At 50.8% G+C, this 57671-nt stretch carries 39 protein-coding genes and 1 riboswitch (1 of these 40 running past the window's edge); of the genes, 17 read left to right on the top strand and 22 right to left on the bottom strand.

Features of this window, described 5'->3' with window-relative positions:
* The first annotated feature begins 108 nt into the window (after positions 1 to 108).
* Positions 109 to 2403: a GH92 family glycosyl hydrolase gene (locus ACW9SV_RS20665; RefSeq protein ID WP_479558675.1), complete on the top strand. Its 2295-nt coding sequence runs from the start codon at positions 109 to 111 to the stop codon at positions 2401 to 2403.
* Between the two features lie 50 nt (positions 2404 to 2453).
* Here the strand turns inward: ACW9SV_RS20665 and ACW9SV_RS20660 are convergent, their stop codons facing one another.
* Positions 2454 to 2591, bottom strand: coding sequence for a hypothetical protein (locus ACW9SV_RS20660; RefSeq protein ID WP_479558674.1), 138 nt, complete (start codon positions 2589 to 2591; stop codon positions 2454 to 2456).
* 305 nt (positions 2592 to 2896) lie between these two features.
* On the opposite strand from ACW9SV_RS20660, the gene ACW9SV_RS20655 reads away from it, so the two are divergent.
* The 3 genes from ACW9SV_RS20655 (at position 2897) to ACW9SV_RS20645 (ending at position 5740) form a co-directional block, all read left to right on the top strand.
* A complete protein-coding gene (locus ACW9SV_RS20655) occupies positions 2897 to 3559 on the top strand; it encodes an OmpA family protein (protein ID WP_479558673.1) in 663 nt (220 codons plus the stop codon).
* 80 nt (positions 3560 to 3639) lie between these two features.
* Positions 3640 to 4671, top strand: coding sequence for a DUF2382 domain-containing protein (locus tag ACW9SV_RS20650; protein WP_479558672.1), 1032 nt, complete (start codon positions 3640 to 3642; stop codon positions 4669 to 4671).
* Between the two features lie 121 nt (positions 4672 to 4792).
* Positions 4793 to 5740, top strand: coding sequence for a dienelactone hydrolase family protein (locus tag ACW9SV_RS20645; protein WP_479558804.1), 948 nt, complete (start codon positions 4793 to 4795; stop codon positions 5738 to 5740).
* A 156-nt stretch (positions 5741 to 5896) separates the two neighbouring features.
* Here ACW9SV_RS20645 and ACW9SV_RS20640 read toward each other — a convergent pair whose 3' ends face one another.
* Complete coding sequence (locus ACW9SV_RS20640) at positions 5897 to 6607, bottom strand: hypothetical protein (RefSeq protein WP_479558671.1); 711 nt, start codon at positions 6605 to 6607, stop codon at positions 5897 to 5899.
* Between the two features lie 501 nt (positions 6608 to 7108).
* Positions 7109 to 9043 carry a PAS domain-containing sensor histidine kinase gene (locus ACW9SV_RS20635; RefSeq protein WP_479558670.1) on the bottom strand — a complete coding sequence of 645 codons (1935 nt, stop codon included), beginning with the start codon at positions 9041 to 9043 and terminating at the stop codon, positions 7109 to 7111.
* Positions 9044 to 9310: 267 nt separating this feature from the next.
* On the opposite strand from ACW9SV_RS20635, the gene mgrA reads away from it, so the two are divergent.
* Together mgrA and ACW9SV_RS20625 are read left to right on the top strand one after the other, a co-directional pair.
* Positions 9311 to 10300: an L-glyceraldehyde 3-phosphate reductase gene (mgrA, locus tag ACW9SV_RS20630; RefSeq protein WP_479558669.1), complete on the top strand. Its 990-nt coding sequence runs from the start codon at positions 9311 to 9313 to the stop codon at positions 10298 to 10300.
* Between the two features lie 171 nt (positions 10301 to 10471).
* Entirely contained in the window at positions 10472 to 11284 is an 813-nt protein-coding gene (locus tag ACW9SV_RS20625; RefSeq protein WP_479558668.1) for an NIPSNAP family protein, read from the top strand.
* Positions 11285 to 11372: 88 nt separating this feature from the next.
* Here ACW9SV_RS20625 and ACW9SV_RS20620 read toward each other — a convergent pair whose 3' ends face one another.
* The 7 genes from ACW9SV_RS20620 to ACW9SV_RS20590 all read right to left on the bottom strand — a co-directional run bounded on the left by ACW9SV_RS20620 (position 11373) and on the right by ACW9SV_RS20590 (position 20104).
* A complete protein-coding gene (locus tag ACW9SV_RS20620; RefSeq protein WP_479558667.1) occupies positions 11373 to 11627 on the bottom strand; it encodes an acyl carrier protein in 255 nt (84 codons plus the stop codon).
* Between the two features lie 242 nt (positions 11628 to 11869).
* Positions 11870 to 15055, bottom strand: coding sequence for an efflux RND transporter permease subunit (locus tag ACW9SV_RS20615; protein ID WP_479558666.1), 3186 nt, complete (start codon positions 15053 to 15055; stop codon positions 11870 to 11872).
* Between the two features lie 41 nt (positions 15056 to 15096).
* On the bottom strand, positions 15097 to 16152 hold the full coding sequence (locus ACW9SV_RS20610) for an efflux RND transporter periplasmic adaptor subunit (protein ID WP_479558665.1): 1056 nt from the start codon (positions 16150 to 16152) through the stop codon (positions 15097 to 15099).
* Positions 16153 to 16177: 25 nt separating this feature from the next.
* Complete coding sequence (locus ACW9SV_RS20605; RefSeq protein ID WP_479558664.1) at positions 16178 to 17533, bottom strand: TolC family protein; 1356 nt, start codon at positions 17531 to 17533, stop codon at positions 16178 to 16180.
* A gap of 73 nt (positions 17534 to 17606) precedes the next feature.
* The gene (locus ACW9SV_RS20600) at positions 17607 to 18089 is read right to left on the bottom strand and encodes a GbsR/MarR family transcriptional regulator (protein ID WP_479558663.1); all 483 of its coding nucleotides are present in this window, start codon (positions 18087 to 18089) and stop codon (positions 17607 to 17609) included.
* A gap of 57 nt (positions 18090 to 18146) precedes the next feature.
* Positions 18147 to 18347, bottom strand: coding sequence for a hypothetical protein (locus ACW9SV_RS20595; RefSeq protein WP_479558662.1), 201 nt, complete (start codon positions 18345 to 18347; stop codon positions 18147 to 18149).
* A 116-nt stretch (positions 18348 to 18463) separates the two neighbouring features.
* Positions 18464 to 20104, bottom strand: a complete 1641-nt coding sequence (locus ACW9SV_RS20590) for a M28 family peptidase (protein WP_479558661.1) — start codon at positions 20102 to 20104, stop codon at positions 18464 to 18466.
* A gap of 1784 nt (positions 20105 to 21888) precedes the next feature.
* Between ACW9SV_RS20590 and ACW9SV_RS20585 the strand changes: the two genes are divergently transcribed.
* From ACW9SV_RS20585 to ACW9SV_RS20565, 5 genes are all read left to right on the top strand, one after another.
* Positions 21889 to 22833, top strand: coding sequence for a sensor histidine kinase (locus tag ACW9SV_RS20585; RefSeq protein WP_479558660.1), 945 nt, complete (start codon positions 21889 to 21891; stop codon positions 22831 to 22833).
* Positions 22814 to 23572, top strand: a complete 759-nt coding sequence (locus tag ACW9SV_RS20580) for a LytR/AlgR family response regulator transcription factor (RefSeq protein ID WP_479558659.1) — start codon at positions 22814 to 22816, stop codon at positions 23570 to 23572. The genes ACW9SV_RS20585 and ACW9SV_RS20580 overlap by 20 nt, the downstream gene beginning before the upstream one ends.
* A 194-nt stretch (positions 23573 to 23766) precedes the next feature.
* Positions 23767 to 23970 (top strand): hypothetical protein, encoded by a 204-nt coding sequence (locus ACW9SV_RS20575; RefSeq protein ID WP_479558658.1) that lies wholly within the window; start codon positions 23767 to 23769, stop codon positions 23968 to 23970.
* 366 nt (positions 23971 to 24336) lie between these two features.
* A complete protein-coding gene (locus ACW9SV_RS20570; protein ID WP_479558657.1) occupies positions 24337 to 27144 on the top strand; it encodes an outer membrane beta-barrel protein in 2808 nt (935 codons plus the stop codon).
* A 309-nt stretch (positions 27145 to 27453) separates the two neighbouring features.
* Positions 27454 to 27990, top strand: a complete 537-nt coding sequence (locus ACW9SV_RS20565) for a hypothetical protein (RefSeq protein ID WP_479558656.1) — start codon at positions 27454 to 27456, stop codon at positions 27988 to 27990.
* Between the two features lie 97 nt (positions 27991 to 28087).
* Here ACW9SV_RS20565 and ACW9SV_RS20560 read toward each other — a convergent pair whose 3' ends face one another.
* The 3 genes from ACW9SV_RS20560 to ACW9SV_RS20550 form a co-directional block, all read right to left on the bottom strand.
* Positions 28088 to 29107 carry an LLM class flavin-dependent oxidoreductase gene (locus ACW9SV_RS20560; protein ID WP_479558655.1) on the bottom strand — a complete coding sequence of 340 codons (1020 nt, stop codon included), beginning with the start codon at positions 29105 to 29107 and terminating at the stop codon, positions 28088 to 28090.
* A 3-nt stretch (positions 29108 to 29110) separates the two neighbouring features.
* Positions 29111 to 30094, bottom strand: coding sequence for an ATP-grasp domain-containing protein (locus ACW9SV_RS20555; protein ID WP_479558654.1), 984 nt, complete (start codon positions 30092 to 30094; stop codon positions 29111 to 29113).
* Between the two features lie 400 nt (positions 30095 to 30494).
* A riboswitch (SAM riboswitch) is annotated at positions 30495 to 30596 on the bottom strand.
* A 292-nt stretch (positions 30597 to 30888) separates the two neighbouring features.
* On the bottom strand, positions 30889 to 32151 hold the full coding sequence (locus ACW9SV_RS20550) for a sensor histidine kinase (RefSeq protein ID WP_479558653.1): 1263 nt from the start codon (positions 32149 to 32151) through the stop codon (positions 30889 to 30891).
* Positions 32152 to 32601: 450 nt separating this feature from the next.
* Here ACW9SV_RS20550 and ACW9SV_RS20545 point away from each other — a divergent pair, with 450 nt between their 5' ends.
* Complete coding sequence (locus ACW9SV_RS20545; protein WP_479558652.1) at positions 32602 to 33900, top strand: DUF6600 domain-containing protein; 1299 nt, start codon at positions 32602 to 32604, stop codon at positions 33898 to 33900.
* A gap of 86 nt (positions 33901 to 33986) precedes the next feature.
* Here the strand turns inward: ACW9SV_RS20545 and ACW9SV_RS20540 are convergent, their stop codons facing one another.
* From ACW9SV_RS20540 to gltB, 3 genes are all read right to left on the bottom strand, one after another.
* Positions 33987 to 34841 carry an alpha/beta fold hydrolase gene (locus tag ACW9SV_RS20540; RefSeq protein ID WP_479558651.1) on the bottom strand — a complete coding sequence of 285 codons (855 nt, stop codon included), beginning with the start codon at positions 34839 to 34841 and terminating at the stop codon, positions 33987 to 33989.
* 173 nt (positions 34842 to 35014) lie between these two features.
* Positions 35015 to 36469, bottom strand: coding sequence for a glutamate synthase subunit beta (locus tag ACW9SV_RS20535; RefSeq protein WP_479558650.1), 1455 nt, complete (start codon positions 36467 to 36469; stop codon positions 35015 to 35017).
* Positions 36469 to 40974 carry a glutamate synthase large subunit gene (gene gltB, locus ACW9SV_RS20530; protein WP_479558649.1) on the bottom strand — a complete coding sequence of 1502 codons (4506 nt, stop codon included), beginning with the start codon at positions 40972 to 40974 and terminating at the stop codon, positions 36469 to 36471. The genes ACW9SV_RS20535 and gltB overlap by 1 nt, the downstream gene beginning before the upstream one ends.
* 545 nt (positions 40975 to 41519) lie before the next feature.
* Between gltB and ACW9SV_RS20525 the strand changes: the two genes are divergently transcribed.
* From ACW9SV_RS20525 to ACW9SV_RS20510, 4 genes are all read left to right on the top strand, one after another.
* The gene (locus tag ACW9SV_RS20525; RefSeq protein ID WP_479558648.1) at positions 41520 to 41939 is read left to right on the top strand and encodes a hypothetical protein; all 420 of its coding nucleotides are present in this window, start codon (positions 41520 to 41522) and stop codon (positions 41937 to 41939) included.
* Positions 41940 to 42241: 302 nt separating this feature from the next.
* On the top strand, positions 42242 to 43327 hold the full coding sequence (locus ACW9SV_RS20520) for an efflux RND transporter periplasmic adaptor subunit (RefSeq protein WP_479558647.1): 1086 nt from the start codon (positions 42242 to 42244) through the stop codon (positions 43325 to 43327).
* A gap of 18 nt (positions 43328 to 43345) precedes the next feature.
* Complete coding sequence (locus tag ACW9SV_RS20515) at positions 43346 to 46549, top strand: efflux RND transporter permease subunit (protein ID WP_479558646.1); 3204 nt, start codon at positions 43346 to 43348, stop codon at positions 46547 to 46549.
* Positions 46542 to 47972, top strand: a complete 1431-nt coding sequence (locus ACW9SV_RS20510) for a TolC family protein (RefSeq protein WP_479558645.1) — start codon at positions 46542 to 46544, stop codon at positions 47970 to 47972. Before ACW9SV_RS20515 ends, ACW9SV_RS20510 begins: the two co-directional genes overlap by 8 nt.
* Before the next feature lie 134 nt (positions 47973 to 48106).
* On the opposite strand, the gene ACW9SV_RS20505 is transcribed toward ACW9SV_RS20510, so the two are convergent.
* The 6 genes from ACW9SV_RS20505 to ACW9SV_RS20480 all read right to left on the bottom strand — a co-directional run bounded on the left by ACW9SV_RS20505 (position 48107) and on the right by ACW9SV_RS20480 (position 56692).
* On the bottom strand, positions 48107 to 48592 hold the full coding sequence (locus tag ACW9SV_RS20505; protein ID WP_479558644.1) for a hypothetical protein: 486 nt from the start codon (positions 48590 to 48592) through the stop codon (positions 48107 to 48109).
* A gap of 162 nt (positions 48593 to 48754) precedes the next feature.
* Positions 48755 to 51925 carry an efflux RND transporter permease subunit gene (locus tag ACW9SV_RS20500; RefSeq protein ID WP_479558643.1) on the bottom strand — a complete coding sequence of 1057 codons (3171 nt, stop codon included), beginning with the start codon at positions 51923 to 51925 and terminating at the stop codon, positions 48755 to 48757.
* 31 nt (positions 51926 to 51956) lie between these two features.
* Positions 51957 to 53102: an efflux RND transporter periplasmic adaptor subunit gene (locus ACW9SV_RS20495; protein WP_479558642.1), complete on the bottom strand. Its 1146-nt coding sequence runs from the start codon at positions 53100 to 53102 to the stop codon at positions 51957 to 51959.
* A gap of 23 nt (positions 53103 to 53125) precedes the next feature.
* Positions 53126 to 54457 carry a TolC family protein gene (locus ACW9SV_RS20490; protein ID WP_479558641.1) on the bottom strand — a complete coding sequence of 444 codons (1332 nt, stop codon included), beginning with the start codon at positions 54455 to 54457 and terminating at the stop codon, positions 53126 to 53128.
* A gap of 36 nt (positions 54458 to 54493) precedes the next feature.
* Positions 54494 to 55066: a TetR/AcrR family transcriptional regulator gene (locus ACW9SV_RS20485; protein WP_479558640.1), complete on the bottom strand. Its 573-nt coding sequence runs from the start codon at positions 55064 to 55066 to the stop codon at positions 54494 to 54496.
* 642 nt (positions 55067 to 55708) lie between these two features.
* Entirely contained in the window at positions 55709 to 56692 is a 984-nt protein-coding gene (locus tag ACW9SV_RS20480; protein ID WP_479558639.1) for a YpdA family putative bacillithiol disulfide reductase, read from the bottom strand.
* Between the two features lie 394 nt (positions 56693 to 57086).
* Between ACW9SV_RS20480 and ACW9SV_RS20475 the strand changes: the two genes are divergently transcribed.
* Positions 57087 to 57671 carry the 5' end (the start) of an FUSC family membrane protein gene (locus ACW9SV_RS20475; protein WP_479558638.1) on the top strand. The gene runs 1575 nt beyond the window's last position, so the window shows 585 of its 2160 coding nt (coding positions 1-585); it begins with the start codon at positions 57087 to 57089; its stop codon lies off the right edge, out of view.

Here is a 57671-nt window from a genome sequence, read left to right as displayed (position 1 = left end):
TTCAGAAAATAAGCCGAAAGCTACAGAGTGCTTTGCGCTTTGTAAAACTCCCTTATCTTTGAGAACCTAAGTTCTACTAAAACGCTTTAGCAAACCTCCTCCACCAATATGAGAAAACCTCTGCTTCTGGCTTTTTTGCTCTGCCAGTTATCAGCCTTCGCCCAAAAGCCAAAGCATGATTTGGTCCGTTGGGTGAACCCCATCATCGGGACGCACAAGATGGGCCACACCTATCCGGGAGCCACCGCGCCCTTCGGGATGGTACAGCTCTCACCCGATACCGATACCATCCCCTACGAGGTGAACGGGGGCTACAACAAAGACGTGTACAAATACTGTGCGGGCTACCAGTACGATGATCCTACCATTGTGGGCTTCAGCCACACGCACTTCAGCGGCACCGGCCACTCAGACCTGGGCGATTTCCTGCTCATGCCTACCACCGGTAAACTGCAGCTGAACCCCGGAACGGAAGCCAAGCCTGAGAGCGGCTACCGTTCCAAGTTCTCGCATACCAACGAACGCGCCGAGCCTGCTTACTACAGCGTAAAACTGGACGACCACAACATTCAGGCGGAGCTTACGGCCACGAACCGCGTGGGCATGCACCAGTACACGTTTCCCAAATCAGACGAGGCGCACATCATCCTGGATTTGATGCACGGCATCTACAACTACGACGACAAAAACGCCTGGACGTTCCTGCGCATTGAGAATGATACCCTCATTACCGGTTACCGCCAAACGAACGGCTGGGCCCGCACCCGCACGGTGTATTTCGCCATGTCGTTTTCGAAGCCTTTTACCCAATACGGCAACAAAGACTACTCCAAGGCCCAGGTGTACCGCGGCTTTTGGCGCAAGTTTGACCAGAGCAAGAACTTCCCCGAGATGGCCGGCAAACAGCTCCGCGCCTACTTCGATTTTAAGACTACCGAAGGAGAGAAGATCAAGGTGAAATTCGCATTATCCCCAGTAAGTACCGAGGGCGCCTTAGCTAACATGCGGGCCGAGATTCCGCACTGGGACTTCGACCGCGTGAAGGACGAAAGTCAAGCTAAATGGAACCAGGAACTGGGCAAAGTACGCGCCACCTTGCCCACCAAAGACGACTACATCAACTTCTACACCGCGCTGTACCACACCTTTCTGGGCCCCACCACCTACATGGACGTGAACGGCCAGTACCGAGGCCTGGACCAGAACAACCACCAGGCAAAGAACTTCACTAACTACACCACCTTCTCGCTTTGGGATACCTACCGCGCCCTGCACCCGTGGTTCAATGTGGTGCAGCCCAAACGTAATGCTGATATGGTAGAATCTATGCTGGCGCATTATGACCAAAGCGTGCACAACATGTTGCCCGTCTGGTCGCACCACGCCAACGAGAACTGGTGCATGATTGGGTACCACAGCGTGTCGGTCATCTCAGATGCCATCATGAAGGGAACCTACACCGGCGATGCGAACCGCGCGCTGGATGCCTGCGTGGCTACCGCCCGCCAAGGCTACTACGACGGTCTGAACTTCTACATGCAACTGGGCTACGTGCCCGAGGACAAGAACAGTTCCTCGGTTTCCAAGACCCTGGAGTACGCCTATGATGACTGGTGCATCGCGCAAATCGCGCAGAAGCTTGGCCGACAAGACATTTACCAGGAGTTCAGCAAACGCGCCCAGAACTGGAAAAACGTGTATGACAAAAGCATCGGGTACATGCGGCCCAAGCTAAGCAACGGCACGTTTAAAAAGGAGTTTGATGTACTGAGCACCCACAACCAAGGCTTTATTGAAGGCAACGCCTGGAATTACAGCCTCTACGTGCCGCAAGCCCCTGCCGAGATGATCCAGACCATGGGCGGTAACGCCAAATTCGTGCCCCACCTGGACTCGCTTTTCACCATGCACTTGCCGGATGAGTTCTTTAAAGACACTGAAGACATCACCCGCGAAGGCATCATCGGGAATTACGTGCACGGCAACGAACCTGCCCACCATGTAGCCTATCTCTACAACTGGACAAACCAACCCTGGAAAACCCAAGAGCGCGTGCGCATGATTTTGAAGAAGCAGTACCAAGCCGCTCCAGACGGTTTGGGCGGCAATGATGACTGCGGCCAGATGAGCGCTTGGTACTTGTTCAGTTCCCTCGGGTTCTATCCGGTGGCCCCCGGTTCAGAGCAATATTCCCTGGGAAGTCCGGCGGTGAAGGATGCCACTATTGCTTTGGAAAACGGCAAGACTTTCCAGATTGAGGCCAAAAACCAGAGCGAGAAAAACGTCTATGTGCAGAAAGTAGAACTTAATGGCAAGACCTTAACCCAGCCGGTTTTGAACCACTCAGATCTGGTGAAAGGCGGAAAGCTTACGTTTTACATGAGCGGCAAGCCAAAGAAATAGAAGTTCCTTTTTACTGATCAAAGCCCCATAGAGCATTTTAGGCCTGTTTCCTAAGAAAAAGGCCTAAAATGCTCTATGGGGCTTTCTTCTTTGCGGAAAGTTCTGTTGAAATGTTGTGCAGGATCCATTTTTTCTGTTTCTCTTTTATGCCAAATAATATCTCCAGGGTAGAAGGAGCGATTTTGCATATTTTAAGGTTTTGCATAGTGCAGGGTGATTTATTCTTTTCACCTCTGGGGTTTACTAATCTAACACTCATAAAGGGGATAATCGTCAGAGGAGGGAGGGTTTTTATTTGTACTACAGTTAATTAAGATTTAGGTGTATAGCTGTTTATTAGGTGTTAGATGCTCTAAGTAATTCGGTTTATACGGTGATGCTTCGGAACATACTTAGAAAGTCACCGTTTAAGATTTATGTGACAAATATGAATTTACCGTTACAGGTCGCCTTGGTTGGTGGCTTTCCTTTCCAAATACTACAAATAAAAACTATGGCCGATTTAGATGTACAACCCAAAAGCAGCAGGCCCTGGTGGCTGTGGCTTTTAATAGCCTTGGTGGCGCTTGCCTTGCTGTTTTTCCTGTTGCGCGGGTGCGACAATACCAGAGATGAGGTAGACAACGCTACCAGTGAAACCACCTCTGCCGTTTCTGAGGCCGGAGATGAAGTGGCAGGTGCCGCTGCTACCGGTGCTGCCGCCGTTTCAGACGCCTGGGACAACGTCAACCTGGATGCTCCTGAGATAGCCTATGATGAAATCACTGACCAGGACATTGATGTGCGCGGCAATGAAAACTATGCCGTTTACAGTGTAGACGAAACAATTCTTTTTGGAAGTGACAAAGCGGAGGTTCAGCCCCAGGCCGGTCAGAAATTGCAGCAGATAGTGGCCTCCATGGAGAAACGGTTTAATGGTGGGCAGGTACGCATCTATGGTTACACAGATGCCCAAGGCAGCGCCAGTTACAACAAAGAACTTGCCGAGGAGCGCACCAAAGCAGTACAAAACTGGCTCGTTGACAACGGAAAAGTCTCTAAGGAGAGCATATCCCTGTACCCCGTGGGGGAAGCCAACCCAGTGGCCTCCAACGCCACGGCAGAAGGAAGGCAGCAAAACCGAAGAGTTCAGATTGTGGCTCGCAGATCTGAGTAAGCCTTTCTGGTTCACCAGCGCATATTTGCTCTTAAAGTAATTACTACCGGTGCTTCGTGCAGCACCATAAACTAGAATCAATGATGGAAAGAGATAATAATTATAACCAGCAGAACAATCTGCAGGAACTGGGCGGCAGTGACTACGAGATCGCTGACAACCAACCCAACATCAAAGGCTGGACCGTCAAAGACAGCAGAGGCCAAACCATTGGTGAGGTGGAGGAGCTCATCTTTGACGTCCAGGCCAGAAAAGTGCGGTACATGGTGGTAGACCTGGAAGGAAACGTACTGGACCTGGATACCCGAGACGTGCTGGTTCCTATTGGTATTGCCCAATTAGAAGATGACGGTGACAACGTAATTCTGCCTAACGTCACAGCAGACCAACTCAGATCGTTGCCCACCTATGAGAAAGGACGCTTTGACCGGGATCATGAGTCCTCCATTAGATTCATTTTCGCTGGTGCTGGAGCAGCCGTTGCGGGTGAGGGCGCAGCCTTGACAGGTTCAGACAGGAATACCTCCGACCGGGATGGCTTTTATGAACACGACCACTTCTCAGACCGCCTTTTCAACCGGGGCACCACCACCAATACGGGGTATACTGCGCCGGCCACTACCACCAACACCACCCAAGATGATGAGGTGATTCCTATCATAGAGGAAAATCTCCGGGTAGGAAAAGAGGAAGTAGAAACTGGTGGCGTACACATCAGCAGCCGTATGACAGAGCGGCCTGTAGAAGAGCATGTCCGTCTACGCCAGGAACGGGTAGTGGTGGAGCGTACGCCTGTAGATCGCCCGGCTTCAGAAAGAGACCTTGACAACTTTCAGGAAGGTGAAATTGAATTAACCGAGCACGCGGAGGTGCCTGTAGTTAACAAAGAAGCCCGCGTGGTGGAAGAGGTTATTTTAGAAAAAGAGATGGAAGAGCACGATGAAGTCATCAGAGACACTGTACGCTTCACCGAAGTAGACGTAGATGACCTCCGGCCAGACACCACCAATCGCATCGGGTATACCACCGACTCCACCCTGGATGAGGATGCCCCGGACCGTGACCGCACCCGCCGGCCTGGCCTGGATAATGATACGAATACCATTTTATAATACTTTTCTTGTTTTCTGAAAGGCGGCTGCTCTACTTGAGCAGCCGCCTTTTCTTTGGTTACTTGGGCACCTCTACCAAGCGTTACCAACAAACCAGCCAAAGCTGTTTTAGTACCCTTATCTGAAAATTACCCCTAAAGCAAAGCCACCAGCCTTAAGCAGAAATGGGAAATGTGCAGCCTATCTTCTATATTCAATCAAACAAAACAAACCTATGGACCAGCGCATCATCAACCTTTTTGACGAGTATACCCACGCTCCGCTTTCCCGCAAAGAGTTTCTCACCAGACTGGCCAAACTGACGGGCAGCCTTACGCTGGCCCTATCGCTGCTGCCTATGCTGGAGAACAACTATGCCCAGGCCGCTACCGTGGACGACAAAGACCTGCACACCGAAGACATTACCTTTCCCGGGGCTGAGGGCGTAACCATGAAGGGATTTCTGGCACAGCCAAAAGGCAAGAAGAAGTTGGGCACGGTGATGGTCATCCATGAGAACCGAGGTTTGAACCCGCACATCCGGGATGTAGCCATGCGGGTGGCGCAGGCAGGCTACCTGGCCTTGGCGCCTGATGCTTTGTCGGTGCACGGAGGAACGCCCGCGAACGAAGATGAAGCCCGCGCTCTGTTCTCTAAACTGGACGCACAACAGAACCTGACCAATTTCCTGAAAGGGTTGGAGTACCTGCAAAAGCATAAAAACGGCAATGGCAAAACCGGGGCGGTAGGCTTCTGCTGGGGCGGTGCCTTGGTAGGGCAATTGGCCGTGCACTCTCCGGAACTGGACGCTGCCGTCGCCTACTATGGCCGTCAACCGGAAGCCGCCGATGTATCCAAGATCAAAGCAGAGATGCTGCTGCACTATGGCGGATTGGACGAACGGGTGAACGCAGGCATCCCGGCGTTTGAGCAGGCCCTGAAAGCCGCCAACGTGAAGTATCAACTGTACGTGTACGAGGGAGCCAACCATGCCTTCAACAACAATACCTCGCCGGCACGTTACAACGAAGCCGTCGCCAAACTTGCCTGGGGCCGTACGCTGGAACTGTTTGCTAGAAAACTGAAGTAAACAGAAAGGAACATCATCTTGTCCGCTTAACAAAGGAAAAGGGAGCCGCGGTAAATGGTCTGCGGCTCCCTTTTCCTTTGTTGCGTTTCAGGCCCAGATTATCCAAATGCCGCTTAAAGCAGTAGGGCGGTTTCAGGCCAGAATTATAAATTATTTTCAGCTTCCTTTTCCCAGATCATAGTTAAACCCGATGGAGAGCGAGTGAAGTGCCTTTTCCCCCCAACCTTCTCCCCAATAATGGTCAAAATTACGGCTGGTAAGGTTTCTTCTGAAAAGAAGGAAATCTGCCTTGCCGCTGAAACGCCTCCATATTCTATAATTGAACCCGAAACCCGCCATGGCAAACACATCTATTCCTTCGTCCTGCACATCAAACTCCGTGGAGGTTTCATTATTTACCGTCCGTTTTCTGGAATATCTTGTGGTACCGTAAGCAGGCATCACGGAGGCTGTCATGTAAATGGGTACCGCCTTGTTGGCATTGATCAGGGTGAGCTTGCCCGTCAACTGCAGGGCGATTACATGGGTGCTGGATTTATCTTCCTCTTCCGACATCTCTCCATTTATGAGCATACCTAAGTATTTGTGGTGAAAATCCTCTCCACCATAAGCAAGACCACCCTCCAGGTTGATCCTTTTGTTTACCTTATATCCTAGGTGGATGCTTTTTGGGACAAAACTGGCATGTTGTAACAATGAGGGATTCTTGGGGTGGTCATAAAAGAGGTAGTACATGGTGATGGGGAGATCCGCACCTAGGTAAAATTTGTAATTCTTCGTTTTAGAGGAGTCAACTTCCTGAGCGGATAGGTCAATCCAAGTGAGGGATAATAGGAATGCTAGAATGTACTGGGTTTTTGTTTTCATGTATTTCTTTATTTATTACAATTATAAAATATTATATAAAGTGAATACGCCTGAGATTGTATTCTTATTGTCTGATTTAGAAGATAAAAGTAAAGCCCCATGCAAGAATTTTTCCTCTAGGCGAATTCTGTTATCTCCTGTACTTTTCAACATGAATGAACCAAACCAGAACCTTCAAGTGATTAGGTAAGGCAGTCCACATTCAGTTGAATTAGTACTAGTTTCAAAGTGGCACCGGAAAGATGATTTCAAGGCCCGGAATTCGCGCGAAGAGCACGTGCAGGGGCACAAAGAGCAACAGCAGCACAAGGAAGCAGAGCGGCCCAAACTCACCAAGAAGCTCACCTATTTTGAAGGTGTTTTGTAGAAAACAGGCCTAAAATAAACAGCAACTCCTGCCCGGTTCTATTTACGGGGCAGGAGTTGCTGTTTTAGGCTCTTTTTAAAAGAGCCTTGGCTTACGTAATGGGCAGATACCAAGGCATTAGAGTAACAGAAGCATCAGTTCAGATCACAGGAGCTTTTGTTGATGAAATACACCTGGAATTCAGAACCCTTGCCTAATTCACTTTCCACCTCAATGCGGTCCCCGGAGTTTTCCAGAATTTTTTTCACCAGGTACAAGCCAATGCCGGAACCCTCTACGTGGTCGTGTACGCGCTGGTACATGGCGAAGATTTTGCCCAGTTGGTGTTGGGGAATGCCCAGCCCATTATCGGCTACGGTCAGGATGTATTCTCCGGTTGGCGTAATGGAGGTTTTGATGGTTACTTCGGGCGTCCGCTGCGGATCTGCATATTTCACCGCATTAGACACCAAGTTAAAGAGCAGACTGCGCAGGTTTTTACGGGAATAACAAATGCGATCAAACTCCAGGGCCGTGATCTGTACCCGGGCTTTGCTGGCTTCTAGTTTGACTGATAATGTAGCTTTAATCTCTTCCAGTAAATCGGGGATGTGGACCATTTCAGCCCGGTCTTTGGTCTGCTGTAGTTTGGAGACGTCAGACAAATCTGTGATCACCTTGAGTAGCGTGGAGATAGAGCCTTCCATCATGCCTAAGATGGCTTGGTGCTGAGAAACGTCTGACCCCAGGTCTTCTTTCAAGGCAGTAAGTAAGCCCTCCAGGTTGGTGATGGGTGATTTAAGGTCATGCGAGGCCGTGTATACAAAGTTGTCCAGGTCGTTGTTAATGCGTAGCAACTCCTGGTTTTTCTGGGTCAATTCCTCGTTGCGGCGGCGCTCGGTTAGGTCCCGGGTTACTTTGGCATAGCCCAGCAGGCGGTGCTCTGAGTTATATATCGGCGTTAAAACAACGTTGGCCCAAAAAGCGGTCCCGTCTTTCCGGATGCGCCAGCCCTCGTCCTCAAACCGTCCGTCTTTGATGGCCGTGGTAAGCTCATACTGCGGGAAATTTCGTTCAATGGCCTCGCGGGGATAGAAAATAGAGAAGTGCCTACCCAGAATCTCTTTGGCCTTGTATCCTTTGATGCGCTCAGCCCCGGCGTTCCAGCTGGTGATGTGGCCCTCTGGGTTGAGCATGAGAATGGCATAGTCTCTCACGCTGTCAATAAGTAACCGGATTTTCTCCTCGCTTTCCTTTAGCTCTTCGTGCGTCTGGAAAAGCTGCTGCTCCAGTTTCTTTTTCTCTGTTAAGTCACGGGTGATTTTAGAGAAGCCCAAGAGCTCATTCTTGCTGTTATAGATGGCGGTGATGACCACGTTGGCCCAAAACGCCGAGCCGTCTTTGCGATATCGCCAGCCTTCGTCTTCAAACCGGCCGACTTCGCGGGCCATCTTAAGTTCATACTCCGGAAAACCGCTCAGGATGGCTTCGCGGCTGTAGAATTTAGAGAAGTACTTCCCAATAATCTCACTGGCCTCATAGCCTTTGATGTTTTTGGCGCCCTGGTTCCAGGTGGCAATGTTGCCGGCAGGGTCCAGCATGAAAATGGCATAGTCGGTAACGCCCTCTACCAGCAGCCGGAACCTTTCTTCGCTTTCTTTTAACTCTTCGTACGCCTTGAACAAATCGTCTTCGGCCTTTTTACGCTCAGACAGGTCACGGGTAATTTTGGAGAACCCAATGTGTTCTTTCTGGTCATTGTAAACGGGGGTGATGATCACGTTGGCCCAGAACACAGACCCATCTTTTCGTACCCGCCAGCCTTCGTCCTCAAACCGGCCCAGTCGCTTGGCCTCACGCAACTCAAAGTCTGGGAAGCCGATTTCCTTGGCCTGGGAGGTGTAAAAAGTGGAGAAATGCTTTCCAATGATGTCTTCGGGTGCGTACTGTTTTATACGTCTGGCCCCAGCGTTCCAGGTAGCCACATGCCCGGTGGCATCCAGCAGAAAGATGGCGTAATCTGTAACATTCTCAATCAATAACCTATACCTGTCATTCGCCGGGGTTTTTTCCAGTAAACTGGAATCCATCTCAAGTTCGCCTGTGTTCATGGTAGTAGCTGAAGGCCAAAAAAGGTTGTAAGCGCCCTGATGTTTTCAGAGCAGGGTAAGTTATTCAAATATCTTTCTTTCAACGCAGAAAGTGGTTGAATGTAAATTATCTTCTACTCATTTCTTTTTAAAGTGGAATTAAGACCTCCCATACGGCTAAAATTTTGTTGAGTTGCACTGCAAAAAGAGGTTTGGCAGATGCCAATAGAAGCTGTATTTTACACCCTTAACCAACGAAATAAAACTATGTCTTATATCCCCTCTGACCAGCGCTACGCTTCTATGGAGTACCGGCGCTGCGGCAAAAGCGGACTAAAATTACCGGCGCTCTCCCTGGGCTTGTGGCATAACTTTGGACACGTAGATGTGCTGCAAAACTCTCGCCAGATTCTGCGCGATGCCTTTGATGCCGGCGTTACTCACTTTGACCTAGCCAACAACTACGGCCCGCCGCCCGGCTCGGCCGAGGAGAACTTCGGGAAGATTCTGCACGAGGATTTCCGGAGCTACCGCGATGAGCTGATCATCTCCTCCAAAGCCGGTTACAAGATGTGGGAAGGCCCGTACGGCGAGTGGGGTTCCCGCAAGTACCTTATCTCCAGCCTGGACCAGAGCCTGAAGCGCATGAAGCTGGACTACGTGGATATTTTCTACAGCCACCGGCCAGACCCCAACACCCCGCTGGAGGAAACCATGGGCGCGTTAGACTCCATCGTGCGTCAGGGCAAAGCGCTGTACGTGGGCATCTCCAACTATGAGACCCCAGAAGCCACCCGCGCCATCCAGATCCTGAACGAACTGGGCACTCCGTGTCTTATCCATCAGCCTAAATATTCCATGTTTGTGCGTTGGGTAGAAGAAAGTCTGCTGGATTTGCTGGAGCAGGAGGGAGTAGGCTGTATTCCGTTCTCGCCGTTGGCTCAGGGGTTGCTCACCAACAAGTACCTCAAAGGCATTCCGGAGAACTCCCGCGCCGCCAAACCGCACGGCTTCCTGCAAGAGGGTGACATCACCGAGGCCCGCATCAACCAAATCCGTCAGCTGAATGAGATTGCCGAAAGCCGGGGACAGTCGCTGGCTCAGATGGCGCTGGCTTGGCTCCTGAAAGACCCACGGGTGACTTCGGTATTGATTGGCGCCAGCACGCCTGCCCAGTTAGCTGACTCCCTGAAATGCATGCACAACACGCAGTTCAGTTCAGACGAGCTTGCCCAAATTGAGGCCATCCTGAAATAACATCCAGCGGTTTTAGGCCCAGTCCCCAATAAACAGGCTAAAAGAAACTAAACCTGTGAGGTTTCTACAACTTCACAGGTTTTTCTGTGGCCGGTTAAAAAAAATCAGATTTAAAAATCATTTATCGCTATTTAAAAATCATTTATCGCTATTTAAAAAAACTTTTACCCTATGAAGCACCTTTCTAAAAGGAACAACAGATTCCTTTTTCTGCTGATCGCCTTGGTAAGCCTGGCATTGCCCTTTGGGGCGACGGGCGCTCCCAAGCAGGAGTTTTACCAGCTCAGAATCTACCACCTCAAAAATCAGCAGCAGGAAGACCGTCTGGATAAATTCCTGAAAGACGCTTATCTGCCAGCCTTGCACCGGGCGGGAGTGGGCAAAGTGGGCGTCTTTAAACCTGCCGAAGAACCAGCCGCCAATGCCGCTACTCCCGCGGATAGATTGGTGTACGTGTTTGTGCCTTACAAAACCTCTGAACAGGTATTCAAAGTGGAAATCGACTTGGCCAAAGACAAACAGTTTGCCTCGGCCGGGCAAGACTACCACAATGCCACCCATGACAACCCCGTGTACCAACGCCAGGAAGTAATCTTGATGGAGGCTTTTGCCGGTCAGCCGGTTTTCACGGCCCCTAACCTGAAAGCGGCCCCAAGGGAGAGGGTCTATGAGCTGAGAAGCTACGAGGCCGCCACCGAGAAACTGCACGAAAACAAAATTGCCATGTTCAATAACGGCGAGATGGAGATCTTCAGCCGGTTAGGGTTCAACCCCGTGTTCTACGCCCAGGTAAAAGCCGGAAGCAAGATGCCTAATCTGATGTACATGACTTCCTTTGAAAGCAAAGTCGACCGTGATGAAAAATGGAAGGCGTTTGGGGCAGATCCCGCTTGGAAGAAGATGAGTGCTGACCCGCAATACGCGAACAACTTCCTCCGCGCCGATATCTATTTGCTGCACCCTACAGTTTATTCAGAGATTTAGCCTCTTTGCAGGCTTTTTTTACAAAAACAGCCCTAAAACAGAAAAGGCAGGTACTTGTACCTGCCTTTTCTGTTTTAAACATCTTTAATTACGATTGCCTCTCGGTTTGGCTGGAAACGTATTCCACAAACTGGCCCACGGTATTCAAGGGTACCTCGTCTGGAATCACAATCTTGAAGCTTTTTTCCAGCTCCCAAATGATGGAAACCACATCAACCGTGTCAAAACCGAGTTCCTTGTTCAGGTCTGATGAAATCCGTAGCCGGGAGGGTTTCACTCTTTTTACCTTGCTGATTATTTTAACAACCTTCTGGGCAATGGAAGGTCTGGGAAGGGTTGTCATAAGAATTGGGTAGATTTAACTCAGTACTACTAAGGTTTAAATGGATATTGGGGCTTTCTGCCGGTTTTCTTCTAAAAGCAGATTTCTTGCCAAAAAACAAAAAACGGGCGTAAAGCAGCTTTCAAAGGTACTCCACAGCTAAGTGCCACCAAAGCGTGGGGCTGGTATCCTGCAGGCAAGCGAAAAAAACGGGCGCAAGATGCGCCCGCCTTTACATCATTCATTATTGGTTGTGTTCTTGGTTACGCCATGGCAGGGTGGCCATGGTGTTCTTTTTTACCTTCCAGTTCGGCGGTTTCAGCCTCCAACTCCTCGGCGGTCTTGTCTACCAGAACAATCTCGGTTTTCTTATCCAGGCCAAACTTGGCCAGGATGCGGTCAAATCCATAGTAGATGATAGGTACCACAATCAGGGTCAGGAACATGGAGGAGCTCAGACCACCAATCAAGGCCCAGGCCAGACCGTTCTTGGTCGCGGCTACGGAACCACCCGCCAATGCAATTGGTAACATACCAATCACCATCGCCAGGGTGGTCATCAAGATTGGCCGGAAACGGATGCGCACGGCTTCCAGCAAGGCGTCTTTCACGTGATGGCCTTCCTTCTTCATCTGGTTGGTAAAGTCCACCACCATAATGGCGTTCTTGGCTACCAGACCAATCATCATGATAATACCCAGGATAGAGAAGATACTCAAAGACTGAGCGGCTAAGGCCAAGGCCAGCAAGGCTCCAATAATCGCGAGCGGAATGGAGAACAATACCACCAGCGGATACACATACGAGTCGTACAAGGCCACCATGATGAGGTACACGAAGATGATAGAGGCCAGCAAGGCAATCCCCAGCGTACCGAAACCTTCGCTCTGGTTTTTCAAGTCACCGGCAAAGTCAACCGTAACCCCGTTCGGGATTCTGATTTCTGCCATCTTGGCCTGAATGTCAGCCCCGATGGAACCTGACGGACGTCCGATTACCTGCGAGTTCACGTTCAAAGAAGTCACACGGTTGGTACGCTCCAACTGAGAAGGACCCGTAGATTGCTTGATATCGGCGAACTGACCTAAACGCACCAATTGGCCCTGGTTGTTTACGAAGGAAAGGTTCGCGATGTCGGTTACGTTGCGGCGGTCAAACTCATCCAGACGGATGTTGATGTCGTAGTCCTCGGTACCTGAACGGAACGTGGCGTCTGTGTTACCAGAGAAGGCCATTTGCATACCAGCACCCACGCTTTCCAGTGACAAGCCTACGCTTGCCATCTTGTCGCGGTCTACTACTACCTCAATCTCAGGGTTACCGCCTTCCACAGACACTTCCACGTCCACGGTTCCTTCCACACCTTCCACCAATTTGGTGACCGTTTTAGAGAAGGCCATCAGAGTGTCAATGCTCGGTCCGGACAGTACAACCTGGATAGGTGCTTGCGCGTTACCCACCAGACCTACCGGTACCGGAGTCACTTCCACGTTCGGCAGTTTGCTTTCAATGTCAGCTTTGGCCTGACGGCTGAATTGCTGCGTGCTGAATGCCCGTTGCTTCACATCTACCAGGGTCACGGTCAGTTCAGACTGATACGCCGAGGTCTGGCCCTGCTGGGAAGAAGCGGTGGTACCCACCGTGGTGAATACTTTGGTAACTTCCGGGATGGTGCGCAGGTACTCTTCCACCTGTTTGGTAGCGTAGTTCGTTTGCTCTACTGTTGCGTTCTTAGGCAACTCTAACTGCAAGCTCACCTCACCTCGGTCACCCGCCGGAATAAACTCGTTTCCGATGAAACCGAACGGTACCAGCATGAAGGAAGCAACCAGTAACAGGAACGTCGCTGCCAGCGTGATGAACTTATGGTTGAACGCCCATTTCAAAGCGCCGGTGAAACCTTCAATGATTCTATCCAGCAAACGCTCAAACGAAAGAATAAAGCGGCCGAACATGTTTTTATCAGATACGTGCTCCAACTTAGAGAAACGGCTGGCAAGCAACGGAATCAGGGTAAAGGCCACGAACAGGGAAATCATTGTGGCAATGGCCACCACCACGGCAAACTGCCGCAGGATGTCAGATACCAGACCGGTTGACAAGGCAATCGGCACAAACACTACCACAATTACCAAGGTGATGGAGGTAACCGTAGCCATGATTTCCTTAATACCGTCATAGGCCGCTTGCGCTGGGGTTTTGCCCATCTCCATGTGGCGGTAAATGTTTTCAATCACCACAATAGCGTCATCCACCAGGATACCTACTACCAGCGAAAGGGCCAGCAAGGACATCAGGTTCAAGGAATAACCCAACAAGCTCATGGCGATAAAGGTAGCCACCAAAGACGCCGGGATAGACACCATTACAATCACCGCGTTTCGCAGGGAGTGCAGGAACAGCAACATTACCACGGCCACCAGCACTACTGCAATCACCAAGTCGTGCATTACAGAATCAGCGGCTTCCAGGGTAAAGTCAGAGCTGTCCGTCGCGATGTTGAATTTCAGTCCTTGGGCGGCATACGTTTGCTCCAGTTTGGCCAAGGCTGCTTTGGTTTGGGCACTTACTTCCACGGCGTTGGCATCAGACTGCTTTTGGATGGTGATACCTACCGATGGCTTGGAGTTGATACGGCTCAATACCTCGGTGTCTTTCTGGGTATCCTGTACCTCGGCTAAGTCTGATAACCGTACAATTCCGTTCTGGTCTTCTTTGATGACCAGGTTGCGCAGTTGGTCCAGGTTCTGGTATTTACCGGCCAAACGAAGCTGGGTTTGCCCGTTTTCGTTTTTGATTCTACCGGTAGGGAAGTCCAGGTTAGAGTTTCTGATTTTCTGCTGCACCTGCAGGATGGAGATGCCATAGGCTTCCAACTTGGCCGCTTGAATGTTCACTTTAATCTCCCGCTCCGTACCACCCAGAACTTTAATCTGGGCCATACCGGGCACACGGGAAAGCTCTGGCTTGATTTTGTTGTCAATCAGGTCGAAGAACTCCGTAGCAGGCATGTTAGCGGTGGCACCCATCTTAATGATAGGCAGGTCGTCAAAGTCAAACTTGTTCAGGGTAGGCGCATCGGCGTCTTCGGGCAATCGAGCCAGAATGGTGTTGATTTTCCGTTGGGCGTCCTGCAAACTCAAGTCTACGTCCGTTCCCTGGTTCAGCTGAACGGTGATGATAGAGAAACTCTCCAGGGAGGTTCCTTTCATCTCCTTCACGTTCTCTAAAGAAGAAAGCACGTCTTCAATCTCTTTGGTCACCGAGTTCTCCACCTCGTTTGGCGAAGCCCCAGGGTACAGGGTAGTTACCGTCAATACGGGCGGGCTGAACTTAGGCAGCAACTCGTAGTTGAGCGATTGGTAGGAGACAATCCCCAGCAAGGTAAGTACGGTAAATACCACCACTACCAAGGTTGACCGCTGTATGGATAATTTGGTTATGTTCATTTTCTAAACTTCTTCTGAATAAGAAAAGCTACTTGTCTTTATTACTTGAGGGTAGTCACCTGAATGCCTTCGCGCAGGTTAATCTGACCACTGCGTACTACTTGCTCACCCGGCTGGATACCGTCCAGAATCTCTACCTGGTCTTGGGTTACCGTTCCTACTTTCACTTTGCGCAGGTACGCTTTGTTGTCTCTTACCACGTACACGCTTGGGTCCTGAATGCTACCCACTATAGATTCACGGGCTAACAACAAGGCATCACGTTGGTCGGATACCTGGAAGAAAGCAGTGCCGTACATACCGGCCCGCAGGTTGTTGTTGGCGGCATTTTTCACCTCAATCTCCACATCAAATTTCAGGGTTGGGTCAGCGGCTGCACCGATAGCGGTCACCGTGCCTTCGTATTCCTGGGCACCACCGGCATTGGCGGTTACCTTCACTCTCTGACCACGGTTGATGAGCAGAACCTCGGCCTCAGAAACCTTTACATTCAGTTTCAGGCGGTCTACGTTCACGATGTCGTACAGCTTGGTGCCTGGGTTCAAATAAGAACCTACCTCAATGTACATCTCGTTGATGTCGCCGCTGATAGGAGCCGTCACGCGGGTGTTGCCTTGGTTCTGACGAGCCGCTACTAACTGAGCACGGGTGGCATTCACGTTGATTTGAGCTTCCTCTAATTGACGCTTCGTCACCGCATCACCAGCTACCAGGTTCTTCATGCGCTCCAGGTCTTTCTGGGCTTTTTGGTAGTTTGCCTGGGCAGTAGCCAGGTTGGCGCTCATGGTATTGTCTTCTACCTGAATCAGCAGCTCACCGGCACGTACTTTGGCGCCTTTGCGCTTCAGAACGCTTTTGATTTGGCCTTGGGTCTCGGACAAGAGGGTCAGGCTTTGTACAGGCTGAAAATTACCCTGGGCCGTGAACGACTTGTCTAATTTGGCAGATTGTACCTCTGTTAAGGTCACCGGAATGGCTTCGCTTTTAATCTCGGCCACGGCGGCTTTTTCCGTCATTTCCTTCTTGTTCTTGTTAAGGGTATAAGCTACCGCGCCCACCAGGACAACAACAACGAGGATATAAATCAGTTTTTTCATTTTTTTAGGGTGTACAAAAAAAGTGTTATTGGATTAAGGTTTTCAATTCGCCGCGGGCTTTCACGTAGTCCAGCTGCGCGATTTTGTATTTCAGTCGTTCGTTGTTCAAGTTGGTTTGAGCCTCCCGAAGGCTCACTTCGGCCTCCAACAGGTCTGTTAAAGGAGACAGTCCTTCTTTGTACAGTTTGTTGGTGGTGTCATACACTTCCTGCGCCAGTTGCACATTGCGCTCCTGGTTCTGGATGGCCAGTTGGCTGGTGTTAATCTGCTTCAAGGCATTGTCTAGGCCCATCTGCGTGCTCAGCGCCAGGTTCTGCATGTTCAAATCGGTTTTCTGAACCTCAATCTCCGCCTGTTTTATCTGGTTTCTGCGCTGGAAACCGTCAAAGATTGGGATGTTCAACTGAACGCCTAACACGAAGGTGTTGAACCAAGGCTGGTTTGTGTCAAACAGGTTGAATTGCTGACGCTGCGCCTGGTAGGTGTATTGGCCAAAACCTGCCAAGGTAGGGAAGGCCTTGCCTTTGATGTTCTCCACGTTCAACCCATACAGTTTCTTCTGAGTCTGCAAAGCATTGTAATCGGCACGTTGGGCCAGCACTTCGGTTACGTTGGTAGAAAGCGGAAGCGTGGTATTGGCCAGCGTGGTAGAATTTTCAATCTCAAATTCTTGGTCCATGGGCATGCCCATGAAGAACTTCAAGGCGTTCTTTTGCTGCTCATAAGCAGCTGCCAGGGTTTGGCGCTGATTTTCCAGGTTGGTTTTGTTTACCGTAATGCGGTTCACATCTACCTTCTTCGCGAAGTCATTCTTGTACTGCAACTGCAGAATCTTCTCTAACTGCACTAACCGGTTGTAGTTGGCTTCAATAGTGCTGAACTGCTCCTTGGTTTGAAGAGCCTGCAGGTACGCCGAGCTCACGTTGTAAATCACATCTTCCTGGCTCATTTGGGTGCGCAGACGGTACAAGTCACGGGTAGTGGCCGCTGCCTCCAGCCCTACAAAGTAGGACTTGCTGAAAATCAGCTGAGAAAGCTCAAACCCTCCGTTGGCGTTGTATTTCTGCCCAAATTTCACCGGGATGTACGTACCGGGTTGGCCCACTATCTCGCCAGGCAAAAGTTGGGTAGGCACCGACGGGAACACACTTAACTGGCCAGTTCCGGTCAATTGCGGTAAGCCAGAGCCTTTGGTTTCGCTGATCTTGTACTCCGCACTCTGCTCGTCTAACTGCGACTGCTTGATGGCTATGTTATTGCTAGTAGCAAACTTGAGCGCATCCTGCAGCGACAGTAGCTGACCAGGGGTCTGGGTTTGTGCAAAACTGAACCTCACCAGAAAAGTAAGGAGGAGGCTCAGTAGTAAATGCTTCTTATTCACGGTTTTACTTATATTAATTGGTTTGTATCTTTATGTTTAGTTCAGAATTAAAAGAACTAACAAGGCAAAAAAATTAGCTTTTTCTCTCCTTAATCCATCTCTGTAATAGAGCCGGAACTTCTTTTGATAAGAATTCCATGAACTCAATGCGTTCCAGCACCTTTTCATTCATTTCAGGATTCACATCGCCCCTTAATTCATTGGCTTGTCTGAGCAGCTTGCTGAAACCCAGAATGGACTCCATCTTGTTCACCACTTCTTCATGCCAATTTTCCAGCAAAGCCCCGAAATACCGTTTCCGGTCACCAGGGTAGGTAGTGTATTCTATCAGGCGCATTTGCTGTAAAAGCTGGAGAGCGTTGCTGGTAGCACTTTTGCTGATGTTCAAGGTCTCTACAATCTCCTCAAAACTAAGGTGCGGCCGGTCTGAGACATAAAGCAACCCCATGATTCTGCCAGTCACGGGCGGAAAGCCCTGCTGCTCATGGTATATGCCCATTTTCTCAATCAGTTTCTTTTGTTCTTGCGTTAACTCTGCCACGATTGTTCCTTTCATTTGTTTAAGAACAGCACAAAGGTATCAGTTAGTTTCTTTAGTTCATAATTTTGAGAACTAAAATAATGGAATATTTTCCTCTCCTTTTAAAATGCGTTTTTCAGCATTTAAAAGGTGTTTTTTGGAAAAGTGCTCATAACGTGGAGAGCCGGAGAGGTGGGGAATGAAGGTGAAAGCCTCAGTCAGTGGAGCCCAATGCGAATTAGCAAGGAGCTTTTGTTTTTGAGAGTTGTCTTCTGGAGAATAGGATGAATCCAAAGGTTGAAAGAGTGGGGGCTGAATGAGAAAGTTAGGTCTTTATAAAAAATATCCCGTTTAGAAGCCGTTTATGATAAACAGCCCCTAAACGGGATACCCACTTCAGAAACTGAAGCCTATCTTTTGTACCTGCCGCCGAAGAAGTCTTTGGCGTTCCAGGTAGGGCGCTCGGCTGCCTGCGCTACCTGGTAACTGATCAGGAAATTGAGTTGCACGTAGTTTTTGCCTGCCTCGAAGTCAAAAGAGTCATTCAGTTCATCCTGAGGTTTATGGTAAAAGGCGGCACGCCACACCTCTACCTGCTTGTTCAGGTTATTCTGCCCGTCTTTGGTTTTGTTTCCGTATTTGATGTGCAAGGCCGGAATGCCTTGGCTGACAAAACTGAACTGATCACTTCTGATGAATCGGTTCTGGTCTGGCTCGGGATCGGCCTCCACCGCGATGCCCAGGTACCCGGCCGCATTGGCCACCGGTTGCTTCAAGGACGAGTGCTCGGCCCCTAACGCTACCGCCGATAAAAGCGGGGCTATAATGGTAGGCATGTCGGTGTTGATATCGGCTACAATCTTCTGCTTAGGAACAGTAGGGTATTTGGCGAAGTACTGAGACCCTAGCAAACCCATCTCCTCACCCGTCACCAGCACAAACAAGAGCGACCGCTTGGGTTTTTGCTTCAGCTTGGAATATACTTTGGCAATCTCCAGGACACCGGCTACCCCGGAGGCATTGTCATGGGCCCCGTTGTAAATAGAGTCTCCTTTCACCGGGGTGCTGATGCCCATATGGTCTAAGTGAGCGCTGTGCACCACGTACTCGTCGCGCAGGGCTGGATCAGAGCCGGTGATTTTCCCTATGACATTATACGAGTCAAAGTCCTGGTAAGTAGAGGTGTATCGCCCGGAGATCCTGCCTGGCAAGGCTGCCGAGGAAGGGGTGCCATTGCGAAGGGTAGCCACCACTTTGGCGGTATCCAGCCCGGCCCCTTGTAGCAAAGAATGGAAGGTGGCCGCGTTGATGTACGAGAATACTTTAGACTGCTCAGAAACGAAACTCCCCGAGGCCGCCACCTTGCCATCGGCGGTCATTACGCTGTTGACTCCGCGGGAAAGGTTAGGAACCGTGGCCTTCGGGCTAGGATTGGTGCTGCCCACAATCACACCCACGGCTCCATGGTTTACTGCATTCTGCAGGATAGTGGAGAAGTGCATGCTGGCTGCGGCAATGGTAGAGTGGAACTTCTGGGGTGCTCCCCGCAAGATCACTACTATTTTCCCTTTCACATCCAGGTTGGCGTAATCGTCATAGCCTACCTCCGGGGCGGTGATCCCAAATCCAGCGAAGACCAGAGGGGCATCAAAGCTGAGCGAGGGATTCTGCGGATTAGGGTAGATGGTAAAATCTTTTCCTCCTTCCAAGGTTTTGGTGCCTTGGGAGGTGGTGAGCGTCAGGGTCGCGTCTTTGCCAAGAAAGGCTTTCCTGATCCGGACGGTTTGCAGATAAGTATTGTTTTCGCCGCCGGGCTGCACGCCCAAGCCTTTGAATTGCTGTACCACATAGTCTACTGCCATCTGGTAACCGGGTGTGCCCGGCAAGCGGCCCTGCAGTTTATCATCAGCTAGGTACTGGATGTGGGCTTTGATATCCTCAGGCTTCACTGTTTTCAGTTGCTTGTCTACATCTTTGTCCAGCTTGAGGGTCTGGGCAAACGAGGTGCCTGACAGAAGCAAGGCACCCATGAGAAGGGATTTGAATTTCATTCTATTAGGTAGAGGTCAGTTTTTGATAGTTAGGATAAAGGAGCCAAGGTTGTTTTTAAAAGAAGGCACCCTTATTCAGGTTTGCGGACGGAAATTACTAAAATATGTAAGACCGAAACGAACAACGCCAGCCCTTTTCATGAGAAGTCCTTCTGGGCTTTATCAGCAGTTTTGTAAAAGCACCCTTAAAACAATACAGGTAATCAACCCAGTCATCTACTTATTACTGTTAACACAGATGGTTTGAATTCCTGAGGGTGGGTAGGCAATTGAAACAAAAAATCCCTGCAACGAAAGGCTACAGGGATTCAGTTTATAGAATGTGGTGTAAGATCTTGTCAGGGGGCTTCTACTTGCCGGGCTACAACACCAGAACGGCCCTTAGCGGGACTGCTGACGAACTGGTACTGGAACTGGCTGCAACGTAGGGCCGGCTAGTTTTGAAATCAACTCTTTCAATAACGAAGCGATGGAAGAAACTGTCTTGCTTGTCATGGGTTTAGATATAAAAATGTCAGGGTAAAGCCCTTACTAAGTAAGATGCCAGAAGGTCAAAGAGCCTGTTCTCTCACTTCTTCAAATTGTTCTACTCAGTTAACGTCGTGACCGACAATTTACCTTACGACGATAAGATGAATATAGTATATAAATTCATAAAAACCTTAGTAAAAATTACTATTTGATTCTTGTAGGTACAACAATAATGCCAGCCTTGAGGTTTCAACTAAGCTACAAAAGTTGCTAAGAATAGTAAATCAGTAGGTAGAGGCCTGCCGAGGAAATGCCTATAACTGTTGTTTGCCCGGCCCGCTTAATGGTTGCACCCGCGTAAAAGGTTTAGATATAAGAAGTGATGGGGAGAAGAGGTTACTCACCGCTACTTCCGTAAGCCTGCTTTTCTTGCGCACGCAGCTCGTAGAACAAACTAAGACATTGAAGGTGCCGCTGGTAGCTAAGGAGGCAGATGTCACCAAGGTGGCGTCATCGGTAGTAGATGGGTTTACATCTTCCTGGTCGCACCTTGGTAAGGCACTGTCTAAAAAAAGAAGAAATCACCGCAGCTTTATTTTTTCGATGAACAGGAAAGTGCAGCTTACCTCAGGCAAAGAACTTCCCATCAGTGATTCCTACGCCGATTTTGCCATAACATGGCGAAAGTGACAGTACTACCATGTTAAATACCCTACAGAAGTTACATATTCCGCTTTTGTCGAGTAAGGATGAAAGCGCCTTGTCAGTTGGATATTCCACTTTCCCTCCTGACCGGTTCACTGGTCGTTTTTTCCGGTTCACCCTTTTTCAGATTGTCCAGACCATCTAAAAAGACCAAGTTTGAAGAAGCGAAACGTAGAAGGTAGCATTTGTATGTTATGAATTGCCTCACCCGGTTTCTGACAACCAAGGTTATCCTTCGGCTTTTATCCCGTTTTATAGAACTGGGCCTAAAAACGAAAGGCACGATAAAGTAGCCGGAAAGCCAACCCGAAAGATGGGGCAGTTCAAGTGTTTTGCAGATCATTTTTTGAGAGGTTTAAACTGAGGAGTCCGTTTTAGCAGGGCTCTTCTTTTACCTTTCTAAAGAAGAGGCTAGCGTAAAGAACTAGGAGAGGAATTAATCATTTAGAGTAGATTTGGGGATGTTGCAATCAGAATCCTATAAAAAAGGCTTGTGGAAAATAGCGCTGATTACCTCCGTTGGGTGGGGCGTCATCAGTCTTTTCCCGGTGGTAAATGCCAGAAGGCCTTTCTTTTTGAGCAATAGGGGAGATAGGCCCCCCAGAAGGATGGATCGTACTCAATTCGGTCCGTCTCAGGAAGACATTATGCTTTCCGCTGGCTGGGTTTTCCTGCTGATGCTGTGCCTTTGGGTGATGAACATCTATCTGTACAGTTGGTTCGGTAGATTGAATTGGAGCGAAAAAGCCAGAAACTTCGCCCGGTACGCCCTCAGCTACACCTTGACGGTGGTGGTGTACTACGGACTTTTGACGTTGATCTTTCTGCTCGTTGACGGACCACCGCCCCGTGTTTTCCCCTTGATTGTGGCGCTTACGAACAACACCATTGTGCTGGTCCTCATGGATTTGGTAATTCTGCAGCGCAAAAGTGCCCAGATAGCGGTAGAAAACAGTCAGCTCAAAATGAACCACGCCATTGCGCAACACCAGCGATTGAAACACCAACTGCAACCACATTTTCTGTTCAATTCACTCAACACCCTGAAAACACTCATCAAAAAGCAGCGGCCCGAGGCCGAGGAATACCTGGTGCGGTTATCTGATCTGCTCCGGGCTTCCATCACCTCCGAAAACAAGACCACCATCCCGTTGGAGGAGGAACTGAAACTGTGCGTAGATTACCTGGAAATGCAGAAGGTGCGGTTCAAGGACTCGTTTTCCTATAGAATTGAAATTCCGCCCGTTATTCTCACCTCGGGGTGCTTGCCCATCTTTTCGCTGCAACTGCTAGTGGAGAATGCCATAAAACACAACGCCTTCACCGTAGAAGAGCCCCTGACCATCCAGATCTCCTACAACCAGCAAGATTCCATTGTGGTCTGGAACAACCGGAAGCCGAAGCCGTCACTGGAGCCTTCCTCCGGTATCGGGCTGAAAAACCTGTCGGAGCGGTACCAGGTCATCTGCGGCAACGGCATTAACGTTGTAGAGGCAGACCACTATTTTTCTGTAGAACTTAAGTTGCTGACGAATGAACATTGTCATCATTGAAGACGAACCCCTCACCGCCGAAGACCTGGAAGACACCCTGCTGGAGGTGGAACCCAATGCCCGTATTTTGGCGGTTTTGCCCTCAGTGAAAGCGGCCGTCACGTATTTCCAGCAGAACCCGTCCCCGGATTTGATCTTCTCTGATATTCAGTTGGGTGACGGCCTGAGCTTTGAGATTTTCCAAGCCGTTCAGATCTCTAAACCAGTGGTCTTCTGCACGGCCTATAACGAGTACGCCCTGGATGCTTTCAAAGCCAATGGCATTGACTACGTTTTAAAACCGTTCAACAAGGCCACTATTGAGAAAACGCTGCAGAAATACAAACAACTGCAGCAAAGCCTCGCCCCGGCTACCCCAGATTACCAGGCGCTGCTGCAACTGCTAGACAACCGGCAGGTTCTGAAACCCAGTTCGGTGCTGGTGTTCCAACGGGACAAGATCATCCCGCTGCCTATTGACCAGATAGCCGTGTGTTACTCCCAGAACCTGGTCACGCACGTGATTACCTTTGACCAGAGAAAGTTTACCCTCAACCAGAACATGGAAGAAATGGAAGCGATCTGCGGAAACCAGTTCTTCCGGGCTAATCGGCAGTTTTTGCTTAACCACAGGGCCATTAAAGAAGCTTCGCAGTATTTCGGGCGCAAGCTTGCGGTGACCCTCAACATTCCATTTCAAGAGGAAATCATCGTGAGCAAAGCCAAGAGCCCGCTTTTCCTGAACTGGCTAGCCAGCTAGAAATCACCTTGGGTCAATAAGGGAATCAAGAAATGTAGCTGTCATTAGAGAGCTGGCCGGAAACGGCTTGGCTTTCCCTTGGAAAACCGCGACTGTTTACCAGGTGTTTTCCTGAAAGTAGACCCAAACGGACGGTGTACCTGCAAAGGAGAGCCACCCTAGCTTTATCTCTGTTTTTAAAAACTATCATCCAAATGAATCATCACCTCATCACCCAACTGGAGAACGAGATTGCGCTCAAGCAAAAGTGTCTCCATTCAGCGGAGCTGCAGAAAATAAATAAGAAAGTAGCGCTTTTGTTGCTGCAGGAACTAAAGGAATTGAAATTCCAGCTGAAATCCATAAAGCAGCAAAATTCCAAAATGGAAAAAAGGAAGTCGTTTGTGGCTTCCTATTGATTGCCTTTAATGTGAACTCAGGAATTCTGGCAAAAAGTGATTCATAATTTGTGCCCCACGCATACCGTCCCCCTTTGAAGGGGGTAGGGAGATGATAATGGCGCAAGAGGGCCGGAATGCTGTTGTTCGCTGTTATATCCGGTTTAGAGATTCCAATAAATTTAATACCTCCGAATAATCTGCATGTGTAATCATCCCCCTACCCGCTTCAAAGGGGGACTGGAACAAGCAGAAATCTCTGAACAGCTGCAGTAACAACTTCAAACCTTGATTTGCCTGTTTCACTCAGGTTTAGATGGTGCCCAGGGACGGGTTTCATGACATTTGTTTCATCGGGCGAGAAGCCTTTCACAGATGAACAGAAGCATGAAACGGTTATTTTTATTGATGCTGTTGCTGACAGGGGCAGTAGCGACCTCAGCGCAGACTTTTTCCATCTCCGGCAGGGTGGTGGATGCCACCGACAAATCCGCTTTGCCCGGGGCCACGGTGATGCTCACCCGCCTGCTGGATTCCACGCAGACCGTAGCGGCCTCTGATGTCCAGGGGGCTTTCAAACTGACTGTACCGGCGGGAAACTACCGGCTCAGCATTACTTTCCTGGGGTACCAAACCTATCAGAAATCTTTGCCCATTTTGGCTTCCGCTGACTTGGGAGCTATTGCTTTGGGGTTGAACAGCCAGGTATTGAGCGAGGTGCAAGTGGTAGGGAAAATCCCGCCGGGTGAGTTGAAAGGCGACACCACCCAATTCAATGCGGCCGCTTTCAAGACCAACCCTGATGCTAGTGCCGAGGACTTGGTGCAGAAGATGCCGGGTATTACCGTGACTAACGGAACCTTGCAGGCCCAGGGCCAGGAGGTGAAGCAAGTACTGGTAGACGGCAAACGTTTCTTCAGCGATGACCCCAGCGCCGCCCTCCGCAGTCTGCCCGCCGATGTGATCGCCAACATCCAGATCTTCGATAAAAAGAGCGACCAGGCTGAGTTCAGTGGCGTGAGTGACGGCAACGAAGCCAAAACCATCAACATCATCACCAAACCCGATAAACGCAAAGGCCAGTTCGGGAAAGCGTCTGCCGGGTACGGCACCGGTGGCAAATACATGGTGGGGGTAGCGGTTAACTCGTTTAACGGAAACCAGCGCCTCACGCTTACCGGCCTTACCAACAATATCAACTTACTTGATTTCTCAGTTGGGGAGACGCCCGGCGGCGGGATGCGAGGCCGCAGGCCACCCATGGGCGGCGGAACCACCTCGGGCTTGATCTCCACCAACACCATTGGGTTAAGCTACAGTGACCTCTGGGGAAAGAAGATGGAGGTAAGCGGCAACTATAAGTTCACAGAACGCGAGGTTACCAACAACCAGTTCCGGACGCAGAATTACACGCTTCCGGCAGACTCAGGCCAGGTGTACACCGAGAATAGGTTGAGTGCCACCACCACGGCGGGCCATCAGTTCAACTTCCGGTTAGATTATAACATCAACCCGAACAACCGCCTGTTAATTACTCCCAGCTTGTCGGTGCAGGACAACACCGCGACAAATAGCGTAACAAGCGCTACCTCCAACGTGAACGGTGCCTTGAACAGCTCTGAGAACACCACCAACACTGACAGCAAAGCGGTGACTTTCAGCAACAACATCTTGTTCAGCCATACATTTGGCAAGCCCGGCCGAAACTTCTCCACCAACCTGACCACCAGCTACTCGTCTAGCCAGGGAGAGAACACGTTGCAGGCCAATACAATTTACTACCGGGGTTCCACTTCCCTTGAAAACCAGAACCTGTTCACAGACCAAAACAGAACGGGTTTTTCCTGGAACGGGGATGTCACCTACAACGAACCGGTTGGGGAATATGGACAGGTGCACCTCTTCTACAATCTGGGTAATCAGCAGAATGACGCAGACAAACGGGCTTATGAGTACGCCGAAGGCACCGGCGACTACAGCCTCCTGAACTCGGCCTTGAGTAACACCTTTCGGAGTGATTACTTTACCCAGCGTTTCGGAACGGGGTATCAGTATGACCATGGAAAGTTGCGGTTCCAGGTGAATGCCCGGTACCAAATCGCCTCCTTGGAAAACGACCAGGACTACCCCTCAGAGGATTTCTACACCAAACTGTTTACCAGCCTTTTGCCCTCTGCAAACCTGAACTTTAAGCTCTCGCAAAGCAAGAACGTTGATTTCAACTACACCACCAGCACCAACGCGCCTTCGGTGGACCAGTTATCAGAAGCCGTGGACAACAGTAACCCGCTCCAACTATACCAGGGAAACCTGGGTTTGGGGCAAAGCTACAGCCATAACTTCCGGATGGGTTTCCGCAATTTTAATACTGAGACAAACCGGGTCTTTTTTGTGGGGTTTTTCGGGAACGTGGCCCAAAACTACATTGGCAACAGCATCAATAGGGCTACCACCGAACCCATTACCCTGTCTAACGGGTTGGTGCTGGAGAAAGGCCAACAAATTACCACTCCTGTAAATCTGGACGGTTACATGAACGTGCGCTCTGTCATGCATCTCGGGCAACCGGTCAGTTTCTTGAAATCAAATTTCGGGCTGAACGCCAGCGTGAGCTACACCCGCATCCCCGGGCTTACTAACGGACAGCTGAATATCTCCAGTGCGCCAAGCGTAGGCGGCGGGTTGTCATTGAGCAGTAACATCAGTGAGAAGATTGATTTCAACCTCTCCACCAACTCCACTTACAACTTTGCGCAGAACTCCTTGCAAACGCAGCTGAACAGCAATTACTTCACCCAGAGCACCAACCTGAAATACAACTGGATCTTCGGCCTCGGATTGGTGTACCGGACGGAGCTGAGCCACCAATATACCTCCGGGCTTTCTGAGGGCTACGATGCCAATTTCCTGCTCTGGAACATGAGCATCAGCAAGAAGCTGTTCAAGAGCCAGCAGGGCGAGTTGAGTTTGAGCGTGAACGACCTACTGAACCAGAACGTGAGCGTCCAACGTAACTTCACCCCTCAGTATGTGGAGGATGTGCAGTCTAGCGTGCTCCAGCGGTTCTTCATGCTTACGTTTACCTATAACCTGCGCAACTTCACCGGCAGTGCCCCCACAGAGACCAACCGCGACAGAGGCTTCCAAGGCCCGCCTCCCGGCGGATTACCTGCCGGGCCACCACCGCAGGGTTAAGGAAGGGAGTCGTCGGCTAACTTGAATTCATTTAAAAACTCATAGAAGCCGTTCAGAAGGATTTATAGAAAACCGTTTTTGCCCTCAGGTGAAAGCGGTTTTTGTTTTAAGCACCTTTTCGGAGAAACGGCTGGGAAAAGCTGATGGCCAGTTGGAGGGTCGGTTTTGTCCGCTTCACTTCAGGCTTTGTCCGTTTGGCGGATTTCTCCGGTTTTTGACCCATTTCTGGCACCTGCTTTGCAAATGGTAGAGCAAGCAGGCCACAGGAGCCTGAAAGACTAGAAACGTAAACTCTTAATCTTACCTAAAATGAAAAAGTATTTTGCAATGTTGGCCCTAGGATTGGCAGTAGCCGGAACTTCTTACGCGCAAACCGGTCCGCAGGGGGAAAGAACCCAGGACAACAGAACCGAGCAGCGCAAAAAAGACAAAGGTGATTTCCGCCGGGGCAACGACAAACGGGCCCAACTCTCACCAGAGGAAAGAGCTACCAAACGCACTGAGTTGTTGAGCCAGAAACTGGACCTGAGCAATTCCCAGAAAAAGAAATTGCAGGCGCTTAACCTTAAGCACGCCCAGCAGATGGAAAGCTTTAAAGGCCAGTACGCCCAAAAAGACCAACGTAACGGAACCCAGCGCAACGACCAACGCCGTGACCAGATGCACCAGTTGAAAGCCTCCTGGGAGAAGGAGCTCAAAAGCATCTTGAGCAAAAAACAATACGAGAAATACGAAGCTGAGCGCAAGCAAATGCAAGCCAACCGCGCTAACCGTAAAGGAAAAGAAGGTAGCCGTTTAGAGAGAAGAGGAGGTACCAACCGCTCTGAAGGACAAAACAGAAGCTAAGCGTATACACTGAACAAGTAAAAAAAGAGGCTCGCCATTGACGAGCCTCTTTTTTTACTTGTTCAACTTTCCTGAAAGCTGAATAGTGGGCGATTTCCTAAACCAATACCTGAATCACTGACTCAGAGAAACGCTCCATTTCCTCTAGTTGCGGGCTGCATTGCAGCAGGAAGAAATCCACGCCTACTTTCTCGTACTCGCCAATTCTGTCCTGGATCTGGGCAGGCGTTCCGGTGAGGCCGGTGCGTAGGCCGCGGTTAGAAACGGAGTAGTCCTGCAAAGAAACCTGTTGCTCCAGTTGCGTACCGGCCAGCCACTGCTGGTAGTTGCCATAACCTGCCGCAGAAGCGTTCACATCCGTAATACGCTCCAGTTCCTTCTTCACTTCCTGCTCCGTTTCACGCACGATGGAGTACGCCGCCACGCCAAACTTCATGGGCGGCAACCCAGCTTTCTCGCGGCGCTCGCGCATGTCTGAGATGCGGTTCCCGATGGTCTCCGGGGAGTCTCCATGCATCACGTAACCGTCGCACTGGTTAGAGATAAGCGTCTTAGCGGCTTCAGACTCGCCTCCGGCGTAGATAAAGGGCTTTTTCTTCGGCTTGGGCTGCAGCACGTTGTCGGTGACCTGGTAGTACTTGCCTTCGTAGGTGAAATGGTCTTTCTCCCAGAGGTTCGTTACCACGTCCAGCCACTCTTTGGTGCGGGCGTAGCGGTCATCGTGCTGCTCAAACTGAATGCCATACTTGGTGGCTTCGTCTTTCCACCAACTGGACACCACGTTCAGAGACAGACGGCCGTTGCTGATCAGGTCAATGTTGGCGGCGGCTTTCGCCAGCAGCGCCGGGTTATGGAAGGTAGGGCGCACCGCCACCATGATCTCCAGTTCCTTTGTCACAGCGGCCAAAGCAGCGGCGGTAGACCAGGCATCCAGGGCCGGAGCTTCCTGGCCTTTGATGTCGTTCAAGTATAACTCGGCAATAAGCGAGAGGCTGTAGCCCCATTCCTCGCTGCGTTGCGCCAGTTGCTTCACGTAGTCCCAGGAGGTGGTCATGCCTTCATCAGGCACATTGCGAAGCCAGCCGCCAAATACAGGTAACCAATATCCGAACTGCATGGCTTATACCTCCTCTGCTACTAGTTGGGCCTTTTTCTCCAGAAAATCTACCAGCTTCTTGTGCGGGTTGAACCCGATCACGTTCACGGCATCGGCCACGAAGTTAGAAAGCGCGTTCACGTCATAGTAGTACAGTTGTCCGTCGCGGTCGTCAATGATGTACTCAATACCTCCTACGTCAATGCCGGAGTTCTGCACGATGGCCTCAATGGCGTCAATTACTTCCTGCTCTGGGGTGTAGCCTTCTACTTTCAGGCCGTTTTTAGGCGCATCTAAGGCGCAGGCGTTGCGCACCAGTTCTACGCCGGTTGTGGTCTGGCAGATATCAGCAGGGCACAGGTTGAAGCTTTCGCCGGTAGTGTACACTTTGATGGCATAAAGGTATTTGCCGCCTAGGGTCTCCACGCGGTGGATGTACCCGCCTCGGGCCGGGATGAACTCCTGCACCAAAGCGGTGTGGTCAATGCCCAAATCAATCTCGTTGTTCGCCACCGATTGCGCCAGTGACTCCACAGAGTCATATTTGATGATGCCCGCGCCGCTGCCGCCAATGTTGGCTTTCACGACGATCGGGAAACGCAGGCTTTCCGCGGCTTTTACCGCCTGTGACGCATGGTTGATCACGCGCGCTTTCGGGTAAGGCAAGCCCAGAGACTGCAACAGCGATAACTGCAGGGCCTTGTTGGTCTCGTACTGGAAAGCTTTGTGTCCGTTCACGGTTGGCGTGCCGGTGCGCTCCAGGTGCCCCAATAAGCCTAAGGTATAGAAAATGCCGTTTTCATTTCCGCGTAGGTAGGCAGAAGGGCTCATGCGGTTGAAGAACAGGCTGTACGGCGTTTCGTCCTCGGCCAGGTCATAGGTGTGCTCAGCGGCGTTCAGGCGTACATAAGGTATACCGCGGGCGTCTAGCTCTTCAAACAAAGGTTTGAACCAGTCTGGGTGCTCGTGGAAAATGGCAATTGGTTTTTCAAAAGAAGGAGTGCTCATGTTCGTTTGTGTAATTGGGTTCGTTTAATGGTAGATATCTCTATAGAGGTATAGGAGATACTATTGTTTGTTAGTGGTTAAGGAGCGTTTTAGCGTTGTTTAAAAAACAGGGTAAAAAGGATCAGCTTATCAGGCCAAAAAGGTGGAGGTAGCCTCTGCGTTGGAGGAGGACTGAGCAAAGGGATGGCCGCAAATGGTTGCAAGTCCGGTAAAAACAAACCTGATTTAGAATGGGAAATTCAGGTATTGCCCTTGCTACGCCTCAGAGAGGGCTAACAACAGCAACAACAAGAGAAGGGCCGTACAGGCACGGGCTGTAGGGTAGGACCGTTAAGTCTTGACAATAGTTTCTGCAGTAGGGCAGCAATAGAAGAAAGCAATGTAGTGGTCATGGGCTGTTCGTTTATATTTCCTAAGTCCCTTAGGCAGGAATTAGCACCTAGTCTTACCTAGGTTGCTAGAAGTTCATAGAGCCTGTTCTCTCCCTTCTTCTGTATAAATCAAGCCCCAACAAGAGGGGTAATTGACTTTAGTGCTGCAAAAGTGCAGTTGAAAATAATAGAATCCAAATTTTATGCAAAATTCATGTAGCAACAGATGCTCTTTGTCAGCAAGAACAGTAATAGAGTTACCGCCTCTTGTTGATTTCAAAAGAACTAAAAACCCATTTCGCGCTCGATTTAGGGGAATCAGGCCTAAACCAGTCCTACTTTCATGTAGGCTTTTTAGTGAACGAAGCTACTTCCTTTGAAGCTGGCGGAATTGGAGTGCCGATTAGAAGTTGCAGGCTGATTTTACTTCGCGATGGGTAGGGTGATGGAGAAGGTAGTGCCTTTGCGTTCCTCGCTTTCTACTTCAATAGAACCGCCGTGCTGCTCCACTAATTGCCGGCAGATACTCAACCCGAGCCCAGTGGACTTTTCGCCTTTCAACCCTTTTCTACGGGCCTTAGAAAACCGCTCAAACAGCAGCGGCCTAATTTTCTCCGGAATGCCGATGCCTTCATCCGTTACCTGCAGCAGGAGATTTTTCTTTTGCTCCTGCACTCTGATCAGGATTTTGCCATTAGTGGGCGTGAATTTGGCGGCGTTGGAAAGCAGGTTGTTCATGATCCGGTGAAACCGATCTTTGTTTAGATGGGCGTAAACCGGACCAACCGGATGCAGGAGTTGCAGATCTTTAGAACCTTGCAACTGGGACTCCCATTCACTCTGGATATCTTCTAGTACCTGGCAGATATCCAGTTTCTCCAGCGGAATGGCTTCCTGCTGGTCTTCCCGGGCAACATAAAGTAACTCGTTGATCGTTTGTTTAGAGGTTTGGCAACTAGTTAAAATCAGGCCAAGGTATTGCTGTTCCTGCTCAGGGGTGAAATTCTTTTGCTGCAGCAGGGAAGTAAGCATCTCAATGTTGTTGAACGGGCTTCTCAGGTCATGGGCCACTACGCCCAGAATCTCAGATTTAGCCTGGCTCATTTTCTGAATCTCCTGGTTTTTTTTTTCAATCTCCTTTAACTGCAGAAAATGGGTAGCCCGGTAGCTGTACATGATGCGGGAGAGAAAATAAAAGCAGACCAGGATCACAAAAGACATGCAATGGTTCAGGATGGCCTGCTCCGGCCCTAGAAAGGAAAAGTAGATAACCAACGTGAAGGCCAGCGAGGTGAGGGCTACCAAAAGCAGGGTTTCCAGGTACTCAAAGTCCCATAGGAAGGCCACGGTCACCAGCCCCAACAGGTACATGGTCAGGGTATTTTTAGGGTTAGACTGCGCTATGAACGTAATACCCAGACAGCAGGAGATAAACGCAAACCCAAAGCCCAGGCACAGAAGTTGCGCCACCCAAAGAGGAAGTCTGTTTTGCCTGCCTTTCAGAAAAAAGTGCTCTAAACTAAGGGTAACCGCCGAGGCAAGCACCAGAGAAATATTAAGTCCCCTGAAAAAGGTAACGTGCGCTGTTTGGTTCAGGAGCGGAAACAGCAAGGGTAAGAGCATAATACCGCAAGAAACCGACATAGCCAGGTAAGCGGCCAGCCGAAGCTTCTTTAAGTTTTGCAAAACATACTCCTGCCTGAATGCCTGTAAAGGCAAAGGTGCGGGCGCATTGAAAAAGTAAAATTTCAACGTAAACTCTGGAATTGTAAAAATCTGGCAATTGCCTGGGGGAGGGGGGCAAAAGTATGGTGCAAAGGTACTAAAAAGTCCCTTTTTTATGATGCAAAAACCAGGTCCGTTTTTTTATACCGTAAATCTGATGAAATGGAATAATCCTAAGTTTACTTGAGGTAATTGCTCGTATTTGGAGAGAGCAACCCAAAGAAGTGCCTTCGTGCTTAGTATGAGGGGATTATAGCCAAGTAATTTATTTGAAACAGGACCCAAATAAAGGTGATTTTGGCAAGGTTTTGGATTGAGTTCACAAAACGAAGTTTTCCTGTTTTTAACCCAATTGAGTAGGAAACGTGATCCAGTTTTTCGCGCCGCTGCCCAATATAAACATCAGTCCCGATGAAAACCTTTTTACAACGCTTGTGGGCGCTGGGGGTGGTTGCCCTCATGGCCTTCAGTCTGCTCAGGGTTCCTGAAGCGCAGGCTCGTCCGGGAGACCGTGTGTCTTTCCAGACCTTTTATGATGAACTGGACCCTTACGGCCGCTGGATCAGGGACCCGGAGTACGGCTATGTTTGGTCTCCGGACGTGGGGCGCGATTTTCAGCCGTATGCCACACGCGGGCATTGGGTGATGACCGAATACGGCAACACCTGGGTATCTGACTATGATTGGGGCTGGGCTCCTTTCCACTACGGCCGATGGATGTACGATGACTATTACGGTTGGCTTTGGGTGCCGGGCTCTGAGTGGGGACCGGCTTGGGTAGATTGGCGTAACGGGGGCGGCTATTACGGCTGGGCACCTATGGGCCCAAGAGTAACCTACGTGGTGGCGCCGGTGCGCTGGGTGTTTGTGCCCGTGATGTACATCACTAGTCCGCGCATTTACAGCTACTGCGTGCCTAGAACCCGGGTGGTCAACATCTACCACAATACCACCATCATCAACAACTATTATGAGCGTGATAACCGGCGATATGTGTATGGCCCAAGAAACCAAGACATAGAACGCGCCACCAACCGCAAAGTGAATGTTTACCGCGTAGACAGAGACAGTCGGCCAGGTAGAACCTCAGTAGCTGATAACTCCGTTCGTATCTATCGCCCTGATGTGAACTCGCGCCGCGAGGAAGCACCTACCCGTGTGGTTGCCCGAGATAATTCCTCCACTAGATCTCGCCTGACAGACACCAACAGCGGTACCGTAGGCAGGACTGACCGGAGCAGCAGTACCGGAAGAACCCGTACAGGCGCAGAAAGCGATACCTACCGTAGCCGGACTGGCTTGGAGTCCTCCTCTGAGCAGCGGAGCGTGGAAACGGAAAGAATTCGGACCCGGGAAGGCCTACGGGAAAGTACCTCTGACCGAATGGACCGTGCTTCCCAGACCCGCTCAAGCACCAGAGAGTATCCGCAACGTTCTGATGAAACTAACCCGGCCGGAACCCGCACCCGTTCCTCGTATGAGTCGACAGAACAACGTTCTGAGGGTTCGTATTCACCCCGCCGGTCAGATGCTTCCTCTGGCCAAGGCCAGTACCAGACCAGAAGCCGGCAAGAATCTGCCGGGTCAGGACAGTACCAGCAAAGAAGCCGCGAAGTCTCTGCTCCGTCTCAGACCCCGGCCCAGCGCCAAGCTTCTCCCCGCCAGGAATCCTCATCCGGAAGAGAGTCTAGTCGAGGCGGCAGAAATTAAGAGTTTTTGATTTAATGAATGATGGGAAAGCCGCACTTCTTTGAGGTGCGGTTTTTTGTTTTAGCGTGGTTTGTCCAAAACGGCTATTAAGCCCTCAGAAAATTTTCCATCCAGGCATTTACTTTTTCCGGCTGTTCATGGTGCAGCCAGTGGGTAGCGTTTTCCAGGAAGAACAGTTGGCCGTTGGTGCATTGCTCAATACTTGGCAGCGCTAGTTCCGTCCCCAGAAACTGGTCCTGCTTTCCCCAGAGCATTAGGGTGGGGACCTCAACCAGGTGGGTAGCTTCTATCTTTTTGTATTTGTAGGCCCTGTACCAATAAATCATGGCTTCCAGGGCTCCTGGCTGTTTCCAAGCCTCTTTATAGCCTTCTATGTCTTGCTGGGTAAACGTATCCGGTTGGGCAGAGCCTTTCAGGGTACTTTCCAATACTTTGAAATTAAAAGAGCTGTTGACCACTTCTGGTACCCAGGGAATCTGGAAGAAGCCCGTATACCAACTCCTAAGCATCTGTTTTGGGTTCTTGGTCAAGTGCTCGTGGGCTACCTCTGGGTGCGGCATGTTCAGAATTACCAGCTTTTCTAATAATTCCGGATGATGTAACGCTATATTCCAGGCGACAGCTCCACCCCAGTCGTGCCCCACCAGTACTATTTTCTGGGTAGTGAGCTGCGGGATAAGCTCTACAATATCTCGAGTAAGCTCGTCAATGGCGTAGGCTTCTACGCCTTCAGGTTTGCTGCTCAGATTGTAGCCCCGCTGGTCTGGCGCAACAGCATGCCAGCCCTTCTCTGAGAAGAAACTCAACTGCTTCTTCCAACCATACCAATATTCTGGGAAGCCATGCAGAAACAGGATGGTTTTTCCTTCCTGTGGTCCCGCCTCAGCCACATGTAGTTTGATGCCATTGGTGTTGTAGAAGTTTGGCCTTGTTTCCATCATTGAGTTAGCTGGTGATAAAGACTTCTACGAGCAAGTGAAGGTATAATTCTGTTTCGGGCTTTCTTTTCTGAATTCAAGCCTTAAACAGAAAAGCCCCATCTCACCAAACAGGCAAGAATGGGGCATTTCAAAACGATAATCGTGCTACGTGATACGAGCTACTTGATATCAACTTAAAACAGCTGATACTTTGAAAGCTCTTTAGACGGCAATTCTGAATCGCCCATGAGGTACACGTCAATGGCACGAGCAGCTTCGCGACCGTCTGAGATGGCCCAGACTACCAGCGACTGGCCACGGCAGGCGTCTCCGGCCGAGAAGATGCCAGGGATGTTGGTTTGCCAGTCGTTAAGTTTGAAGTTGCCGCGGCGATCCAGTTCAAATTTGAAGTTGGAAGTGAAGGCATCGTGCTCCGGGCGTTCATAGCCGATGGCAATCAGGGCAAGGTCGCAAGGCAGGATGCGTTCGCTGTTGGGCTTCTCAGTGTACTCAGACTGGTTTTTCCACTCCAGTTCCACTACGCGTAGGCCTTTTACGTTTCCGTTTTCATCGGCAATAAACTCTTTGTTCAGCCAGCCCCAGCTCCGCTCGCAGCCTTCTTCGTGGGAAGAGGAAGAAGAAAGCGTCACGGCCACTTCGGGCCACGGGTTGGTGGGGTGCCGCTCGGTGGACGGCATGTAGCGGTACTGCAACTGCGTCACAGATTTGGCGAAGTGACGGTTGGCCGTGCCCACGCAGTCAGAGCCGGTATCACCACCGCCAATCACCAGCACGTGCTTGCCGAAGGCGTTGATGTCGTTCTCGGGCGCAATCTGCGCACCGTCTACCCGGCGGTTCTGCAAGCCCAGGTAATCCATGGCGAAATGGATGCCTTTGAGATGATTGCCCGGGATGGAGATGGCGCGGGGTTTGGTAGACCCGATGCACAACAGCACCGCATCATACTTGCGGTACAGTTTCTTTAGGGTGGTGTCTTGCCCGATTTTGCGGTTGTACTTGAACTTGATGCCCTCAGCTTCCAGGATGGCCAGGCGGCGGTCAATGGTCCATTTTTCCAGCTTGAAATCTGGGATGCCGTAGCGCAGCAAGCCGCCGGCTTTCTCATCCTTCTCAAACACGGTGACTTTGTGCCCGGCTTTGTTCAGCTGGGCAGCTGCCGCTAAACCAGCCGGACCAGAACCTACCACGGCTACCTTTTTGCCCGTTCTGTGCAACGGAGGCTCGGGTTTCACCAAGCCCAGCTCAAAGGACTTTTCGGCAATAGATTTCTCTATGTGCTCAATAGTCACTGCTGGTTTGTTGATGGACAACACGCAGCTGCTTTCGCACGGGGCCGGGCAGATACGACCGGTAAACTCCGGGAAGTTGTTTGTGCGGTACAGCACGCGTATGGCCCTTTCCCAATCGCCTTCTGAGACCGCATCGTTGAAATCCGGAATCAAGTTGCCCAGCGGACAGCCGTTGTGGCAGAATGGAATGCCGCAGTCCATGCAGCGGGATGCCTGTTGCTTTGTCTTCTCTTCGGGGAAGGGAAGGTATATTTCGTTGGAGTCATTTACCCGCACCTTAGGGTCGCGGGTGCCGGGCAGTTCCCGGTTATATTTCAAGAATCCATCTGCTATTCCCATTACGCCAATATTCTTTCAGTTTCTTTATCTTGTAATTGCAAGGCTTTTTTCAAATCGTGTGGCATCACTTTCCGGAAATGGTCGCGGTGGATTTCCCAGTTTTGCAGGAACTCCCGGGCCAGTACGCTGCCGGTATAGGCCACGTGCTCTTGTAGTTTCTTCACAATCCAGAGCAGGTCTTCGGAGTCTGGTTCTTCCAGGCCTACCATGTCCAGGTTCAATTGGTCTACATGGTTGGGGTCAGGGGCATAGATGTAGGCCATGCCGCCGCTCATACCGGCTGCGAAGTTCTTGCCTATCTCACCTAGCACCAGCACTTTGCCGCCCGTCATGTACTCACAGCCGTGGTCGCCAATGCCTTCCACCACCGCCTCAGCACCTGAGTTACGCACGCAGAAGCGCTCCCCGGCCATCCCGTTGATGTACACCTTGCCCCCCGTAGCGCCGTAGAGCGCCACGTTGCCGGTAATAATGTGTTCATGCGCCAGGTATTGGCTTTCCTTGAACGGCTGTAGAATCAGTTTTCCGCCCGAAAGACCTTTGCCCATGTAGTCGTTGGCTTCACCGTATAGCTTGAAGGAAAGCCCCGGCGCTAGGAAAGCGCCAAAACTCTGGCCGGCCGAGCCGTAGAAGGTGGCTTTAAATGAATCTTCCGGCAAGCCGTGCTTCCCGAAGTTGCGGGAGATTTCATACGACAACATGGTGCCCACCGCGCGGTCTACGTTGTTGATGCGGTACTCTACCTCGGTATTGCCTTTTTTCAGGTCCCGGATGAGCTTTTTGTCCAGTACTCTGCCAGTCTCGTGGTCTTGCTCAATCTGCTTGTAAGTACCCACGTTTTTAGGCGAGTACTCCTGGTGAAAGATAGGAGAGAGGTCTAGGTTTTTCAGTTTCCAGTGGTTCAGGTCGGTTCTGATTTTAAGCACCTGCGACTGGCCCACCATCTCATTGATAGTTCTGAAGCCTAGAGAGGCCATAATTTGCCGCAGCTCCATGGCTAGGAAGGTGAACAGGTTCACCACATGGTCAGGGTCGCCGGTGAAAAGGGCGCGCAAATCTGGGTTCTGGGTAGCAATACCAACTGGGCAGGTATTCAGGTGGCACTTACGCATCATGATGCAGCCTTCGGTGATGAGGGCCGCGGTGGCTACGCCGTATTCTTCGGCTCCTAATAAGGTGGCTACCGCCAGGTCATAGCCGGTCAGAATCTTACCGTCGGTCTGCAGTACCACGCGGCTGCGGAGGTTGTTTTTAATCAAGGTCTGGTGCGCTTCGGCGAGGCCGATTTCCCAAGGCAAACCGGTATGGCGGATAGAGCTCAGCGGACTGGCTCCGGTACCACCGTCAGCCCCCGAAATCATGATGGCATCGGCTTTGGCTTTGGCCACGCCTGAGGCGATGGTACCTACGCCTGCCTCGGCCACCAGCTTCACGTTGATGCGGGCTCTAGGGTTGGCGTTCTTCAGGTCGAAGATGAGCTGCTTCAGGTCTTCAATGGAGTAGATGTCATGGTGCGGAGGAGGCGAAATCAAGCCTACCCCGGGCGTAGAGCAGCGCACGCGGGCAATCCAGTGGTCTACTTTATGGCCGGGGAGTTGTCCGCCCTCGCCGGGTTTGGCGCCCTGGGCTATCTTTATCTGGATTTCATCGGCGTTCGCCAAGTAATGGCTCGTGACGCCAAATCGGCCGGAGGCCACCTGTTTTACGCGTGAAATCTCGGAATCACCGTTAGGATTGCGGATGTAGCGGGCCTCGTCTTCGCCGCCTTCGCCGCTGTTGCTTTTACCCCCAATGCGGTTCATGGCAATAGCCAGCGTGCTGTGCGCCTCATAGGAAATAGACCCGAACGACATGGCTCCGGTAGCAAAGCGCTTCAGGATAGCTGATACGGGTTCCACTTCGTCTAAAGGCACCGACTGCCGCTTCCGGAATTCAAACAGGTTACGCAGCGTAATGGCGGTTTCCTGCTGGTGCTCTCTTATGGACTTGGAGTACTCTTTGTATAATAAGTAGTCGTTTAATCTGGTAGACTTTTGCAGCAGGTGAATCACCTTGGGCGTGAGCAAGTGCTCTTCGCCATCGCGGCGCCATTGGTAGTACCCGCCGGACTCTAGCAGGTTTTCCTTGTTCGGATACGCAGATTGGTGCTTGGTCAGAGCTTCGCGCTCCAGGTCCTCAAAGTTCAAGCCTTCCAGGCGGTTGGTAGTGCCTTTGAAACATTTCGCGATGACTTCCTGGCTCAGCCCTAGAATCTCAAATATCTGAGAGCTCTGGTACGACTGCAGCGTGCTGATGCCCATCTTGGAAAGGATTTTCAGCAAACCATTATCTACGGCGTAGATAAAGTTCTGGAAGTAGTGGGTGTACGGGTGCTTGTTGTCTAGTTTGTGTTGGTCGTGCAGGCTCTTGATGGTGTCATACACCAGGAAGGGATACACAGCACTGGCCCCGTACCCGATGATAGTGGCAAAGTGATGGGTTTCCCAAGCATCACCAGCTTCTACCACCAGCCCTGCTTTGGTGCGGATGCGTTTCTCAATTAAGTGATGGTGCACCGCGCCTACGGCCAGCAAAGACGGAATAGCCGCCCGTTGCGCCTGAATGTTTCGGTTAGAGATAATCAGGATTTTCTTGCCGGCGCGTACGGCAGCTTCGGCCTCCGCGCAGATGCGGTCAATCTCGCGTTGCAGGTTTCCGGTTTCGCGGGTGGAGAACGTCGCATCCAGGGTTTCATGCTCAAAGCCTTCCTCTTTCAGGAATACCAGTTTCTGGAACTCCACCGGGTCCATTACGGGCTGAGAGATATGAATCTGACGGGTATGCAGTTCGGTCTCATCCAGGATGTTCAAAGACTCGCCCACCCGCGTGAAAAGCGACATTACCAGCCGCTCGCGGATAGAATCGATAGGCGGATTACTTACCTGGGCGAAGAACTGCTTGAAGTAGTTGGAAACGTGTTGGCTTTGCTGCGAAAGTACGGCCAAAGGGGTATCAGACCCCATGCTGCCCACTGGTTCATAGGCGGTAGCCGCCATAGGTTCCACCACCATTTTCAAGTCTTCGCGGGTGTAGCCATACGCTTTTTGGCGTTGGCGCAGTTCCTCGGGCGTGCAGGGTTCTAGTAGTACGGCTGGCTCAGGTCGCAAACGCAGTTTGATGCGGTTTTTCTGAATCCAGTCAAAATACGGCTTGTCATTGCAGACCAGCTGCTTAATCTCTTCGTCCTCAAAGATGCGGTTCTGCGAGATGTCGGCAAGAAGCATTTTACCCGGTTGCAGACGTCCGCGCTTGATCACGTCTTTAGGGTCTACGCACAAGGCGCCGGCCTCTGAGGCCATGATGAGGCGGCCCTGCTTGGTGAGGCAATAGCGCACCGGACGTAAGCCGTTACGGTCCAGGGTAGCGCCAATCTGGGTGCCGTCCGTGAAGAAGAGGGCGGCCGGACCATCCCAAGGCTCCATTAAAGAAGCATGGAATTTATAGAACGCCTTTTTATAAGTGTCCATGTGCGGATTGTTCTGCCAGGCCTCGGGCACCAGCATCATCATCACGTGGGGCAACGGACGTCCCGAAAGCGTGAGCAGTTCCACCAGGGCATCCAGGTTGGCAGAGTCAGAGTCCTCGGGGTTGGTGATGGGCAGAAGCCACTGCAACTCTTCCTCGGTGAAAAGGGGAGATGACATAAGCGCCTCTTTGGACTTCATCTTGTTCACGTTCCCCCGGATGGTGTTGATTTCGCCGTTATGCGCGATAAAGCGGAACGGCTGGGCCAGCCGCCAGTTAGGGAAGGTATTGGTAGAAAACCGGGAGTGCACCACCGCAATCGCCGATTTAAATTCTGGGTGGCGCAGGTCATGGTAATAACGCTCTAGCTGATCTGTTTTTAGTTGCCCTTTGTAGATTATGGTGCGGGAAGAGAAACTGGCAATGTAAAAGGTGCCGTTCTCGCCTCGTACGTTCTTGCGGGTTTCATTGCTGATGAGATTGCGCAACACAAACAGCTTGCGCTCCAAGTCCTCGCCTTTGATGGTGGGGTCTACCGGTTGCACAAATACCTGCTCAATGTAAGGCTCTACCGCCTTGGCTTCGTGGCCGGGTACCAGGGTGTTCACCGGCACCAAGCGGTAGCCAATCAGGCTTAGCCCTAATTTACGCAGGCAGTTGTTCAGGACCTTGCGGGACTTCTCGCGCAGTTCGTAGACAATCGGGAAGAAGACCATGCCTACGCCATAGCTTCCCTGGGGGGGCAGGTTAATTGCGAACTCGGCTAATTCTTTCCTGAAAAACTCGTGGGGCAATTGCACTAAGATCCCGGCTCCATCACCGGTTTCTGGGTCGCTTCCAGTGGCGCCGCGGTGCTCCATGTTTTTGAGCATGGTAAGGGCGTCTTTTACTGTGGCGTGTGATTTATGACCATCTAAATTGACAACACAACCAACACCACAAGCATCGTGCTCTAACTCGGGTGTATACAGCCCTTTTCTAACCTCATCTGCCTGATTCATTCCTTTTGTTTGTTCGTTGGGGTACGGGTGAATCAGTAATCTATAGATAAATTTTCAAATAGTCAACGCCTGTGTTGAAGTATTTTTAACAAACAAGTGTTAGGTTTAATAGATTAACACTATTTATAGGCTTTTTTGAGGAATTAATAATGAGTTTTGTTTTTGATATAAGTTTTTTGCGATATTGAAAATGGCCCTTTAAGGTTAGCGAGTTCCTAAAAATTAAATTTTTACAGTATGTAATGGCTTGGTTTTCAATTATGTAAGCATGTGTCTGCTAAATCATAAAGTTGAGTCTTAGTAAAAGGAGAAGACTGTCTAAAATGCATTCCCTAGAAACAGAGAGGAGAGATGAACCTATAGAACCGTATCAGATAGTTTTAAACGGCACCTTTCCACCCTTAGGCTTCGAGGCTTACTAATGGTTTGAAAGCAAAAGGTTTAATTCTGTTTAAACCAGTCCAGAAATTGATTATCGGCTTTCATAAAATTATAAGGTCTATTTGTTTTGGATTTTCAAAAGCCTGATTACATTTGCGCCCCAGATGAGACAGGCATTTACAAAGTACCTCTTGTTCCTGTGTATCCTGCTGTTAAGCGGATATAGTCATCTGCATGCCCAGCCGGGTACTGCTTCCTCCTTTATCCAAAAAGGTAAAGGTTCCTTCCATGCGGCCAGCCTGGGCGCTGTTAAACAGGATTTAACCGCTTTCCTGAAGGCTTCCACTGCTAACGCAGAAAATGGGCAGCACCAACTCTATTCTGTTGAAAGCGAGATAGAGGAAGACGAAGCCACTTTCTTCAAGAAGATTGCAGATAGCAGCCATTACTTCACTGCTATTCTTTATGCCCATGTACTCGCACTTCTACTGGGTTCGCTTATAGGCATCTTACACTTCTGTAAGCATTTCTCTTATTTTTCAACTCACAGATTATACCTCATATTCCGCGTTTTCAGGATATGATGTAAACCCTTCCCGGGCATAATTCTTCTTTGCCCACCGCTTAGTTACTCTTGTAACTAGTCCATTTCCTGTGAGCAGACGCTCCTGGAAGATACCTGTTTATTCTTGTTTACCACTTCTCAAAAAAGCATTCAGGCACCTCATGTCTACCTGTTAGCGCATGGACCATGCTGCCTCTAGCGCTGTTTAAGACCATCTAACCTCCCCCTTAGTTTTCAAAAGCTTGCGTCTGTTAGCCTGGGGCTACCAGACTTCACCCGTGTATCAGAATACACATCCATCATTTTTTAGAAAGCAAAACCATGAAGAGAGTTCTCATGCTCCTAAGCTTGTGTGCCTTGTTGTGCCATACAGGCTGTGAATCACATAAGGAAGAAAAGGAAGAGGAAACACAGTTTTCAGTGACCAGCCCTTTGAAAAAGGACACCTTAATCACCAAAGAATACGTCAGCCAGATCCATGCGGTAAGCCACATTGAGGTCAGGGCTTTGGAGAAGGGGTACCTGCAGAAAATCTTTGTAGACGAAGGGCAGCTGGTGAAGAAAGGGCAGATCATGTTCCAGATCATGCCTACCATGTACCAGGCCGAGCTGCAGAAAGCCCAGGCCGAGGCCAGTTTCGCCGAGATTGAATACCAGAACACCAAAAAGCTGGCCTCCAACAACGTGGTGGCGCCCGGTGAACTGGCCATGGCCAAAGCCAAATTGAACAAGGCCAAAGCCGAGGTATCCCTGGCCCAGGTCCACCTTGGATTTACCCAGATCAGAGCGCCTTTTGACGGCATCATGGACCACTTCCAGGTACGGCTGGGCAGTTTGGTAGACGAGGGTGATCTGCTCACAACCCTTTCAGACAACAGCCAGATGTGGGTGTATTTCAATGTACCAGAAGCCGAGTACCTGGACTACAAAACCACCAGCCAGCGAAACAACGGCCAGCAGAAAGTGAAACTGGAAATGGCCAACCAGCAGGTGTTTGACTACCCGGGCATGGTGCAAACCATTGAAGCAGACTTCAACAACGAGACGGGCAACATTGCTTTCCGGGCCACTTTCCCCAACCCAAAAGGATTGCTGCGGCATGGCGAGACCGGCAACATCTTAATGGAGGTACCCATGAAGAACGCGCTGCTTATTCCGCAGAAAGCCACCTTTGAAGTATTGGACAAGAAGTACGTCTACGTGCTGGATAAAAACAATGTGCTTCAGTCACGGGAGATTACGTTAGCCGCCGAGTTGCCGCACATCTATGTGGTGCAGAAAGGTCTGAATGAAAACGACAGAATCCTGCTGGAAGGCTTGCGCCTGGTACGGGAAAACGAAAAGATCCACGCCAAATTTGTGGAGCCCGCTACTGTCATGTCTCAGTTGGATTTATACGCCGAGTAATTAAAGAGTCTGAAAGACATGTTTAGCAAGTTTATAAAAAGACCTGTATTCGCGATAGTGATATCGGTCATGATTGTTTTCATGGGCACCTTGGCCATCAAGAAACTGCCCATCTCCCAGTTCCCTGAAATTGCCCCTACTACCGTCAATATCTTCATTGCGTACCCGGGGTCTAGTGCCGATGTGTTGGTGAAGTCCACGTTGATTACGCTGGAACAGGCCATTAACGGGGTGGAAGGCATGCGGTACATCGCGACGGATGCTACCAGCGCCGGCGAAGCCACCCTCCGGATCATCTTTGAACCAGGCACCGACCCCAACGACGCCGTGGTGCGGGTGAAGACGCGGGTAGACCAGGTAATGCCGCTCTTGCCCGAACTGGTACAGCGCGAAGGGGTAGTGATTACGCCCATCCAGCCCAGTATGTTGATGTACGTCAACCTCTATTCCAAGAATGAGAGCATGGACGAGAAATTCCTTTTCAACTACGCCACCGTGAAGATGATTCCTGAGATCCAGCGGATCAAAGGGGTGGCCCGGGCGCAGATTTTGGGTAGTCGCCGGTACGCCATGCGCGTGTGGCTAAACCCCGACCGCATGCGGGCTTATAATCTCTCGGTGGACGAAGTGATGAAAGCCCTAGGCGAGCAAAGCATCATTGGCCGGCCGGGCCGGATAGGGCAAAGCTCTGGTATTGCCGCGCAGTCCCTGGAATACGTGCTTACCTATAAAGGCCGGTACAACAAACCCGAAGAGTACGAGAGCATCATCATCAGGGCCAATGCCGAGGGCGAGAGCATCCACCTGAAGGACATTGCCACGGTAGAATTGGGCAGCGAATTCTTTGATATCTATTCCAACCTGGATGGCCATCCTTCGGCAGCCATTGTCTTAAAGCAGAACTACGGCAGTAACGCCAGCGATGTGATAGCCGATGTAAAAGCGCAGCTGGAGGAAATGAAAAGCACGTTCCCGCCGGGTATGGATTACAAGATCAGCTATGACGTTTCGCATTTCCTAGACGCCTCTATTGAGCAAGTGATCCACACCCTGCGCGACGCGTTTATTCTGGTTGCCATTGTGGTGTTCATCTTCCTGGGCGACTGGCGCTCTACGTTGATTCCAATCCTGGCGGTGCCGGTTTCCTTGATCGGGGCCTTCTTCGTGATTCAGTTCTTTGGGCTTTCCATCAACTTAGTAACGCTTTTTGCCTTGGTGCTGGCCATTGGTATTGTGGTGGATGATGCCATTGTGGTGGTAGAGGCGGTGCACGCCAAGATGGAGGAAGAGCCGCATCTGTCGCCGTACAGTGCCGTGAAAAAAGTATTGGGTGAGATCAGTGGCGCTATCATCGCTATTACTATGGTGATGGTGTCAGTGTTCCTGCCTATCTCGTTTATGTCTGGTCCGGTGGGTACGTTTTACCGTCAGTTCTCCATTACCATGGCCAGTTCCATTGTGATTTCGGCCTTGATCGCGCTCACGCTTACTCCGGTGCTGTGTGCCATGCTGTTGAAGAACCACCACGGGCACGCCAAAAAGAAAAACCTGCTCACCAGAGCGCTGGACCGTTTTAACCATGGTTTTGAAAAACTGACCGGAAAATACGTGGGCCTGCTCACCAGAATTGTGAGCAGAAGATGGCTTACGTTTGCAATCCTGCTGGCTTTTGGCGCCGGTATCTTCTACGAGAACCTGGTTCTGCCTTCCGGCTTTATCCCGAACGAAGACCAGAGCACCATTTATGCCATCATCCAGACACCGCCGGGCTCTACCCTAGAGAAAACAAACCAAGTGTCTCAGAAGCTGCAGAAAGTCTGCGAAAAGATTGCCGGGGTAGAATCGGTATCTTCATTGGCGGGTTACGAGATCATGACCGAAGGCCGGGGATCCAACGCCGGTACGTGCTTGATCAACCTGAAACCTTGGTCTGAGCGGGAGCACAACGTGAAAGAGATTATGGAAGAACTGGAGGAGAAGTCAAAAGGCCTTGGGGCTGTGGTTGAGTTCTTTGAACCACCCGCTATTCCGGGTTTCGGGTCTTCCGGCGGTTTCTCTATGCGTTTGCTGGACAAGAACACCGATACGGATTACCACGAGTTTGACAAAATCAACCAGGAATTTATGGACAACCTGCGCAAGCGGCCAGAACTCTCGGGTTTGTTCACCTTCTTCGCGGCCAATTATCCGCAGTATGAACTGGAGATAGACAACAATTTGGCCATGCAGAAAGGCGTGTCTATTGGCAAAGCCATGGACAATCTCAACATCCTGATTGGTAGTACCTATGAGCAAGGGTTTATCAAGTTCAACCAGTTCTTTAAAGTGTACGTCCAGTCAGACCCTAAATTCAGAAGACTGCCTTCTGATCTGCTTAAGCTATATGTGAAAAACGAAGCGGGTGAAATGGTGCCTTACTCGTCTTTCATGAAACTGAAGAAATCGCAGGGTCCTAACGAGATCACGCGCTTTAACCTGTACAATTCTGCCGCTATCCAAGGCTTACCAGCCAAAGGCTACACCACGGCAGATGCCATACAGGCCGTACAGGAGGTAGCCGCCAAAACGCTGCCTAAAGGCTATGACATTGCCTGGGAAGGCCTTTCTTACGATGAGTCTATCCGGGGGAACGAGTCGTTGTACGTCTTCCTGATTGTGTTGGTGTTTGTCTACTTTGTGTTAGCGGCCCAGTACGAGAGCTTTATCATTCCGTTGGCGGTGGTGTTCTCCCTGCCAGTGGGGGTGTTTGGCTCGTTCCTGGTGCTGCAGATGATGGGATTGGAAAACAACATCTATGCGCAGATTGGCCTCATCATGCTCATAGGCTTGCTAGGGAAAAACGCGGTATTGATTGTAGAGTTTGCCGTGCTCAAGCGCCACCAGGGAGCCACCATTTTTGACGCGGCCATAGAAGGAGCCAAGGTGCGTTTCAGGCCTATCTTAATGACCTCCTTCGCCTTTATCGCCGGATTGATCCCGTTGATCATTGCCACTGGGGCGGGCGCCATTGGGAACCGCACCATTGGGGCTTCAGCGCTAGGCGGCATGCTATTCGGGACCGTTTTCGGGGTCATTATCGTGCCGGGGCTGTACTACATCTTCGCCAAACTGGCAGACGGCCGGCACCTGATCAAGGACGAGGAAGAAACCACGCTCACCGAAGATTATGTCCATGCCATTGACCATTTCCCCCACGTTGTAGAAAGTGAAAACCATGTATAAACAAAGAATAACAAGATGGGTGGGGATGGTTCTGATCTCCCTCACCTACACGGCCTGTAGCGTTCCTACTTTGGTTCAGAAAACAGCCAGCACAGCGGTTCCTGCGAGTTATACCAACTCGCAGGACACCACTAACACCGCCAGAACGCAGTGGAAAACCTTCTTCACCGATCCTAACCTGATTTCTCTTATAGAAGGCGCCTTGCAGAACAACCAGGAGCTGAACATCACGCTGCACGAAATTCAGATTGCCCAGAACGAGGTAAGAGCCAGAAAAGGAGAGTATCTGCCGTCTGTAGGCATAAGGGGCGGAGCCGCCGTTGATAAAAGGCCCCGGTACACCAACATTGGGGCCATGGAAGCCACCACTGAAATTATGCCCGGCAAAGAGATGCCCGAGCCTTTGACAGATTTGATGGTAGGCGCTTACGCTACTTGGGAGGTAGACATCTGGCACAAACTGCGTAACGCCAGGAAATCGGCGGTAAACCGGTACCTGGCCAGCATAGAAGGCAAAAACTTCATGGTAACCAACCTGATTGCCGAGATTGCGAATTCCTACTACGAGTTATTGGCCCTAGACAACCAGTTAGCAATTGTGCAGCAGAACATCAAGCTGCAAAGCAATGCCCTGGAGATTGTAAAACTGCAGAAGGAAGCAGCCCGGATAACGGAACTGCCGGTACGCAGATTCCAAGCCCAGGTGCTCAACACCCAGAGCCTGCGGTACGAGATTCAGCAAAAGATCACCGAAACGGAGAACCGAATCAACTTTCTGGTGGGCAGGTTCCCGCAGCCGGTGCAACGGAATGACCAGACTTTTGAAAATCTAGCTCCTAAAACCATCCAGGCAGGAATTCCGGCTCAGTTGCTAGCCAACCGGCCAGACATCAAACAAGCCGAACTGCAACTGGCCGCCGCCAAGTTGGATGTGCAAGTGGCCAAAGCCAGGTTCTATCCATCGTTGGGTATCTCGGCGGGAGTGGGTTTCCAGGCCTTCAACCCGAGTTACCTGCTCAACCCTGAGTCCTTGCTGTACTCGTTGGCCGGCGATGTAGCGGCGCCTTTGGTGAACCGGAATGCGATCAAAGCCATGTACCTTGGTGCCAACGCGCAGCAGATACAGGCCGTGTACAACTACGAGCGCACGATTCTGAACGCGAACATGGAAGTGGTAAACCAACTGGCCAAAATCAATAACCTGGCAAAAAGCTACGACTTAAAGGTAAGAGAAGTAGAGGCGCTTACCCAGTCTATTGACATCTCCAACAATCTTTTCCGCTCTGCCCGCGCCGACTACATGGAAGTACTTATGACCCAACGCGACGCGCTGGAATCTAGGTTTGATCTGGTGGAGACCAAAATGCAGCAGTTCAATGCCATGGTGAACATCTACCGGGCATTAGGCGGCGGCTGGAATTGAGAAACCCACTTCATCAAAGCCTTTCAGAGGCTGATCATTAAAAAAGGGGCCATTTTACGCATATGTAAAATGGCCCCTTTTATATAACTCGGTTTAGGTGTTTCCCTCAGGCTTTCTTGTGAAAAAGGGAATAGCTACTGTTTCAGCTTTTCTTTGGAGACTTCCAGTAAGTAAAGGAGCACCAACGCCAATAAATTAATGGTGACAAAAGAAGGCACCTTGCCTGATGTAATGATGAACTGAAAAGACGAAATAGAGAACCTCAGTTTGAAAACCCAGCTCTCCAGAAAGTTGACTCCTATCCCAATCTTCAGTCCGGCCACGTAATTGAACGCGAACCCGCCAATGCCCAGGCTAAGCACCTGCAGCACCTGGTTCACCATGGAATGGGCAATGTACCTGGTGGGCTTTTTAAGCAGCAAAACGCCACAAAGCATAGAGTACATGTACAGGATACAAGCCAGCAAAACAGCCGCCGTGGAAGTTCCTGCTTCTCCCTCCATCTTGAATCCGGTTCTTAAAGCCAGCACAAGGCCAATGGCACCGCCCACCAACTGGTAAAAGGCAATGCCATTAAGCAGTTTGACTGTTGAAGTAGCCCTGGGTTTGAAAGTGTTCATGGGCAAATTAATTTATCTTAGGTGAGATGGGTTTTGTAGCCGGTTTGTGAAAGATGGCTCTAAAACGTTTCAGATTATCCTAGTAAAAAGCCCTGGCACTAAGCCAGGGCTTTCAAGATTTCCTTTTTAAGCCTCTTTTAAGAAAGTAGGCTTAAAAGGAGATTACTCGTGGTCAAAGTCAATGCCGTGGTGTTTCTGGCGAAGTTCAGCCAAACCTTTCTTACCATAAGCCAGACGTGTAATCACCACGTACAGCACCGGTACGATAAAGATAGCCAGGAACGTAGCTGCCAACATACCGCCAATTACCACCCAGCCAATAGTCTGGCGGGAAACGGCACCCGCACCCGAGGCCAGTACCAGTGGCACTACCCCCAGAATGAACGCCAGCGAGGTCATGATGATAGGGCGCAGACGCAGTTTCACGGCATCAATGGTGGCTTCAATCAACTCCATGCCGCGGTCTACCCGTTCCTTGGCGAACTCCACAATCAGGATGGCGTTTTTAGCAGCCAGACCAATCAGGGTAATCATACCAATCTGGGCATACACGTTGTTTTCCAGTTTCGGCAGGAACGTAAGGGCTAAAATTGCCCCGAACATCCCTAATGGAATAGCAAACATAATGGAGAACGGTACAGACCAGCTTTCATACAAGGCGGCAAGCAGGAGCAGTACCAGTGTGATAGATAGGGCGAAGATGTAGATGGTGCTGTTCCCCGCTGATAATTCCTCGCGGCTCAGGCCGGAGAAGTCGAAGCCGTAACCTGCCGGAAGGGTTTGGGCCGCCACCTCTTGCAGGGCCTGCAACGCCTGACCGCTACTGTAGCCCGGCTTGGCACCACCCGAAATCTCTACGGACCGGAACAGGTTGTAGTGCGAAATCACGGCTGGGTTCTCTACCACTTTGGCGGTCACCAACGCACTAAGCGGCACCGATGCTCCTTCGCGGTTCAGGACGTAATATTGGCTCATGTCCTTAATGTCCATGCGGTAGGCGGTATCTGCCTGGGCTACTACCCGGTAGTTACGACCGTAGCGCGTGAAGTCGTTGATGTAGCGGCTACCCATATAAGAAGACATGGTGGCGTACACATCGGTCAGGTTGATGCCCAGTTTCTTCACCTTTTCACGGTCCACGTCTACGTGGTAACCAGGGGTGCGGGTGTTGAAGAAGCTGTAGGCCATGGCAATCTCAGGACGTTGATTTACTGCCCCCAAGAATTGCCCCATCACGCGCTCCAGGTCCTTGATGTCTCCCGCAGTACGTTGCTCCAGCATAAAGCTGAAACCACCTGACTGACCCAGACCCGGAATTGCCGGCGGTGCTACCACCCTAATGTTTGCCTCTTTAATAGCCGCAAATTTCTGGTTCAATTCAGCCATCACGCCCTGCAACTGCATAGATTCTTCCTGCCGTTTATCCCAGGGGTGCATCTGAATGAAGAACGTACCACTGTTCGATTTAAAGGAGAAGTTAATGGCGTTTAGACCAGAGATGGAGGTGGAATTTTTGATGGCTTTCACCTCGCCCAGAATACCAGCCATTCTCTCCAGAATTTCCTGCGTTCTGTTCGCCGAGGAACCTTCGGGTAACTCTACGGAGATAAACAGACGGCCCTCGTCCTCAGTAGGAATAAAGCCGGTTGGTTTCTTCGCGAACAAGCCCACGGTGCCTACATACAAGCACACCAGCAGAATCAGGGCCAACGGAGCGGCTTTGATGCTCTTGCGCACGCCCTCAGAGTAAGACTGGGTGGTTCTGGCAAACCAGTTGTTAAACCGGTAGAAGAACTTGTTGAGGCCTCTTGACTCGCGGTTCACGTTCATAGGGCGTAGCATCAGCGAGCAAAGCGCCGGCGTCAACGTCAAGGCCACAAACGCTGAAATCAATACTGAAATAGCGATGGTGATGGCGAACTGCTGATATAGACGACCTACGATACCCGGAATAAAACCTACCGGGATAAACACCGCCGCCAGAATCAAGGCAATGGCAATTACCGGCGCGGTGATGTCTTTCATGGCCTTGCGCGTGGCTTCCTTCGGCGAAAGCCGTTCATGGTCAATGTAATGCTGCACCGCTTCCACCACCACAATGGCGTCATCCACCACAATACCAATGGCCAACACAAACCCGAAGAGGGTAAGGGTGTTGATGGTAAAGCCCAGCGGGATGAAGAAGATGAATGTCCCAATAATAGATACCGGAATCGCCAGGATGGGTACCAAGGTCGCGCGCCAGCTCTGCAGGAACAGGAACACTACAATGATTACGAGCACCAAAGCTTCCAAAAGGGTGTGCACCACCTCATTGATGGAAACCTCTACCACCGTCACCGATTCAAACGACACGATGTAGTCTACGTCGGCCGGGAAGGTTTTCTTCATCTCGTCCAGCGCGGCGTAGATGCCTTCGGCGGTAGCCACGGCGTTAGAACCAGGGGCCTGGTAAATCAGCATGATGGCTGATGGGTTTCCGTTGATGGTGGCTTGCCGACCGTAGTCAAACTGACCAAATTCCACCCGCGCCACATCTTTCAAATACACCAAAGAGCCATCCTCCGGGTTGGTGCGGATGATGACGTTCTCAAACTCCTGCTGGGTGGTTAAGCGGCCACTTACGGTAATAGGGTACTGAAACGCCTGCGTATTGTATTGCGGACGGGCACCCACGGTACCGGCCGCCACCTGCATGTTCTGCTCCTGAATGGCGGTGACCACCTGGTTCGCGTTCATGTTGTACTGGGCCAGTTTATCGGGCTGCAGCCACAGGCGCATACTGAAATCCTGACCAATGGACGTTGCGTCACCCACACCCTGCACCCGTAACAAAGCGTCTTTTAGGTAAATGTTGGCGTAATTGTCCAGGAACTGAATGTCGTGCGTTTTCTTAGGCGAGTAGAGCCCTACTACCATCAGGATACTTGGGTTCCGCTTTCTAACGGTCACCCCCAAACGTCTAACCTCTTCGGGCAAGCTAGGCTCAGCTACGCTGGCGCGGTTCTGCACATCCAGGGTGGCAATGTTGATGTCTGTTCCCACCTCAAACGTCACGGTCATGTTCATCTGGCCGGTACTGGTGTTGGTAGAAGACAGGTACGCCATGCCCGGGGTACCGTTAATCTGGGTTTCTATGGGGGTAGCTACCGTCTGCTCAATGGTCTGCGCATCTGCGCCCGTGTAGTTCGCCGATACCGATACCGTGGGAGGGGAAATATCAGGGTACTGGGTAATGGGCAAGTTCATCATGGCCAGCGTTCCTACCAACACAATCACAATGGAGATTACGATGGCGGTAATGGGCCTTTTTATAAATACTTCAGATATCATCTTATTTCTGAAAAAGCTGCTTTAAACGTTATTATCTGGCACCGGCGGCTGGGGCACCTCCGGCGGCTTTGGGCGCACCTACCTGAATCTTAGCACCTTGGCGCAGGTTCTGGATACCTTCCACCACAATCACATCGCCTGAAGTCAAGCCTTCGCGGGCCACAATTTTCTCCTGGAAGCGGGTACCTAATTGAATTTTCTGTTGCTGCACAGAATCTCCCTGCACTTTGTACACGAAGTACTCGCCCAATTGCTCGGTCACAGCCTTAAAAGGAAGGGTGATTTGCTGCCCTATGTCCTGGTTCAGCACGTTCACACTCACGGTCATCCCGGCCACCAACTGGCGGTTAGGGTTCGGGAAACTCACGCGTACCGTAATGGTACCCGTCTGCAAACCCACCGCGCGGTCAATGGCGGAAAGTTTACCGGTGTGCGGGTATCTGGAGCCATCTGCCAAAACCAGGGTGAAAAGAGAATCTGGCTGTTTGCCTTGCTGCAGGCGGTTGAAGCGGGGAAGTTCCTGCTCATTGATCACGAAGTCCACTCCGGTGGGACCTTCAGACGAGATAGTGTTCAGCAGTGTCTGGCCGGGGCTCACCTGTGAACCTACGCGCACCTGAGAGATGCCAATGGTACCCGAAAATGGTGCGTTTATGACAGAATAGCCTAAATCTGTACCAGCACTGGCCACCTGAGCACGGGCCACGGCTACCTGGGCGCGAGCCGTCTCCACATCGGCGCGGGCGTAATCCACGCGCTGGCGGGCAATGGCGTCTTGCTTGGCTAGGTTCTCATAGCGTTCTAAGTCTTTTTGAACCCGGTTTAGGTTGGCCTGGGCGCTGCGTACGTTCGCCTGAGCCTGCCGATAAGCGGCCTGGTATTTGGTGCGGTCAATCTCGTACAGTTTCTGGCCTTTAGTCACGCGTTGGCCGTCTTTCACATAAATCTGGGTGATGTAGCCACTCACCTGGGGGCGCAATTCCACTTCATTGAGGGGTACCACGGTGCCAGGGTAGGTATCAGTTCCCACCACCCGCTCTTCGGTGACGGTGTAGGTATTGACGGCAACAGGGCCGCCCATCATCGCGCCTTGGGGAGCTGCTTCCTTTTTGCCGCAGGAAATCAGCAGGGCGCCGGCTAAGGTAAATGCGGCTATGGAGGATAAATTTATTTTCATGATGCTATAGATTGTCTCGCAGATTAGTAGTTAACGGCTATGGTACCCAGGGCACGCTGTACATCCAGTTTGCTGGACAGCACATTGTACAGGGCGTTGTAATAGTTGAGTTGGGCGGTTCTAAGGTCGGTTTCGGCCACAATCAAGTCCAGGTAGGTTTTAATGCCCTCGTTGTATTGCAACCTGATCACGTTGTACACGTCCTCGGCCAGTTGCACATTGGTTTGCAGCGTAAGCCAGTCATTGTAATCGCTCTTGTAAGTGGCCAGGGCGCTCTGATACTCGGTGTTAATGCGGCGCTGGATGTTCTGCAGTTCCACATTTAGGCTTTCTTCCTGCAACTCAGAGATGCGAACGTTCTGCAATCTCCGGCCGCCCTGGAAAATAGGGATGCCCACCTGCAAGCCCAATGCTGAGGTAGGGTAGGCCTGGCTGTAAACATCTCCAAAGGTGGAGCTGAAGAAGGTAGGGTTATAGTTCAGGAAGGCCGAGGCGGTTGGCAGAAAGCCCCAGCGGTGGTAACGGGTAGTCAGCCCTTGAATCTGCCGCTGCGTCTGAATCTGCTGGAACTCTACCCGGTTGGCAAATGTCACCGTTTGAGCCGTGTCAATCAGGATATTTTGTTGCATCTGGTTGTAATCATAGGCCAGCGTCAGCGGGGAGTTTACCGGCAAGCCCATCAGCTCCTGTAACAATGCGGTGCTGGATTTAATGGCTTCCTGTGTTCTTTTGCGGTCGGCCCGGATGCTGTTCAGGGTGATGGAGGCACGCTGGTAATCGGTTTTGTCTACCAGGCCTTGCTCGTATTGGGCACGGGCATCGCGGTACTGTTTCTCCTGGCGTACAATGTTTTCGTCCAGAATGCGCAGTTGTTCCTGGCTCAACAGGATGTTGTAAAATGCCTTGCTCACGTCTACCACGGTATTGATCTTGGTAGATTGGGTGTTCAAATCCAGCGCCGTTCTGGTAAAGCGGGCCGCCCGACTGGCTAGCAGCAGGTCATTGCTGTACAGCGTCTGGTTTGCCTGGAAGTTGATGTTGGAGGTGTATTTCTGCCCGATGGTAATCACCTGGTCTCCAAACACGCTTTGCTGCCGCTTGATGTTGTGGGTAAACGCGTAATTGGCGGCTACCTGCGGCAACCACCCCGATAACTGCGCTCTGATCTGGCGCTCGCCAATCTCCTCGTCTATTTGCGCTTGCTGTACCTGCGCCTGGTTTTTGAGGGCGTAGGCCACGCATTGGTCCAGCGACAACCTGCCGGCTGTACTGTCTGGAATCACCTGGGCTGCTGCTCCCAAGGGTACCAACAGGTAACTCAGGACAACGGACACCAGAAGTTTAATTCTCTTCATGGGGATAACTATGTTATGGGTATTGAACAGGGGATATTAGTTTAGTTTGATGCCGTCCCAGATCATTTGGGCTAACTGCTGCAGTTGCTCTTCGCCCAGCATCACCCGGTTGGCCAGGTGCACTTTGGCCGCCGTAAGGGCGCTGCTGTGAATCATGATGCACATGAGGGTCTGATCCATGGAGCGCAGGATCTTCTGCTCCACGCCAGACACAAGGAACTGGTACACTTCTTTTTGGAAGCGCTCGTCCTGCTCTTTCGGAAATCGGGTGTTATAAGGTGAATTAACGAATTGCTCTATAAAGAAGAGCACATCTGGGTTCTGGATGTAGAACTTGCACCGGCTGATCCAGTGGTTAAAGAAACGGGCCTTGTAGTCCATGTCTTCTCGGCTGTTTTGCTGGATGGCATCCAACAGGCGGTGATGGGTGTAGGTGTACAGTTCCATGATGAGCGTGTCTTTGCTGTCAAAGTAGTGGTAGATGGTACCGGCCGCTACGCCTGCTTTTTTGGCTACCTGGCTCATGGGCGTACCATGAAACCCATTCTCCTTGATCAGCTTTAAGGTGCTCTCCAGAATTGCTTTTTTCTTGTCTGCGATAATCTCCAACTCGTATCCTTTCTTTCTATTGAACGTTCATTCGGTCGCGCAAAGTAACGGAGAACCGGCAAGACAATGCAAGGCTTTATTTGATTCATTCAATCACAGGTTGAAAATGAAAGCATTGAATTGAAGGTTACGAGCTGTAAAACAGTTAGTTATGGAATGAAGGGGATGGTGGTTTCTCTTGGGATACTAAGTAAGGGGTTGTAAGTGAAGATGTTGCGTAAGAGAGGAGAAGATAATAGGAGAAGGTAGAAGTAAAATCCAAAGGAAAATCTAATTGGGAATAACTTTCTGCCTGGGGTATAAAAGGTTATAAAGCCGCTTTAGGGCCTATTTTAGAAAACAGTAAGTAAAAAGATCAGGCATTCCGTCCCCCTTTGAAGGGGGTAGGGGGATGACGACTCCTGCTGATTAAAACTTAGCTGAGGATCATGTAGGGGCAATCCCTTGTGGTTACCCATGCTTCTTAGTGCAGCAAACGGTTCTTCAAACCCCCTTGTCATCCCCCTTCCAAGGGGGACGGTATGCGTGAAGAATTCTTTTTGATAGGAAAGCTTTCAGAGATGGATATAGATCTGCCTGATGAATTCTAATTTAAGCCTATTCAGGGCTATTTTCTGAAAATAGCCCTGAAAGGAGCTAGGGTCAGGAAAGTCTGTCCTGCTCCAGAATGTGCTGCACGATCTTCTCGGCGTGGTCACGGGAGTTTTCGATGAACCAGAGGTGGGTGTCCATGCCGCCGCATACTACGCCAGCCAGGTACAGTCCGGGTTGGTTTGTTTCCATGGTTTGGGTGTTGTGCTGGGGGTACAGCTTATCGTCTGGGGAGAGTTCTACTCCAAATTTCTTTAGTAAGTCAAAGTTGGGTTTGTAGCCGGTGAGCGCCAGCACGAAATCATTTTCTATCGTAATGGGGCCATCTGGGGTATTGATATCTACTTCGCCCGGCCTGATGGCAGTGATGCAGGAGTTGAAGTGCGCTTTGATGCTGCCTTCCTTGATGCGGTTCTCCACGTCTGGCTTTACCCAATACTTCACCCGGCGTCCAATCTCGGGGCCACGCACCACCATCGTCACTTCGGCACCTTTGCGGTAGGTTTCCAGGGCGGCATCTACCGAGGAGTTGCTGGCCCCCACTACTACCACTTTCTGCAAAGCATAATAATGCGGGTCTTTGTAGTAATGCGTCACGTGCGGCAGGTCCTCGCCGGGGATGTCCATCAACGCGGGTAGGTCATAGAAACCGGTGGAGACAATCACCTTGCGGGCGAGGTAAATGTCTTTAGCGGTCTGCACTTCAAACCTGTTTTTCGTTTTTTGCACCGAAAGCACTTCTTCAAACAGCCGCAGGTTCAGGTGGTATTTGAGCGTAACCCGGCGGTAATACTCCAAGGCTTCGTTTCGGCGCGGCTTAGGGTTATCAGAGATAAAAGGAACTCCGCCAATCTCCAGTTTCTCTGAGGTGGAGAAAAATGTCATGGTGACCGGGTAGTTGTACAGCGAGTTGACCAGAGCACCTTTGTCTATGATCACATACGAAAGCCCTGCTTTTTGGGCCTCTATGCCGCACGTTAAACCAATGGGCCCGGCCCCGATTATCACGATGTCAAATTCTGAAGGAGTACGCATGGGGTAAAGGTAATTCAATGATGGAAAGGGTGGGTGAGCGTTTGAGCTATTTTTAAGGAACAGATATTGGCTGATTCAAAAGCATGAAAGGAAGAATACGCAGAAAACGGTTTTAGGCTTACGCCCGAAAGGCGGTTTGTGATTGCTTTGGAAGGTATCTGTTCCATCGGCCTGAAATCCTCACCTCGGTATGTTACGTTAAGCCTTGGGTTGCACTTGACGTTTTTACGCTGTTTCCGTACAAGTAGCCCAAATATAGAGAAGGGGCCTGAGTTGAAGAGTCTTCAGCATGAGTTTAGGAGAAGTCATTTTGTGTACAAAGTACTTAGAACCTACAGTTTTTTGATTCAGATTTACTCATTCACACCATTACGCATTCACTCATTAGCCAAGAATGAACAGGAAAGTCCGGGAGCTACAATACTTTTTCTACAGCCAGAACTTTTATGATGGCATCCGTACCACTATTGCGGCTTTGCTGCCTTCTTTGCTGTTCTCGTACCTGGGCCATTTGGAAACCGGGATCACCATTTCCCTAGGGGCCATCGGGGTGAGCCTCGCCGATTCTCCGGGGCCGGTGCTGCATAAACGCAACGGTATGCTCATCTGCATTGGTATCTGCACGCTCATGGCCCTGGTCACCGGTTTTTCCAGAATGCACGTGGCCACCTTGGGGTTGGCCATTCTGGTGTCCTGCTTTCTGTTGTCCATGCTGCTGGTTTATGGCATGCGGGCCTCCTTTATTGGGCTTGCCGGGTTGCTGGTGCTGGTCTTGACCATGGACCGGCCGCTGGAGCCCTTGCAGGTGCTGGTGTACAGTGGGCTGGTGATGGCGGGCGGCGTGTGGTACATGTTGCTGAGTTTGGTTTCCAATCGGTTTATGCCCTACCGTCCAGCTCAGCAGGCGCTGGGGGAGTGCATCCGTGAAGTGGCCAAATTCCTGCGTCTGAAAGCCGCCTTCTACCGGCCAGAGACGGAT

The sequence above is a fragment of the Rufibacter sp. JT20002 genome (assembly GCF_056491185.1).
Note: the sequence above shows the minus strand (reverse complement) of the source record. Positions and strands in the feature narration are given on the sequence as shown.

Bases quoted from the DNA above. Each gene is read 5' to 3' on its own strand.
- ACW9SV_RS20665 (WP_479558675.1), top strand. From the start codon at position 109: ATGAGAAAACCTCTGCTTCTGGCTTTTTTGCTCTGCCAGTTATCAGCC.
- ACW9SV_RS20660 (WP_479558674.1), bottom strand. From the start codon at position 2,591: ATGCAAAATCGCTCCTTCTACCCTGGAGATATTATTTGGCATAAAAGA.
- ACW9SV_RS20655 (WP_479558673.1), top strand. From the start codon at position 2,897: ATGGCCGATTTAGATGTACAACCCAAAAGCAGCAGGCCCTGGTGGCTG.
- ACW9SV_RS20650 (WP_479558672.1), top strand. From the start codon at position 3,640: ATGATGGAAAGAGATAATAATTATAACCAGCAGAACAATCTGCAGGAA.
- ACW9SV_RS20640 (WP_479558671.1), bottom strand. From the start codon at position 6,607: ATGAAAACAAAAACCCAGTACATTCTAGCATTCCTATTATCCCTCACT.
- ACW9SV_RS20635 (WP_479558670.1), bottom strand. From the start codon at position 9,043: ATGGATTCCAGTTTACTGGAAAAAACCCCGGCGAATGACAGGTATAGG.
- mgrA (WP_479558669.1), top strand. From the start codon at position 9,311: ATGTCTTATATCCCCTCTGACCAGCGCTACGCTTCTATGGAGTACCGG.
- ACW9SV_RS20625 (WP_479558668.1), top strand. From the start codon at position 10,472: ATGAAGCACCTTTCTAAAAGGAACAACAGATTCCTTTTTCTGCTGATC.
- ACW9SV_RS20620 (WP_479558667.1), bottom strand. From the start codon at position 11,627: ATGACAACCCTTCCCAGACCTTCCATTGCCCAGAAGGTTGTTAAAATA.
- ACW9SV_RS20615 (WP_479558666.1), bottom strand. From the start codon at position 15,055: ATGAACATAACCAAATTATCCATACAGCGGTCAACCTTGGTAGTGGTG.
- ACW9SV_RS20610 (WP_479558665.1), bottom strand. From the start codon at position 16,152: ATGAAAAAACTGATTTATATCCTCGTTGTTGTTGTCCTGGTGGGCGCG.
- ACW9SV_RS20600 (WP_479558663.1), bottom strand. From the start codon at position 18,089: ATGAAAGGAACAATCGTGGCAGAGTTAACGCAAGAACAAAAGAAACTG.
- ACW9SV_RS20590 (WP_479558661.1), bottom strand. From the start codon at position 20,104: ATGAAATTCAAATCCCTTCTCATGGGTGCCTTGCTTCTGTCAGGCACC.
- ACW9SV_RS20585 (WP_479558660.1), top strand. From the start codon at position 21,889: ATGGATCGTACTCAATTCGGTCCGTCTCAGGAAGACATTATGCTTTCC.
- ACW9SV_RS20580 (WP_479558659.1), top strand. From the start codon at position 22,814: ATGAACATTGTCATCATTGAAGACGAACCCCTCACCGCCGAAGACCTG.
- ACW9SV_RS20575 (WP_479558658.1), top strand. From the start codon at position 23,767: ATGAATCATCACCTCATCACCCAACTGGAGAACGAGATTGCGCTCAAG.
- ACW9SV_RS20570 (WP_479558657.1), top strand. From the start codon at position 24,337: ATGAAACGGTTATTTTTATTGATGCTGTTGCTGACAGGGGCAGTAGCG.
- ACW9SV_RS20565 (WP_479558656.1), top strand. From the start codon at position 27,454: ATGAAAAAGTATTTTGCAATGTTGGCCCTAGGATTGGCAGTAGCCGGA.
- ACW9SV_RS20560 (WP_479558655.1), bottom strand. From the start codon at position 29,107: ATGCAGTTCGGATATTGGTTACCTGTATTTGGCGGCTGGCTTCGCAAT.
- ACW9SV_RS20555 (WP_479558654.1), bottom strand. From the start codon at position 30,094: ATGAGCACTCCTTCTTTTGAAAAACCAATTGCCATTTTCCACGAGCAC.
- ACW9SV_RS20545 (WP_479558652.1), top strand. From the start codon at position 32,602: ATGAAAACCTTTTTACAACGCTTGTGGGCGCTGGGGGTGGTTGCCCTC.
- ACW9SV_RS20540 (WP_479558651.1), bottom strand. From the start codon at position 34,841: ATGATGGAAACAAGGCCAAACTTCTACAACACCAATGGCATCAAACTA.
- ACW9SV_RS20535 (WP_479558650.1), bottom strand. From the start codon at position 36,469: ATGGGAATAGCAGATGGATTCTTGAAATATAACCGGGAACTGCCCGGC.
- gltB (WP_479558649.1), bottom strand. From the start codon at position 40,974: ATGAATCAGGCAGATGAGGTTAGAAAAGGGCTGTATACACCCGAGTTA.
- ACW9SV_RS20525 (WP_479558648.1), top strand. From the start codon at position 41,520: ATGAGACAGGCATTTACAAAGTACCTCTTGTTCCTGTGTATCCTGCTG.
- ACW9SV_RS20520 (WP_479558647.1), top strand. From the start codon at position 42,242: ATGAAGAGAGTTCTCATGCTCCTAAGCTTGTGTGCCTTGTTGTGCCAT.
- ACW9SV_RS20515 (WP_479558646.1), top strand. From the start codon at position 43,346: ATGTTTAGCAAGTTTATAAAAAGACCTGTATTCGCGATAGTGATATCG.
- ACW9SV_RS20510 (WP_479558645.1), top strand. From the start codon at position 46,542: ATGTATAAACAAAGAATAACAAGATGGGTGGGGATGGTTCTGATCTCC.
- ACW9SV_RS20505 (WP_479558644.1), bottom strand. From the start codon at position 48,592: ATGAACACTTTCAAACCCAGGGCTACTTCAACAGTCAAACTGCTTAAT.
- ACW9SV_RS20500 (WP_479558643.1), bottom strand. From the start codon at position 51,925: ATGATATCTGAAGTATTTATAAAAAGGCCCATTACCGCCATCGTAATC.
- ACW9SV_RS20495 (WP_479558642.1), bottom strand. From the start codon at position 53,102: ATGAAAATAAATTTATCCTCCATAGCCGCATTTACCTTAGCCGGCGCC.
- ACW9SV_RS20490 (WP_479558641.1), bottom strand. From the start codon at position 54,457: ATGAAGAGAATTAAACTTCTGGTGTCCGTTGTCCTGAGTTACCTGTTG.
- ACW9SV_RS20480 (WP_479558639.1), bottom strand. From the start codon at position 56,692: ATGCGTACTCCTTCAGAATTTGACATCGTGATAATCGGGGCCGGGCCC.